This is a genomic window from Peptoniphilus raoultii, assembly GCF_900099555.1.
Lineage (GTDB): Bacteria > Bacillota > Clostridia > Tissierellales > Peptoniphilaceae > Peptoniphilus_A > Peptoniphilus_A raoultii.
This window is the reverse complement of sequence record NZ_FMWM01000002.1, coordinates 519,044-576,017: the sequence shown is the minus strand read 5'-3', so window position 1 is coordinate 576,017 and position 56,974 is coordinate 519,044. Positions and strand designations below refer to the sequence as shown.

61 protein-coding genes, 2 tRNA genes, 1 other RNA gene, 1 riboswitch and 2 other annotated features (2 of these 67 cut by a window edge) are annotated in these 56,974 nt (G+C 31.9%); of the genes, 16 read left to right on the top strand and 48 right to left on the bottom strand.

The window, feature by feature from the left end:
* Positions 1–378, top strand: the final stretch of a protein-coding gene (locus BQ4446_RS02720; RefSeq protein WP_071026440.1) for a dipeptidase. Its footprint begins 537 nt before the window's first position; the window shows 378 of its 915 coding nt (coding positions 538–915); the start codon falls outside the window, past its left edge; the stop codon is at positions 376–378.
* A gap of 239 nt (positions 379–617) precedes the next feature.
* Positions 618–1,583 carry an NADH:flavin oxidoreductase gene (locus tag BQ4446_RS02715; RefSeq protein WP_071026438.1) on the top strand — a complete coding sequence of 322 codons (966 nt, stop codon included), beginning with the start codon at positions 618–620 and terminating at the stop codon, positions 1,581–1,583.
* Between the two features lie 39 nt (positions 1,584–1,622).
* Here BQ4446_RS02715 and yihA read toward each other — a convergent pair whose 3' ends face one another.
* From yihA to BQ4446_RS02670, 9 genes are all read right to left on the bottom strand, one after another.
* Positions 1,623–2,246, bottom strand: coding sequence for a ribosome biogenesis GTP-binding protein YihA/YsxC (yihA, locus tag BQ4446_RS02710; protein ID WP_071026436.1), 624 nt, complete (start codon positions 2,244–2,246; stop codon positions 1,623–1,625).
* Positions 2,236–4,566 carry an endopeptidase La gene (gene lon / locus BQ4446_RS02705; protein ID WP_071026434.1) on the bottom strand — a complete coding sequence of 777 codons (2,331 nt, stop codon included), beginning with the start codon at positions 4,564–4,566 and terminating at the stop codon, positions 2,236–2,238. Before lon ends, yihA begins: the two co-directional genes overlap by 11 nt.
* Positions 4,567–4,687: 121 nt before the next feature.
* Complete coding sequence (clpX, locus tag BQ4446_RS02700) at positions 4,688–5,914, bottom strand: ATP-dependent Clp protease ATP-binding subunit ClpX (protein WP_071026432.1); 1,227 nt, start codon at positions 5,912–5,914, stop codon at positions 4,688–4,690.
* Between the two features lie 7 nt (positions 5,915–5,921).
* Positions 5,922–6,506: an ATP-dependent Clp endopeptidase proteolytic subunit ClpP gene (gene clpP / locus BQ4446_RS02695; protein WP_071026430.1), complete on the bottom strand. Its 585-nt coding sequence runs from the start codon at positions 6,504–6,506 to the stop codon at positions 5,922–5,924.
* Positions 6,507–6,530: 24 nt separating this feature from the next.
* Positions 6,531–7,928 (bottom strand): trigger factor, encoded by a 1,398-nt coding sequence (gene tig, locus BQ4446_RS02690; protein WP_071026428.1) that lies wholly within the window; start codon positions 7,926–7,928, stop codon positions 6,531–6,533.
* A 59-nt stretch (positions 7,929–7,987) separates the two neighbouring features.
* The gene (locus BQ4446_RS02685; protein ID WP_071026426.1) at positions 7,988–8,209 is read right to left on the bottom strand and encodes a YdbC family protein; all 222 of its coding nucleotides are present in this window, start codon (positions 8,207–8,209) and stop codon (positions 7,988–7,990) included.
* On the bottom strand, positions 8,196–9,908 hold the full coding sequence (locus BQ4446_RS02680; protein ID WP_071026424.1) for a proline--tRNA ligase: 1,713 nt from the start codon (positions 9,906–9,908) through the stop codon (positions 8,196–8,198). Before BQ4446_RS02680 ends, BQ4446_RS02685 begins: the two co-directional genes overlap by 14 nt.
* A gap of 245 nt (positions 9,909–10,153) precedes the next feature.
* A complete protein-coding gene (locus BQ4446_RS02675) occupies positions 10,154–10,513 on the bottom strand; it encodes a phosphodiester glycosidase family protein (protein ID WP_071026423.1) in 360 nt (119 codons plus the stop codon).
* Between the two features lie 69 nt (positions 10,514–10,582).
* Positions 10,583–11,566: a biotin--[acetyl-CoA-carboxylase] ligase gene (locus tag BQ4446_RS02670; protein ID WP_071026421.1), complete on the bottom strand. Its 984-nt coding sequence runs from the start codon at positions 11,564–11,566 to the stop codon at positions 10,583–10,585.
* 121 nt (positions 11,567–11,687) lie between these two features.
* Here BQ4446_RS02670 and BQ4446_RS02665 point away from each other — a divergent pair.
* Together BQ4446_RS02665 and ffs are read left to right on the top strand one after the other, a co-directional pair.
* Positions 11,688–11,777 (top strand) — tRNA-Ser (locus BQ4446_RS02665).
* 3 nt (positions 11,778–11,780) lie between these two features.
* An RNA gene (gene ffs, locus BQ4446_RS02660) (signal recognition particle sRNA large type) lies at positions 11,781–12,044 on the top strand.
* On the opposite strand, the gene BQ4446_RS02655 is transcribed toward ffs, so the two are convergent.
* The 11 genes from BQ4446_RS02655 to hflX form a co-directional block, all read right to left on the bottom strand.
* Positions 12,045–12,749, bottom strand: a complete 705-nt coding sequence (locus BQ4446_RS02655) for a hypothetical protein (RefSeq protein ID WP_071026419.1) — start codon at positions 12,747–12,749, stop codon at positions 12,045–12,047. It abuts the RNA gene before it with no gap.
* Positions 12,736–13,581, bottom strand: a complete 846-nt coding sequence (gene ispE, locus BQ4446_RS02650) for a 4-(cytidine 5'-diphospho)-2-C-methyl-D-erythritol kinase (protein WP_071026418.1) — start codon at positions 13,579–13,581, stop codon at positions 12,736–12,738. Before ispE ends, BQ4446_RS02655 begins: the two co-directional genes overlap by 14 nt.
* A gap of 65 nt (positions 13,582–13,646) precedes the next feature.
* A complete protein-coding gene (locus BQ4446_RS02645) occupies positions 13,647–13,913 on the bottom strand; it encodes a Veg family protein (protein ID WP_071026416.1) in 267 nt (88 codons plus the stop codon).
* Between the two features lie 164 nt (positions 13,914–14,077).
* Positions 14,078–14,857: an ABC transporter ATP-binding protein gene (locus tag BQ4446_RS02640; RefSeq protein WP_071026415.1), complete on the bottom strand. Its 780-nt coding sequence runs from the start codon at positions 14,855–14,857 to the stop codon at positions 14,078–14,080.
* Complete coding sequence (locus BQ4446_RS02635) at positions 14,851–15,729, bottom strand: ABC transporter permease (protein WP_071026413.1); 879 nt, start codon at positions 15,727–15,729, stop codon at positions 14,851–14,853. Before BQ4446_RS02635 ends, BQ4446_RS02640 begins: the two co-directional genes overlap by 7 nt.
* A 21-nt stretch (positions 15,730–15,750) precedes the next feature.
* Positions 15,751–16,767: an ABC transporter substrate-binding protein gene (locus BQ4446_RS02630; protein WP_071026411.1), complete on the bottom strand. Its 1,017-nt coding sequence runs from the start codon at positions 16,765–16,767 to the stop codon at positions 15,751–15,753.
* Positions 16,768–16,811: 44 nt separating this feature from the next.
* Positions 16,812–17,043: a binding site (T-box leader), on the bottom strand.
* Positions 17,044–17,108: 65 nt separating this feature from the next.
* Entirely contained in the window at positions 17,109–18,107 is a 999-nt protein-coding gene (locus BQ4446_RS02625) for an ABC transporter substrate-binding protein (RefSeq protein WP_071026409.1), read from the bottom strand.
* Positions 18,108–18,149: 42 nt separating this feature from the next.
* Positions 18,150–18,386: a binding site (T-box leader), on the bottom strand.
* A 52-nt stretch (positions 18,387–18,438) separates the two neighbouring features.
* Complete coding sequence (gene nadE / locus BQ4446_RS02620) at positions 18,439–19,161, bottom strand: NAD(+) synthase (protein ID WP_071026408.1); 723 nt, start codon at positions 19,159–19,161, stop codon at positions 18,439–18,441.
* Positions 19,161–19,538 carry a CoA-binding protein gene (locus BQ4446_RS02615; protein WP_071026406.1) on the bottom strand — a complete coding sequence of 126 codons (378 nt, stop codon included), beginning with the start codon at positions 19,536–19,538 and terminating at the stop codon, positions 19,161–19,163. Before BQ4446_RS02615 ends, nadE begins: the two co-directional genes overlap by 1 nt.
* Positions 19,539–19,543: 5 nt before the next feature.
* Positions 19,544–20,176 carry a YigZ family protein gene (locus tag BQ4446_RS02610; RefSeq protein ID WP_071026404.1) on the bottom strand — a complete coding sequence of 211 codons (633 nt, stop codon included), beginning with the start codon at positions 20,174–20,176 and terminating at the stop codon, positions 19,544–19,546.
* Positions 20,169–21,434, bottom strand: a complete 1,266-nt coding sequence (gene hflX / locus BQ4446_RS02605) for a GTPase HflX (RefSeq protein ID WP_071026402.1) — start codon at positions 21,432–21,434, stop codon at positions 20,169–20,171. Before hflX ends, BQ4446_RS02610 begins: the two co-directional genes overlap by 8 nt.
* 791 nt (positions 21,435–22,225) lie before the next feature.
* On the opposite strand from hflX, the gene BQ4446_RS02600 reads away from it, so the two are divergent.
* Together BQ4446_RS02600 and BQ4446_RS02595 are read left to right on the top strand one after the other, a co-directional pair.
* The gene (locus BQ4446_RS02600) at positions 22,226–25,084 is read left to right on the top strand and encodes a transglycosylase domain-containing protein (protein WP_071026400.1); all 2,859 of its coding nucleotides are present in this window, start codon (positions 22,226–22,228) and stop codon (positions 25,082–25,084) included.
* Positions 25,081–25,263 carry a hypothetical protein gene (locus BQ4446_RS02595; RefSeq protein ID WP_071026397.1) on the top strand — a complete coding sequence of 61 codons (183 nt, stop codon included), beginning with the start codon at positions 25,081–25,083 and terminating at the stop codon, positions 25,261–25,263. Before BQ4446_RS02600 ends, BQ4446_RS02595 begins: the two co-directional genes overlap by 4 nt.
* Positions 25,264–25,295: 32 nt before the next feature.
* On the opposite strand, the gene BQ4446_RS02590 is transcribed toward BQ4446_RS02595, so the two are convergent.
* Together BQ4446_RS02590 and BQ4446_RS02585 are read right to left on the bottom strand one after the other, a co-directional pair.
* Positions 25,296–27,368, bottom strand: a complete 2,073-nt coding sequence (locus tag BQ4446_RS02590) for a heavy metal translocating P-type ATPase (RefSeq protein ID WP_071026395.1) — start codon at positions 27,366–27,368, stop codon at positions 25,296–25,298.
* A gap of 2 nt (positions 27,369–27,370) precedes the next feature.
* Positions 27,371–27,673 carry a DUF6110 family protein gene (locus BQ4446_RS02585; RefSeq protein ID WP_083329017.1) on the bottom strand — a complete coding sequence of 101 codons (303 nt, stop codon included), beginning with the start codon at positions 27,671–27,673 and terminating at the stop codon, positions 27,371–27,373.
* Positions 27,674–27,937: 264 nt separating this feature from the next.
* On the opposite strand from BQ4446_RS02585, the gene mnmA reads away from it, so the two are divergent.
* A complete protein-coding gene (mnmA, locus tag BQ4446_RS02580; protein WP_135100602.1) occupies positions 27,938–28,993 on the top strand; it encodes a tRNA 2-thiouridine(34) synthase MnmA in 1,056 nt (351 codons plus the stop codon).
* Between the two features lie 9 nt (positions 28,994–29,002).
* Positions 29,003–29,638 (top strand): 50S ribosomal protein L25, encoded by a 636-nt coding sequence (locus BQ4446_RS02575; RefSeq protein WP_071026392.1) that lies wholly within the window; start codon positions 29,003–29,005, stop codon positions 29,636–29,638.
* Positions 29,639–29,768: 130 nt separating this feature from the next.
* Here BQ4446_RS02575 and BQ4446_RS02570 read toward each other — a convergent pair whose 3' ends face one another.
* Complete coding sequence (locus BQ4446_RS02570) at positions 29,769–30,374, bottom strand: ECF transporter S component (protein ID WP_071026390.1); 606 nt, start codon at positions 30,372–30,374, stop codon at positions 29,769–29,771.
* Between the two features lie 54 nt (positions 30,375–30,428).
* Positions 30,429–30,543: riboswitch (FMN riboswitch) on the bottom strand.
* 48 nt (positions 30,544–30,591) lie between these two features.
* Positions 30,592–31,968, bottom strand: coding sequence for a L,D-transpeptidase family protein (locus BQ4446_RS02565; RefSeq protein WP_071026388.1), 1,377 nt, complete (start codon positions 31,966–31,968; stop codon positions 30,592–30,594).
* A 165-nt stretch (positions 31,969–32,133) separates the two neighbouring features.
* On the opposite strand from BQ4446_RS02565, the gene BQ4446_RS02560 reads away from it, so the two are divergent.
* Positions 32,134–32,217, top strand: a tRNA-Leu gene (locus BQ4446_RS02560).
* Positions 32,218–32,412: 195 nt separating this feature from the next.
* On the opposite strand, the gene BQ4446_RS02555 is transcribed toward BQ4446_RS02560, so the two are convergent.
* The 8 genes from BQ4446_RS02555 to BQ4446_RS08715 form a co-directional block, all read right to left on the bottom strand.
* Entirely contained in the window at positions 32,413–32,619 is a 207-nt protein-coding gene (locus tag BQ4446_RS02555; RefSeq protein ID WP_071026386.1) for a hypothetical protein, read from the bottom strand.
* 817 nt (positions 32,620–33,436) lie between these two features.
* A complete protein-coding gene (locus BQ4446_RS02550) occupies positions 33,437–33,745 on the bottom strand; it encodes a phage holin (protein WP_071026385.1) in 309 nt (102 codons plus the stop codon).
* 2 nt (positions 33,746–33,747) lie between these two features.
* Entirely contained in the window at positions 33,748–34,020 is a 273-nt protein-coding gene (locus BQ4446_RS02545; RefSeq protein WP_071026383.1) for a hypothetical protein, read from the bottom strand.
* Positions 33,987–34,607 (bottom strand): NlpC/P60 family protein, encoded by a 621-nt coding sequence (locus BQ4446_RS02540; protein WP_071026382.1) that lies wholly within the window; start codon positions 34,605–34,607, stop codon positions 33,987–33,989. Before BQ4446_RS02540 ends, BQ4446_RS02545 begins: the two co-directional genes overlap by 34 nt.
* On the bottom strand, positions 34,604–34,840 hold the full coding sequence (locus BQ4446_RS02535; protein WP_135100577.1) for a hemolysin XhlA family protein: 237 nt from the start codon (positions 34,838–34,840) through the stop codon (positions 34,604–34,606). Before BQ4446_RS02535 ends, BQ4446_RS02540 begins: the two co-directional genes overlap by 4 nt.
* A gap of 50 nt (positions 34,841–34,890) precedes the next feature.
* Positions 34,891–35,289, bottom strand: a complete 399-nt coding sequence (locus BQ4446_RS02530) for a type II toxin-antitoxin system HicB family antitoxin (RefSeq protein WP_071026378.1) — start codon at positions 35,287–35,289, stop codon at positions 34,891–34,893.
* Positions 35,290–35,319: 30 nt separating this feature from the next.
* Positions 35,320–35,511 carry a type II toxin-antitoxin system HicA family toxin gene (locus BQ4446_RS02525; protein WP_071026377.1) on the bottom strand — a complete coding sequence of 64 codons (192 nt, stop codon included), beginning with the start codon at positions 35,509–35,511 and terminating at the stop codon, positions 35,320–35,322.
* A gap of 70 nt (positions 35,512–35,581) precedes the next feature.
* Positions 35,582–35,713 (bottom strand): hypothetical protein, encoded by a 132-nt coding sequence (locus BQ4446_RS08715; RefSeq protein ID WP_280630402.1) that lies wholly within the window; start codon positions 35,711–35,713, stop codon positions 35,582–35,584.
* A gap of 107 nt (positions 35,714–35,820) precedes the next feature.
* On the opposite strand from BQ4446_RS08715, the gene BQ4446_RS02520 reads away from it, so the two are divergent.
* Together BQ4446_RS02520 and BQ4446_RS02515 are read left to right on the top strand one after the other, a co-directional pair.
* Entirely contained in the window at positions 35,821–36,744 is a 924-nt protein-coding gene (locus BQ4446_RS02520; RefSeq protein WP_071026375.1) for an L-lactate dehydrogenase, read from the top strand.
* Between the two features lie 8 nt (positions 36,745–36,752).
* Positions 36,753–37,148: a hypothetical protein gene (locus BQ4446_RS02515; protein ID WP_071026373.1), complete on the top strand. Its 396-nt coding sequence runs from the start codon at positions 36,753–36,755 to the stop codon at positions 37,146–37,148.
* 266 nt (positions 37,149–37,414) lie between these two features.
* Here BQ4446_RS02515 and BQ4446_RS02510 read toward each other — a convergent pair whose 3' ends face one another.
* Genes BQ4446_RS02510 through BQ4446_RS02500 form a run of 3 tightly spaced genes read right to left on the bottom strand, consistent with a single transcriptional unit; the run spans position 37,415 to position 39,411 of the window.
* Positions 37,415–37,924: an adenine phosphoribosyltransferase gene (locus BQ4446_RS02510; RefSeq protein WP_071026371.1), complete on the bottom strand. Its 510-nt coding sequence runs from the start codon at positions 37,922–37,924 to the stop codon at positions 37,415–37,417.
* 9 nt (positions 37,925–37,933) lie between these two features.
* Entirely contained in the window at positions 37,934–38,368 is a 435-nt protein-coding gene (locus tag BQ4446_RS02505) for a PaaI family thioesterase (protein ID WP_071026370.1), read from the bottom strand.
* Positions 38,369–38,376: 8 nt separating this feature from the next.
* Positions 38,377–39,411 carry a DNA polymerase IV gene (locus BQ4446_RS02500; protein WP_071026368.1) on the bottom strand — a complete coding sequence of 345 codons (1,035 nt, stop codon included), beginning with the start codon at positions 39,409–39,411 and terminating at the stop codon, positions 38,377–38,379.
* 106 nt (positions 39,412–39,517) lie between these two features.
* Between BQ4446_RS02500 and BQ4446_RS02495 the strand changes: the two genes are divergently transcribed.
* Together BQ4446_RS02495 and BQ4446_RS02490 are read left to right on the top strand one after the other, a co-directional pair.
* Positions 39,518–40,150, top strand: a complete 633-nt coding sequence (locus BQ4446_RS02495; protein WP_071026367.1) for an HAD family hydrolase — start codon at positions 39,518–39,520, stop codon at positions 40,148–40,150.
* Positions 40,151–40,208: 58 nt separating this feature from the next.
* Positions 40,209–41,039, top strand: coding sequence for a copper amine oxidase N-terminal domain-containing protein (locus tag BQ4446_RS02490; protein WP_071026365.1), 831 nt, complete (start codon positions 40,209–40,211; stop codon positions 41,037–41,039).
* A gap of 50 nt (positions 41,040–41,089) precedes the next feature.
* On the opposite strand, the gene BQ4446_RS02485 is transcribed toward BQ4446_RS02490, so the two are convergent.
* Genes BQ4446_RS02485 through BQ4446_RS02470 form a run of 4 tightly spaced genes read right to left on the bottom strand, consistent with a single transcriptional unit; the run spans position 41,090 to position 45,163 of the window.
* Positions 41,090–42,859 (bottom strand): aryl-sulfate sulfotransferase, encoded by a 1,770-nt coding sequence (locus BQ4446_RS02485; RefSeq protein WP_071026363.1) that lies wholly within the window; start codon positions 42,857–42,859, stop codon positions 41,090–41,092.
* Positions 42,856–43,788: an NAD(P)/FAD-dependent oxidoreductase gene (locus BQ4446_RS02480; protein ID WP_071026362.1), complete on the bottom strand. Its 933-nt coding sequence runs from the start codon at positions 43,786–43,788 to the stop codon at positions 42,856–42,858. Before BQ4446_RS02480 ends, BQ4446_RS02485 begins: the two co-directional genes overlap by 4 nt.
* On the bottom strand, positions 43,785–44,549 hold the full coding sequence (locus BQ4446_RS02475) for an Mrp/NBP35 family ATP-binding protein (protein WP_071026360.1): 765 nt from the start codon (positions 44,547–44,549) through the stop codon (positions 43,785–43,787). The genes BQ4446_RS02480 and BQ4446_RS02475 overlap by 4 nt, the downstream gene beginning before the upstream one ends.
* 8 nt (positions 44,550–44,557) lie before the next feature.
* Positions 44,558–45,163, bottom strand: coding sequence for a histidine phosphatase family protein (locus tag BQ4446_RS02470; protein ID WP_071026358.1), 606 nt, complete (start codon positions 45,161–45,163; stop codon positions 44,558–44,560).
* Positions 45,164–45,483: 320 nt separating this feature from the next.
* Here BQ4446_RS02470 and BQ4446_RS02465 point away from each other — a divergent pair, with 320 nt between their 5' ends.
* The gene (locus BQ4446_RS02465) at positions 45,484–46,443 is read left to right on the top strand and encodes a DMT family transporter (protein ID WP_083329015.1); all 960 of its coding nucleotides are present in this window, start codon (positions 45,484–45,486) and stop codon (positions 46,441–46,443) included.
* A gap of 52 nt (positions 46,444–46,495) precedes the next feature.
* On the opposite strand, the gene BQ4446_RS02460 is transcribed toward BQ4446_RS02465, so the two are convergent.
* Positions 46,496–47,437 (bottom strand): D-2-hydroxyacid dehydrogenase, encoded by a 942-nt coding sequence (locus BQ4446_RS02460; RefSeq protein ID WP_071026357.1) that lies wholly within the window; start codon positions 47,435–47,437, stop codon positions 46,496–46,498.
* A 234-nt stretch (positions 47,438–47,671) separates the two neighbouring features.
* Here BQ4446_RS02460 and BQ4446_RS02455 point away from each other — a divergent pair, with 234 nt between their 5' ends.
* Together BQ4446_RS02455 and BQ4446_RS02450 are read left to right on the top strand one after the other, a co-directional pair.
* Positions 47,672–49,027 carry an aminopeptidase gene (locus BQ4446_RS02455; protein WP_071026355.1) on the top strand — a complete coding sequence of 452 codons (1,356 nt, stop codon included), beginning with the start codon at positions 47,672–47,674 and terminating at the stop codon, positions 49,025–49,027.
* 9 nt (positions 49,028–49,036) lie between these two features.
* A complete protein-coding gene (locus BQ4446_RS02450) occupies positions 49,037–49,357 on the top strand; it encodes a rhodanese-like domain-containing protein (RefSeq protein ID WP_071026353.1) in 321 nt (106 codons plus the stop codon).
* Between the two features lie 49 nt (positions 49,358–49,406).
* On the opposite strand, the gene BQ4446_RS02445 is transcribed toward BQ4446_RS02450, so the two are convergent.
* From BQ4446_RS02445 to BQ4446_RS02410, 8 genes are all read right to left on the bottom strand, one after another.
* Entirely contained in the window at positions 49,407–50,336 is a 930-nt protein-coding gene (locus BQ4446_RS02445; protein WP_071026351.1) for an NAD(P)H-dependent flavin oxidoreductase, read from the bottom strand.
* A gap of 158 nt (positions 50,337–50,494) precedes the next feature.
* Complete coding sequence (locus BQ4446_RS02440) at positions 50,495–52,180, bottom strand: sensor histidine kinase (protein WP_071026350.1); 1,686 nt, start codon at positions 52,178–52,180, stop codon at positions 50,495–50,497.
* A gap of 1 nt (position 52,181) precedes the next feature.
* The gene (locus BQ4446_RS02435) at positions 52,182–52,862 is read right to left on the bottom strand and encodes a response regulator transcription factor (protein ID WP_071026348.1); all 681 of its coding nucleotides are present in this window, start codon (positions 52,860–52,862) and stop codon (positions 52,182–52,184) included.
* Positions 52,863–52,866: 4 nt separating this feature from the next.
* Positions 52,867–53,493: a phosphate signaling complex protein PhoU gene (gene phoU, locus BQ4446_RS02430; RefSeq protein WP_071026346.1), complete on the bottom strand. Its 627-nt coding sequence runs from the start codon at positions 53,491–53,493 to the stop codon at positions 52,867–52,869.
* Between the two features lies 1 nt (position 53,494).
* Positions 53,495–54,250: a phosphate ABC transporter ATP-binding protein PstB gene (pstB, locus tag BQ4446_RS02425; protein WP_071026344.1), complete on the bottom strand. Its 756-nt coding sequence runs from the start codon at positions 54,248–54,250 to the stop codon at positions 53,495–53,497.
* On the bottom strand, positions 54,250–55,062 hold the full coding sequence (gene pstA, locus BQ4446_RS02420) for a phosphate ABC transporter permease PstA (protein ID WP_374042602.1): 813 nt from the start codon (positions 55,060–55,062) through the stop codon (positions 54,250–54,252). Before pstA ends, pstB begins: the two co-directional genes overlap by 1 nt.
* 59 nt (positions 55,063–55,121) lie before the next feature.
* Entirely contained in the window at positions 55,122–56,036 is a 915-nt protein-coding gene (pstC, locus tag BQ4446_RS02415; protein WP_071028273.1) for a phosphate ABC transporter permease subunit PstC, read from the bottom strand.
* A 24-nt stretch (positions 56,037–56,060) separates the two neighbouring features.
* On the bottom strand, positions 56,061–56,974 hold the 3' portion of the coding sequence (locus BQ4446_RS02410; protein WP_071026340.1) for a substrate-binding domain-containing protein. It continues 31 nt past the right edge of the window; 914 of the gene's 945 nt are visible here — the last part of the coding sequence; its start codon lies beyond the right edge, outside the window; it ends in the stop codon at positions 56,061–56,063.

The window sequence follows — 56,974 nt, the reverse complement described above, 5'->3', positions numbered from 1 at the left end:
ACAAATGGACCAATTATGGCATCTCATTCAAATGCAAGAACCCTTGCCTCCCACAAGAGAAATTTGACAGATAAAATGATGAAAGCCCTTAAAGAAAACAGTGGGATGATGGGATTAAATGCAGCCTGCGACTTCATTAGTGACGATCCACAAAAGCAGGACCTTGAACATTTAGTTATTATGCTGGAACATATAGTAGATATTATGGGCGTTGACCAAGTATTTTTCGGCTTTGATTTTATGGAAATGCTTCCTGTCATTGCCCAAGGGACAATGAGAGCCCTGGAAGGAAAAACATCAACACCAAAAGATTTTATTGGCGAAGCCGATATTCCAAATTTAATTAAAAAAATTAGAGAACATGGATTTTCAGAATAAGATATATAAAAAATTGGCCACTTTAATATACGAAGGCACCTATGAAAAATTTTAAAATAAATTTTAGGGCCTTATTATTCTATGGTTCTCAGATTGTAAACAAAGATAAAGTTAATAGGGAGAGTCCACACTATACAAAGGTAAGCAAGAGCTGTCCCTATTCTTTGAAAAATTATCCTAAAAATAAAATTATAAAAAATTTTTGAATGTTATAATATTTTATAGTAAGGAGTGATTTTATGATTTTAAGTGAGCCTTTAAAAATAAATAATAAAATTTTAAGAAATAGGATTGTTATGCCTCCAACGGCAACAAGAAAAGCTGAAAATGGCGGACCAAACTACGAGCAAATTGAATACTACAAAAAAAGAGCAGTGGGCACAGGATTAATTATTGTCGAACACGCATATGTTTCTCCAGAGGGGATGGCATCTATTGGCCAGCTTTCTATGGCTGATGATTCAATTATTTCTGCCTACCAAAAACTTACAGATGCAGTTCACCAAGAGGGAGCATTAATTTTAGCACAAATTTCCCATGCAGGGTCCTATGCAAAAACTATGGGCGAAAAAATTGCCCCAAGTGCCTATGCCTTTAAAGATGGAATGAATCTTCCTAAAGAGATAACTAAAGATGACATAAAAAGAATTGTGAAGTGCTTTGCTGATGCTAGCATCCGTGCAAAAAAAGCAGGATTTGACGGGGTGGAAATCCATTCGGCTCACGGTTATTTACTCACCCAATTTTATTCTCCTCTTACTAATAAAAGGACAGATGAATATGGCTTCCAAAATCTTGAAAGCAGGACAAAAATTCACAGAGAAATAATAAGAGCCATAAGAGAAAGTGCTGGATCTAATTTTATACTTGCCCTTCGTTTTGGTGGCTGTGATTATATGGAAGGCGGTAGCAAAATTGAAGACATTCCAAAGGCTTCAAAAATTTTTGAAGATGATGGCATAGATCTTTTAGATATTTCTGGAGGTCTTTGTGCCTATACTCTTAAGGAAAATAATAATCCCGGATGGTTTGCAGATTCTTCTAAAGCCGCCAAAAATGCTGTGAATATTCCTGTAATTTTAACAGGTGGTATTAAAACGAAAGAAGATGCAGAAAAATTTTTAATAGATGGAGCCTGCGACTTAGTTGGCATAGGTAGAGAAATGATGAAAAATCCAAACTGGCCAAAGGAAGCCCTTGCTTAAAATAAGATAAGAAAAAATCTCCCTAAAATGGGAGATTTATTATTTACTATGAAATTTAACTATGTCATCTAAAATAAACCAAGTATCATCAACTTCATCTTTTTTTTCTGATGAAAATAAAATTATATTTTCCTTGGCAGGAACTTTTAAATCTTTGGCAATTATGTCAAGATTTTTTTTGACTTGACTTGCCCCAACCTTATCTTTTTTTGTTGCAATTACAAGACCTGAAAAGCCGCTTTCCAAAATATAATGATACATTTGCTTATCAAGACCAGTAGGGGGATGTCTTAAATCCACTACTAAAAAAACCTCAATTAAATTTTCTCTTGACTCCAAATATTCATTAATAATTCCTGTCCATGAATCCTTTTCACTTTTTGAAACTTTTGCATAGCCATAACCTGGCAAGTCCACAAGTCTTAAAAATTTATTTTCTTTTTTTGCATTGTCAGTATAATTAACCATATAAAAATTTACAGTCCTTGTTTTGCCTGGCGATGATGAAGTTCTTGCCAAATTTTTTCTACCAATCATGGCATTTATAAAAGAAGATTTGCCAACATTTGACCTGCCTGCAAAGGCAAATTCAAATATTTCTTCAGAAGGATACTGATTTTTTTTAACGGCAATTTTTTCAAGATCTGAAGATTTAATTATCATCTTTATCACCTAAGGCAATTTCCGCCACTTCTTCCATATCCTTTATGGGGATTATTTCAAGATTTTTTATGGCATCATCTTCAATGTTTAAAAGGTCTCTTTTATTTTCAAAGGGAATTAAAACTTTTTTAACTCCAAATCTTTCGGCAGCCAAAAGTTTTTCCTTAAGGCCTCCAATGGGAAGGACCTTGCCCCTTAAAGTTATTTCACCAGTCATAGCAATATCCCTTCTAACTTTTCTTTTTGTTAGGGCCGAAAGAACGGCGGTTGTAATTGTAATTCCAGCTGATGGACCATCTTTTGGAACTGCTCCCTCCGGCACGTGAATATGAATATCCTTATTTTTTCTGAAATTCGGGTCCACATCATATTTTTCTCCATTTGTTGCTATATAAGAAATTCCTGCGATGGCAGATTCTTTCATAACATCACCTAGAGATCCCGTTAAAGTTATTTTTCCTTGACCATCCATAATCGTTGCTTCAATGGAAAGAGTTGTCCCTCCTACTTCTGTCCAAGCAAGCCCATTTACCATTCCTATTTCATCATTTTTTCCAATTTCATCAATTAAATATTTCTTTTCCCCTAAATAGTCATGAAGATTTCTTGAACTTATGGAAATTTTTTCAGTTCCATCTTCTACAATTTCAAGGGCGGCCTTTCTCATAATTTTTGCAATAGCTTTTTCAAGTGATCTTACCCCTGATTCTCTTGTATAATAATCAATAATGTCACTTAAAGCTTTATCTGAAATTTTTATTTGATCTTTATTAAGGCCATTTTCTTTTGTTTGCTTGTCAATTAAATATTTTTTTCCTATATTAAATTTTTCATTTGGAGTATAGCCCTCAAGTCTAATAACTTCCATTCTATCAAGAAGTGGTCTTGGAATAGTTGCTATTGTATTTGCAGTTGCTATAAAAAATACATTTGATAAGTCAAAGGGCAGCTCCAAATAATTATCTGTGAAGCTAGAATTTTGTTCAGGGTCTAATACTTCTAAAAGAGCACTTGCAGGATCTCCCCTAAAAGAATTTCCTATCTTATCAATTTCATCAAGTAAAAATACAGGGTCATTTGCCCCAGCTTTTTTTATTAATGAAATTATTTTTCCTGGCAAAGCTCCAATATATGTTCTTCTATGGCCCCTAATTTCAGCCTCATCAGTGATTCCTCCAAGGCTCATTCTAACAAAATCACGGTTTAAAGCACTTGAAACAGACCTTGCAATGGACGTTTTACCTACGCCTGGAGGACCCACAAGACAAAGGATTGGACTTCTTGAATTTTTGCCCGACAATTTTTTGGCAGCAATAAATTCTAAAATTCTTTCCTTTACACTTTTTAGTCCATAATGATCCCTATCTAAAGTTTTTCTAGCATTTTTTAAATTTATTATTGTATTTTTTCTTTCAAGCCAAGGAAGGTCAATAATCCAGTCCAAATAATTTACGCCAACTGTGTACTCAGGAGAAGCTGAATTTGTGTTTCCAAGTTTTTTAACTTCTCTTATGGCTTTATTTTTAACTTCTTCTGGCAGCTTCTTTTCAGATATAAGTCTTTTATATCTTGCTATAGTTTCTTCATCTTCCTCATCATCGCCAAGCTCCTTATGAATAACCTTTAGCTGTTCCTTTAAATAATATTCCCTTTGGAGTTTATTCATTTTGGACTTTACTTTTTTATCAATATTTTTTTCAATAGACAGGACTTCAATTTCGTTTTGCATAATTTCGTGAAATTTTACGAGTCTGTCGTAAATATTTATAGTTTCTAAAATTTTTTGATTGTCTTCAGTTTTTAAATTGGCATAACCAGCCGCTGTATCCACAAGTCTTCCTGGTGTCGACATATCAACAGCTGACTCCAAAAGACCGGGTATTAATTTTTCATCAAGTTTTGAATAGGAATAAATATCTTCTTCTGCAAGCCTTAGGGCCGCTTCAATATCCTTATTTGTATTTTCATCATCTAAGTCTTCAGGATAAACTTTTATCTCGGCTTCAAAATATTCTTCCTTTTCATGTAAAGATAATAATTCTGCCCTATCCGTTCCCTCAACAAGAACTCTTACAATTCCGCCAGGCAGTTTTAAAATCTGCTTAATTGTTGCTACCGTCCCAATTTTATAGATATCATCAATTTTAATATCTAAAAGACTAGGATCAATTTGAGCTACCAAGAAAACTTTTGAATCATGGAGCTCTGCAGTTTCGACTGCATTAACTGAAATACTTCTTCCACAGTCAAAGTGAGTTACCATGTGAGGAAAAATAACTAAATCTCTAAGTGCTATTAAGGGTAATTTTATTGTTTCCATAAAACCTCTTTTCTATTATTTAGAACCAATCATACTATGATGTTTCGCATTTGGGTATGGGAAGTTTTGCCCTTGGCGATAAAAAAACCTTGCATCGCAAGGTCTTCTTAAATCTTTTTTATTAATTAGCCTTTTTTTTAATGAGCTTAGGTGCCTCAAGACCCTCAACAGATTCTTTAGTAACTTCTACTGCTTTAATATCTTCCCTTGAAGGGACTTCAAACATAATATTCATAATTGTATTTTCAATTACTCCCCTAAGTCCTCTTGCTCCAGCTTTCTTTTCGATGGCCTTTTTTGCTATATATCTCAAGGCATCATCTTCAAATTTAAGTTCCACATTATCTAACTTTAAAAGCTCTTTATACTGTTTAATCAAAGCATTTCTTGGCTTAGTCAAAATTTCAACTAAAGCATCTTCATCAAGTTCTTCTAAAGTTATGGTTACAGGCAGCCTTCCTATAAGTTCAGGAATCAGTCCAAATTTTAATAGATCTTCAGTTTCTACATCTTTAATAATATTTTTATTTTGAGTTTTCTTGTCATAGATTTCAGCTTCAAATCCCATAGAGGATTTCATTGTTCTTCTTTCAATGATTTTATCTAAGCCATCAAAGGCTCCACCCACAATAAATAAAATATTTGTAGTATCAACTTGAATAAATTCTTGGTTTGGATGCTTTCTTCCACCTTGGGGCGGAACATTAGCAATTGTTCCTTCAATTATTTTTAAAAGAGCCTGCTGAACTCCTTCGCCAGATACATCTCTAGTAATTGATACATTTTCAGATTTTCTTGCAATTTTATCAATTTCATCAATGTATATAATACCCATTTCAGCTCTTTCAATATCATAATCGGCATTTTGAATTAATTTTAAAATAATATTTTCAACATCTTCTCCCACATAACCGGCTTCTGTAAGAGTTGTTGCATCACAAATGGCAAAGGGCACATTTAAAAGTTTTGCCAAAGTTTGAGCAAGTAAAGTTTTGCCACTGCCCGTTGGTCCAACCATCAAAATATTTGACTTTTGAAGTTCTATTCCCGATTTTTCATAGGTCTTGGAGTTAATTCTCTTATAGTGATTATAGACAGCCACTGAAAGTGCCCTCTTAGCCATATCTTGTTTGACTACATAATCATCTAATATATTCTTAATTTCAACGGGTTTTGGTAATTTAAAGTCCTTCATTTCATCTGCTTGAATTTCTGATGACAAAATATTGTTACATAAATCTACACATTCATTGCAAATTGTAACATTAGGACCTGCAATTAACCTTTTTACTTGATTTTGAGTTTTGCCACAAAAAGAACATCTTAAGATTTCATCACTATTTGTCATCTTAACCTCATTCTCTAGTTTCTATAACTTTATCAATAATACCATAGACCTTGGCTTCTTCAGCATCAAGCCAAAAATCTCTATCTACATCTTTTTCAATTTTTTCTAAACTTTGACCTGTTGCCTTAGCTAAAATTTTATTTAAAGATTTTCTAGTCTTTAAAATTTTTTCTGCTGTAATTTGAATATCACTTGCCATTCCTTGAGTGCCGCCACTAGGTTGGTGAATCATAACATCAGAATTTGGAAGGGCAAATCTTTTACCCTTTGCTCCTGCAGCAAGTAATATTGCTCCCATTGATGCTGCCATACCAATACAAATAGTTGAAACGTCAGGTTTAATATATTGCATAGTATCATAGATTGCAAGACCTGCACTTACGCTACCTCCTGGTGAATTTATATAAAGCTGTATATCCTTATTTGGATCTTCAGATTCTAGGAATAAAAGCTGTGCAACAATTAAATCTGCCATTGCATCATTTACTTCCCCTGAGGCAAAAATAATCCTATCCTTTAGAAGTCTTGAATATATATCATAGGATCTTTCCCCTCTATTTGTCTGTTCAATAACCATTGGCACTAATGCCATTTAATCACCCACTCCTTAATTATTTTACTTATCTTCCCTATCTTCCTTGTCTTCTATAATTTTTTCTATTTCTTCCTTGGCAAGTTCTGCCTTTTCCTTTTCTTCTTTTTTCTTATCTTCAGATGGAGCTACAAGTTTTGCATTGTCAAGTAAAAAGTCAACAGCCTTTCTCTTCGCAAGATCTTCTCTAATGGCCTCTTTATTTTGACCAAGCATATATTCTCTCATTTTTTCCATATGTTCTTTGTCATCTTTAAAGTATTCTTCAACAACTGCATTAACTTCATCTTCAACTTCCTTATCAGAAATTTCTATTTTTTCAGCCTTAACTAAAGCTTCTAGGGCAAGATCATTTTTAACTGTTTCTTCTGCACCTGGTCTTATAGAATCTCTTAATTTATTCATTGTTGAACCTGTCATCTTTATATAGTCATTAAGAGAAATTCCTTGAGCCTTAAGATTTTGTTCATAATTTTGAAGAACGCTTGAAATTTGGTTTTCAATCATAGCAGGAGGAATATCAGCTTCTGCTCCTTCTCCTAATTTTTCTATAATTCTTCTTTGTTTTTCCATTTTAGCATTATTTTCAAATTCTTCTTCTTTTATTCTTCTAATGTCTTCTTTATATTCATCAAGAGTGTCAAAATCTGAAATATCTTTTACAAATTCATCATCAATTTCTGGAAGTTCCTTATAAGAAATTCCATTTAATTTAATTTCAAATTGAGCTTTTTTGCCCTTTAATTTTTCATCTCTATAGTCTTGAGGAAAATCTACGTCGATTGTAAATTCTTCACCTTCCTTATGACCAATAACTTGTTCTTCAAATCCAGGGATAAAAGCTCCTGATCCAAGTTCTAAGTCATAAGCTTTATCTTCTCCGCCTGCAAAATATTCTCCGTCAACAGATCCCTTATAGTCAATATTAGCTATGTCTCCTTCCTTTGCAGGCCTATCTGAAACATTTACAATTCTTGCATTCATTTCTCTTTGTTGTTCAATTTCTTCATTAATAACATCATCAGTTACTTCCATTGTAGGATCTTCTATTTCAAGGTTTTTGTAATCAGAAAGTTTTACATCAGGTTTAACATCAACACTAATATTAACGACTAAATCTTCCCCGTCTTTCTTTTCTTCTTCAATATCAATTTTTGGTTGGTCTACAACTTCAAGTTCAAGTTCCTTCACTGCCTTTTCATATTCTTCAGGAAGAATTTCATTAATAGCATCTTCTAAAAATACGTCTTTGCCATAGATATTTTCAATCATTTGTCTTGGCACATGACCCTTACGAAAGCCTGGCACTTGAAAATGCTTTTTATTTTTCTTGTAAACTTCAGCTTCTGCTTCCTTTATATCTTTATCTTTTAATACAATATCAAAATATACCGTATAATTTTCTTTCTTTTTAATCTCCATATTTACCTCCATAAACTTCTCAATTGTTTAATTATATCATTCTTTGCCTAAAAAATATATTATAGGTCCATATCTTTAATAATCTTTGTTAAGATTTCAAATTCTTCATCATTTAGGGTTATACCCTTGGACATTTTTTGGTGGTCAGGATCCCAAGACCTTATATCATATTTTCCAGGTCTTCCCCCAAAGGATACCTTATTTATTTCCTTGGTCCAGCCCTTGGCATCTTCAGACAAAACGCCGTAATGTTCAATTATTTCAAATTTAAAGTCGTCCATTTTCTACCTCTCTTAAAATATTATCTATAGCTTCTTCTGAACTTATTTCTATTTTTTCTCCATCTTTTCTAAGGGAGTATTCAACAATATTTTCTCCAGCTCTTTTACCAACTGTTATTCTAAGGGGTATGCCAATTAAGTCTCTATCCTTAAATTTAACTCCTGCTCTTAAATCTCTATCATCTATTAAAACTTCAATTTTTTTATCTTGTAATTCTTTGTAAATTTTTTCTCCAAGATTTAATTGATCTTCATTTTTGGGATTTATTACAGTAATTATTGCTTCATAGGGAGCGACTCCAAGAGGCCAAATTATTCCATTTTCGTCATAATTTTGCTCTACAATTGCTGCAACTGACCTTGTAATGCCAATGCCATAAGACCCCATATAAAAATAATTTGCCTTGCCATTTTCATCTAAGTAGGTTGCATTTAAAGCCTTTGAATATTTTGTACCTAGCTTAAAAATATTTCCCACTTCAATGCCTCTAGCAAATTTATATTTTTCATCAGTTCCTGGAATTATGTCGCCTTCTTCAACAAGAAGAAGATCATCGCAAATTTCCCCCTCAAAATCCCTTTTAAAATTAACGTTAATATAGTGGTAGTCCTTTTCATTGGCACCAACAACAAGATTTTGAATTTTTGTTAGGCTTTTATCAACAATAATTTTTACATCCTTATTTATCTTATAAGGTCCAGTAAAACCCGGATAGGAATCGCAGGCTTTTATATCTTCATCACTCATCATTTGAATGTTATGTTCAGCAACTCCCAAAAATGAAACTAGCTTAATTAAATTCAGCTGCCTATCTCCTGGAATAAATACTATAACTCTCTTGTCAGCTATCATAAGATCAATGGCCTTGGCACATCTTTTTTTACTTATATTTAAAAACTTGGAAAGGTCTTCTATTGTTGAACAAGAAGGGGTGTAGACTTTTTCAATGTCCTTTATTTCTTCCTCTGGAGGAAGGTCATAAGAAATTGGCGCTTTTTCTTCTGTTGCTGCATACTTGCCGCTTTCTGAAAAGGCAATAACTCCTTCTCCCGTATCTGCAAGGGCAATAAATTCATGAGAACCGCTGCCGCCCATAGCTCCATTGTCACCTTCAACAATTTTATAATTTAAAGCTAATTTGTCAAAAACTTTTTCATATGCCTTATACATATTCATATAGGCTTCCTGCATTTTTTCAGGATTTTCATCAAAGGTGTAGGCATCTTTCATGGAAAATTCTCTTGAACGATTAATTCCGAATCTCGGCCTCTTTTCATCCCTATACTTAGTTTGAATTTGATAGAGATTTAAGGGAAGGTCCTTATAAGAATTTACTTCATCTTTTACAAGAGTCGTAAAATATTCTTCTGCTGTAGGTCCTAGACAAAAATCTCTGTCATGTCTATCTCTTAGCTTAAACATTTCAGGACCATACTTTTCCCATCTGCCAGAAGTTTCCCAAATTTCACGAGGCTGAATTGCACTCATTAAAATTTCTTGACTGCCAAATTCATCCATAACCTCTCTTACTAAATTTTCAATTTTTCTTACAACACGATAGCCTAGGGGCAAATATGTATAAATACCACTGGCACTTTTTCTTATAAATCCGGCACGCAAAAGAAATTTGTGAGAAACAATTTCGGCATCTGCCGGATCTTCTCTTAGTGTCGGCATATATAGTTTAGATAATCTCATGAATCCTCCAATCATAAAATCTTATATAAAATATTATAATATCCTTTAAAAATATATACAATTTATTTAAAAATGAAAAAAAGTCCCTGTGAACTTCGACTTTTTCTATTATACTATAATTTTTTTAACATATCTCTATATAATTTTTTATATTTATATGCATGTATTTTTAATATTTCTTTAACTTTTTATATTTTTGTTTATTATATCATATTTTGCTTCATGACAACAAATGGGCAACAATCTCATGATTTTATTCCAACAATATTATTAAGTTTTCTAGATGTGTGAATACCAAAATTATTCTTATAAAACATTTGAGTAGATCCTCCGCCGTCTAACGCAATTGCTCCATCAATTCCTAAAGCTATTACTTTTTGTTTAAAAATTGACATGCTGCAAGGTTCACTTACTATCAAATAAATTTCATTTCCTTTAAAAGCAATTCCTGTGTGTGTAGTATGTCTTAAAATATCTCGTGGAACTTGTTCTAAATTAGGATCATAAGAAGGGTATAAACCAACTCCTCCAATTTCCCAATCAACTTTTCTTTTAATTTCTGAAATAAAAATTGAAATTTGAATAATAAAAGTGATTTTTTGCAAATAAAAACCCTATAATATCTGCTTAATATTATTCAAATATTATAGGATTAATGTTTTTTGTAAGAAAGATTAATTTTTATTTAAAAAATCTCCCTTTATAGAAACTTCTCCTGAACTTAAAATTTCCTTTTCTCCATTTCTTTCAACGATTAAATTTCCCTTGTCATTAACATCAAGAGCAAGACCTTCTCTCTTTTCTCCATTTATTTCATAGGTTACTTTTTTTCCTAGGACTAGAGAATGGTCCTTATAATATTTTAATATTTCATCAGTAGGAGCCTTGTAATAATTTAAGTAAAATTCATTTACAAGCTTGGCAAGAATTTGATTTTTTAAAATATTTGTGTCAAGGGCACCAAAAATATTTTTTAGGTCATCATCTAAATGGTCCGGATATTTTAAATTAATTCCTATGCCAATAATGATTGAAGAAACTGTCTTCGTTTCAAAATCTGCATCAAGTTCTGAAAGAATTCCGCAAACTTTTTTGCCGTCAATATAAATGTCATTAACCCATTTTATGGCTGCATCCTTTTCTGTTAAATCTTTTATGGCCTTGACAACAGAAACCGCAGACCTTACTGTAATTAAATCAAAATATGAAAAATCAAAATTATCCTTGGGTCTTAAAATTATGGAATAATAAAGACCGGTTCCCCTATAGGACTTAAAAGATTTTCCAGTTCTTCCCCTGCCAGCCGCCTGATAATCTGAAGCTAAAAGGGTAAAATGTCTTATGTTTTCAGAATATAAAAGTCTTTTGGCTTCAGTATTTGTTGAATCAATTTCATCATAAATTCTTATATCAATATCCTTAAGTTCGGGGATTAAATCTTTTTTCACTCCAAATTCTGTTAGCTTGTCACAATTAGCATCTAATCTATAGCCTTTTTTTGTTTGGGAATCTATAATAAATCCCTCTTCCTTTAAAGATTTAATAGCCTTCCAAATTGCTGTTCTTGAAAGGGAAAGTTTATCTGCCAAATCTTGACCTGAAATATATTTTTCTCTATTTTCTTCTAATTCTTTTAAAACTTCATCTTTTGTATTCATAAAATCACTTCTCTCTAAATATATTATAAACAATTTTTACATAAAATAAATTAAATTAAGGGGTGAATCCCCTGTTTCTTGACTTATTTTTAAATTTCGGGTAAAATAAATTTCTAAGCGTGGAGAGATGTCCGAGTGGCTTAAGGAGCACGCCTGGAAAGCGTGTATACAAGAAATTGTATCGGGGGTTCAAATCCCCCTCTCTCCGCCATTACCATGCTAGGCGGGAAATTAGCGATGTCCTGTACCTGCAATTCGCTACAGCAGGGCTGAATTCCTTATCTCGGTTTTAAATTTTGCAGCCTGCCCTGGAAAAGTGGTGTTGATATTAGGGCCCTACGCAACGGAAACTTATGAACCGTGTCAGATCTTGACCGAAGCAGCACTAAGTAAGACCTTTCGTGTGCCGTAGGATTACCTTAATTGAGCTAACTGTTCAGGTACCGTGTAGGGTTTAATCCCAAAATAAGGTGCATGGTTACATATTCCAAGAAGAGATATTTAGTATCTCTTCTTTTTTTAATCTTCCCTCTCTCCTCAAATAATCCTCAGCTAAAAAATAAAAAAATCTCTTGTCACCACTTGTGAAAAAATAATCCCTTAAAATATTTTCCTTAATATAACTAAAGTCACATAAAATCGGATCAATATTAGTTAAAATTTTGTAGGCCTTTAATTTTTCCATAAAAAAACTTTTATAAAGGCCAAAGGGGCTGGCTCCAAAAAAAATAAGGTCAAAGGAATTTAAAGAAATATTTTCTAAATATTCATCTAAAATTTTTCCCACAGTAAAATTATCTGCAAGGCTAAGACAGGCGTTGATCAAATATGTAGAGTCAATAGTCCTAAAATCAGCACTAATTTTTTCCCTTAAAAAATTATTTGCTGAAAGGTTTTTTGAAGTCAGCATTAAAATTTTTTTATCTGTCATGAATTTTTTCATACTTTCTAGACCGTAAAAGACATTTTCCTTTTGGTGTAAGATGCCAGCAGCATCTAAATCGCTTATGATTATTCTCTTTTCATCTTTTAAAGCCTCATAGACTTTTAGGACTCTTTTAGCAATTTCTTCATGCTTATAAACTCCATAGGATGAAAATTTATTATCCACATAATAATTTAATTGAAAATCATATTCCCTAAAAATATTTATAATTCCAATATTTGAATCAAATACTGCCACAATTCTCACCTACCTCGACTCTAAAAACATATTTATAAGAGGGTGCAAAAAATTCATATGCTTCTTCTAAATCTTTTTCATTTTCAAAAATAGAAAAAATACTTGCTCCGCTACCACTCATTAGGCTAATGCCTCCAAAATCTGAAAGCCTATCCTTTATTAGCCTTAAATCCCTATGGTCTTTAAAGACCACATCTTCCATTTTATTTTTTAAATTTTCCCTTAAAAAATTAAAATCCCTTTCATTTAAGGCCCTTAAAATTCCATCTATGTCTATCCTATCTTCTGTAATCTTTATTTTTTTATAGACAGAGGGAGTTGAAATTCCATAGCCTGGATTTATTAATAAGACCTTTTTAAAATAAAAATCACCTGCTGGGCTTAAAATTTCTCCAACTCCCCTCGCCCTTTTATTTTTTTTCTGCATCATAAAGGGAAAATCCGCCCCGAGTTTTAGGGAAATTTTTTGCATTTCCTCTTCAGAAATTTTTAGATGATAAAGATCATTTAGGGCGTTTAGGATCATGGCTCCATTAGCCGTACCTCCTGCAAGGCCTGCCGCCGTGGGGATGTTTTTTTTAACCTTCACATAAAGACCTAAATCTTTTTTTGTATATTGGCAAAGACTTCTCCAAGCTTTGTAAATTAAATTTTCTTCAGGGTTAAAGTCAAAAGACCCTTCAATTTTTATGCCTGATGAAATTTTTTGAAAATTCATTTCATCATAAAGAGAAATTTTTGCCATAACTGTATCTATATTATGGTAGGAGTCTTCTCTTTTTGATAAAACATCAAGACACAAATTAATTTTTCCGTATGCTTTCCTAAAAATAAGCCCTCACCTCAAGTTTATTATAATAAATAAAGGCATAAAAAAAAAGACATATAAAATGTCTTTTAAGAAATCATCTTTGCATCTGAAAATTTAACTTCATCTTCAAGGATTGTAAGTTTTACTGTTGAGGTCAAAACGTCTGAGTAGGTAAAGGAGGAAGTAATTATTTCATTGCCATTAAAGATGTCAACAACGAAAAGGCTTGGGTAAATTGCCTTTAAAACTCCCCTTCTAGTAATAATTTTCTTTCGTCCCTTATTAGCTTTCACAATAATTCTCTTACCAATGTGCGACTTCAATTCATTTTTTATAAGATCCATTTGATTCATAAATAGTTCCTTTCTATATGACCTACATTTGTTAACATTATAGCAGAAAATAAATGACCTGTCAATAAAAAAAACTAATATTTTAACTCATATAAAATCTTTTGTCAATGAGTTTTTTAAAAAATATGGATGATTTTTAAAAAAATAATTTTACCTGCTTCACTTTAAGAAACAAGCCTTAATTTTTCTTCTTCAGAAATTTTGGAATTATAAATTTCCCTAAGTTCCTCTTCATTTATGTCTTGAGGTTTTATATCTAAAACAATTTTTCCCTTTTCTAGCATAATAATTCTATCTGAATATTCAAGGGCATTTTTTAAATTGTGGGTGATCATTAGGGTTGTAATTTTTTCTTTTTTTATTAAAGACTTTGTCTTTTCCATGACTATTTTTGAAGTTTTTGGATCAAGGGCTGCAGTATGCTCATCAAGCAAAAGAATTTGCGGTCTTTTAAATGTTGCCATTAAAAGTGAAAGGGACTGTCTTTGACCTCCTGATAAAAATTTTACTTGGGTTCTTAATTTATTTTCAAGTCCCAAATCAATTTCCTTTAACTTTTCCATAATAGGCTCAATATTTTCCTTATTTACAAGTTTTCTGAAGGTGAATTTTTTACCCTTTTTTAAGGCCATGGACATATTTTCTAAAATATCTAAATGCGGGCATACTCCCATTGACGGATCTTGATTTACCTTTCCAATGTAAAGAGCTCTTTTTTCTTCTGGTAAGTCTGAAAATTTTTCTCCATTTAATAAAATTTCACCGCTATCCATTTGAATTTCGCCAGTAATTATATTAAAAAGAGTTGATTTCCCGCAGCCATTTGCTCCTAATATTGTTGTTGCTGTATTTTCTTCTATATTTAAGGAGAAGCTATCAAAAATTTGATTTTCTTCTTCTGTTCCCTTGTAAAAAGTTTTTGATATATTTTTTATTTCTAGCATGATTTTTCCTTTCTATTTTTTAACTTATCAAGTCCTGCAATTTGCAAATTATTGTAAACTATAAAAATTATTACTATAAGTGCTGTCACAAGTTTAAGATCGCTTGGCTGCAAACCTTGAGATATGGCAATACCAAAAATTAATCTATAAACTATGGCTCCTATTATGGCCCTTGTCGTCCTATTTAAAAATTCGGCATTTTTTAGGAAGGAATCTCCAATTACAACTGATGCTAGGGCTGAAACTATTATTGTTTGGCCCATAGTTATATCCGCATAGCCTGTTGCCTGTGCCATAAGTGAGCCTGCAAGTGCAACTAAGGCATTAGATAAAATTAAACCGTAGGCATAATATTTTTCCGGATTTTTTCCAAGACTTTTTACAAGCCTTTCATTATCTCCCGTTGCTAAAAGTAAATATCCCTTTTCAGTTTTTAAAAACCAGTCCATAATAAATTTAATTAGGAGCAAAATCCCTAAGAGGATTATTATCCTAGGAATATTTTCAAAAAGTGAAAATACTGTGTCATATTCGTAAAAAGTTACATTTGAAGTTCCTGTTATCCTTAAATTTATTGTATAGAGCATGGTCATTGTCAAAATTCCTGCTAGGATGGCTTCGATTTTTAATTTTTTATTTAAAAAGTAGCTTACAAAGCCTGCTGCCCCTCCCGCAATAAAGGCAAAGACCATGGCAAGAATGGGACTAAGTCCTGATGTCAAAGTTTTTGCAAATACGAAAGCCCCCAAGGGGAAAGTTCCTTCCACTGATAAATCTGCTATATCTAAAATTTTAAAAGTTATTACTACTCCAATGGCAAGAATTGAAAATATAAGTCCTGTCAAAAGAGATTCTGCTAGTACTGAGCTCATCTTTTCTCCTTTTCCCTTTTGTTATTTAATAATTTTTCCGTCCCTTAAAAGGTCTTCTAGATTTGAAAGTTCTAAACCTTCTGCCGTCTTCTGATTAACTACCTTGCTTGACTGTCCTGTTGTGAAAACTGGCACATTCTTCACTGGATTTCCCGTTAAAATTTCTTCTGCCATAAAGCCTGCCTTTTTTCCAAGTTCAAAATAATCAACTCCGTTTGACAAAAGTATGCCATTTTCAACTGGTCCTTCCTCTGCTGCAAAGGATGGAATCTTGCTATCAATTAAAATTTTTGAAATAACCTGAGCTGATGAGGCAACTAGATTATCAGATATGCAGTAAAAGGCATCAATTTGTCCCTTTAAAGATTGCATGGCTGTTGACACATCGTTTACAGAATTTACTCCCATAGAAACTACTTCAATTCCAAAATCTCCTGCAGCTTTTTCAGCTTCTTCTATTTGAAATTTCGAATTTGCTTCGTTAGTTGAAAATAAAATGCCAATTTTTTTAGTGTCCGGAAAAACTGCTAAAAATTCTTCAAGCTGCATTTTGACTGAAATATAATCACTAACTCCCGTTACATTTCCTTCAGGCTCTTCTAAATTTTCTACAAGACCTGAACTTACAGGATCAGTTACTGCTGCAAAGACAATGGGAATATCCTTTGTAATATTTTTCGCCCCTTGAGCTGCCGGCGTTGCAATGGCATAAATTAAGGAGCAATTTTCATCCTTAAAATTATTCACAATTGTGGGAACAAGAGTTACATCTCCTGAAGCATTTTTTAAAATAATTTCTGCACCCGGAAATTCATTTTTTATTGTATCTTCAAATCCCTTAAAAGATCTTTCAAGGGCAATGTGTTCACTTAACTGAATAACGCCAATTTTTATTTGGCTATCTTTTGAATCTTCCTTGAGCTGCTGAGTTTTTTCTTCGCTACCCTTTTCCTTATCCGCCACATTTTTATCTCCACTGCAAGAACATAAAAATAAAATACAGATAAATATAACTAATAATTTGCTTAACTTTTTCATATAAAATCTAACCTCCAAAATATAATAAAAAAATCTTCCATCCCACAAGGGACGAAAGACTTGACTTCGCGGTACCACCCAATTTGTAATATAAAATTACCACTCTTTCGAGTTCTAACAAACTCTAGCCTAAGTTAACGGTGGCGGCCGTACTTGCCTACTAATTTCAACAAATAAGCTTTAGAGTGTATTAAGATTTGAAAACCTAGCCTTGCACCAACCGGCTTTTCTCTTAAAATTTTCTTCCAACCTTTTTCTCTCTTTCACTGCTTTTATTAAATTAGCCTTAGTATAATATACGGCCAAAGTTTTGTCAAGCATCTTATTAAATTTTATTTTTATTATTTTTCTACAATCTCTGCTCCTTTGTAAACATCTCGACTTAAATCAATTCCAAGGGCATCAGCCATTTTTTTATTAATTTTTTTAACGGCATCCTTATTGTCTTCTACTTCAATGCTTTTTATATCTTCCCCCTTTAAAATTCTTGCAGCCATTTTTGCAGCTTGCTTGCCATGAAGGTAATAATCTACTCCTTGACTCATTAAAAGACCATTAATAACTTGTCCTTCTTCAGCTGAAAGAGAAAGAACCTTATTTTTCTTTAGAAATTCAGAAACAATTGGAGCTGCTGATGCAACTGTATTGTCAGTTAAAGCATAAAGAGCATCAATTTTTTCTGACAAATAAGTTATTCCTTCAGGAATTTCATTAATATTATTAATGCCAACTGTTTCAAGTTCTAAATTTAATTCCTTGGCAGCTTCTTCAGCTTCCTTTAATTGAATTAATGAATTTTGTTCAAAATTTGAATAAATAATTCCTACTTTTTTAAGGTCTTTTTTCATTTCCTTTAATGTTGCAAGCTGACTTTTTATGTCAACCCTATCTGTAATCCCCTTAATATTTGTCTTTTCATCATAAGATTTTAAAAGGCCTGACTGAACGGGATCTGTTACTGCTGCAAATATAATGTTTTTATTGGGAAGGGCCTGTTTTGCACCTTGAGCAGCTGGCGTTGCTATGGCGAAAACTAAATCATAGTCATCAGAAGAGAATTTTTTTGGAGCGGTCGTTGTTAGAGACGAATCTCCATTTTCATTAACCTCTTCAATTTCTGCATCAATTCCTTCTTCCTTTAAGCCGTCAATAAATCCTTCTTTTGTATTTTCCAAAGAAATTTGATCCATATATTTAATAATTCCTATTTTTGCTTTTCCATCATCTGATTTTCCTTGATCCCCACTTTTTTTGTCTGTGCTTGAACAAGCAGTTAATAAAGCTATTAAAAGGACTAGTGACATTCTTCCAAGTTTTTTTAAATTTTTTACATTTTTCATTTTTTCCTCCCTGCAATTAAAGCATAAAAAAACCTCCGCCCTACATAGGGCGAAGGATATTCGCGGTACCACCTAATTTTTATAATAAAATAATTTTATTATTCTCACAGAAATCAATCAATTTCCTGCCTGAGTTAACGGGGGCTTCCGTGGCAATCTACTTTAATTCAATCGCCATGCTTAAGAGTGAATATTACATATTTTCTTATTTATGGGCTTGCACCTTACCCCACTCTCTAAAAAATAAGTCCATATCTTTCTCTCTGTCATTGCATTTATATTTTTTAACATTTTAATATCATTATTTTTTTTTGTCAAGTATTTTTTTAAATTATTTTTTTATTTCGAATCTTGGTATGATTTCTCTCTTATGTTTTGAATTTCTGTGCATCCTATCAATTTTTTCCTTTATTGGGATTTCAGGAACTTTTTCTCCCCTAATATAAGAATCTAAAGTTTCATAGGAAAAGCCCATTTCATCTTCATCGCTTTGACCTTCCCAAAGACCAGCTGATGGTTTTTTCTCAATTATAAAATCAGGAAGGTTTAATTCTTTTGCAAGCTTAAAAATATCTGTTTTTAAAATATTTACAATTGGATAGACATCCGCTCCGCTATCTCCATATTTTGTAGAATATCCAACATACCATTCGCTTGCATTTGATGACCCTAAAACTAAATAACCAAGATCAGCGCCATAATAATATAGGCTTGTCATCCTAAGTCTTGGTTTTATATTTGATCTTGCAAGTCTATTTTCCGATGAAAAACTTGCAGAAATTAGGGTCCTATAAGTTTCTGTTAAGTCCACTATTTCAGTTTTTATATCAAGAGCTTTTGCAATTTTAAGAGCATCATCTTTATCCTTATCTATTGATTCACAAGGCATAATTATCCCTAGTGAATTTTCAGGAAAAATTTCTTTTGAAACGGCTGCAACAACTGCTGAATCAATACCGCCTGAAAGTCCAAAAACAAATCCCTTTGCGTGAGAATTTTCGGCATATTCTCTAAGCCATGTTATTAAATCTTCTTTTAATTTTTTGTAGTCCATTATTTACTCAGCCTCGCATAAACACAGTCACATACAACATTAAATCCCATTTCCTTTGCCTTTTTTACAGTTTCATCATCATAGGATCCTGGTTGAAAAAATATATTTTTAATACCTAAATCTTTAGCATCTTTTAAATATCCTTCTGCAAATTTTGGGTTTGCAATCATATCAACGGCATCGATTTTTCCTTCAACTTCTTTTAAGGAGTCATAAATTTTTTCCCCTTCAATTTCGTCATATTTTGGATTTATGGAATAGACCTTATAATCCTCTTCCTTTAAAATCTTAGGAATTTTGTAGCCGAATTTTTCCTTGTCGGGGCTTGCTCCAACAACAGCCCAGTTCTTGTTTTTTAACATTTCTAGCGCATCCATTTTTTTCACCTCATAATTTTTCCATTTATAGTTGCTAGTTCTTCAATGCCCCTAACTTCTATTTTAATTGTGCCATTTGTAAGATCTATAAGCTCTTTAATCATTGGGGCGTCTTCTCTAATATAAAGGCTTATAGAAACAGTATCAGTAAATTCTTCTTCTAAAATTTTATAGTCTCTTTGTTTTAAAAGATTTAAAATTTTGCCATGGAAATTATAGTCATAGGATAGGGATGTGCGGTTAAAATTTTCTCTCACAACTCTTTTTGCAGCATCAAGACCTTTGATGGCACAGTTTGTATAGGCCCTATAAAGGCCGCCCTTGCCCAAAAGTATTCCACCAAAATATCTTGTCCCTATTACAAGGACATTTCTCATCTCTTCTTTTTTTAAAACTTCAAGCATTGGAATGCCTCCACTCCCTTGGGGCTCACCGTCATCTGAATATCCTTGGATTAATGCATCTTCACCAATAATATAAGCATAACAATTGTGATTCGCATCATTATATTCACTTTTTATCTCTTCAATTTTCCTTAGGGCTTCCTCTTCTGTTTTTACAAAAAATCCCCAGCCAATAAAGCGTGATTTCTTTTCTGTAAAATCAAAAGCTCCATCTCCTAAGACTGACTTATACACTTTTCAAATACCTCTTATATCTATTATATTCTTCTTTTGATAAATTGATTTTTATTTCAAGACCCTCATCAATAAAATTTGGTTTCAAATCAAATTTTTCAATTAATTTATAGCCTTTTTCCGTATCATTATAGGGAAAAACTAAAGTTACATCAATATTCTGCGGAAATAAATTATCTTCAATCGCCCTTAAAAGAGTATCTAAATTTTTGTCATTTTTGGCAGAAATATAAACTTTTTCTCCCTTAATATTTAATGGCATGGGCATATTCATATCAATCTTATCAATTTTATTAAAGACCGTTAGGATTTTTTTATCCTTAATGCCCAGGTCCTTTAAAATTTCCATAGTTGTCTTGTAAGAAATTTCCAAATCTTCACTTGAAATATCAATTACATGAAGAATTAAATCGCTATATTTTATTTCTTCTAACGTTGACTTAAAGGCCTCAATTAATTTTGTTGGGAGTTTTGAAACAAATCCAACTGTATCTGAAATTAAAAATTTTCTGCCAGATGGGAGCCTAGCCCTTCTGGAATTGGGATCAAGAGTTGCAAAGAGCATATCTTTTACAAAAACTTCTTTAGAATTATCTTCTTTAATCCTATTTAAAATTGTTGACTTGCCAGCATTTGTATAGCCCACAAGAGAAACAATGGGGATTTTTGAATTAATCCTCTCGGCCCTTCTCGTGTCCCTAGTCCTTCCAGCTTTTTTTAATTTTTCCTTAATCTTATTAATTTCTCTTAAAAGCCTTCTTCTGTCAGTTTCAATAATTTGTTCGCCAGGACCTCTTGTTCCGATTCCGCCGCCCGTTCTTGACCAGCCCTTAATTCCTAAAAGTCTTGGAAGCTGATACTCAAGCTGTGCAAGCTCCACTTGAAGTTTTGCCTCATAAGTCTCTGCCCTCAAGGCAAAAATATCTAAAATTAAATTAGTTCTGTCAATAACTTTTTTTTCAATAAGTTTTTCTAAATTTCTCAGCTGAATTCCTGTCAGTTCGTCATTAAAAACAATGGCATCTACTCCCATATTATTTGCCATTTCTTTAACTTCCCTTGCCTTTCCTTCGCCAATTAAATACTTAGGATTAAACTTATCTAAATTTTGAGTCATCTCTCCAATAACAAGGGCCTCGTCAGCTTTCACAAGTTCTCTTAATTCTTTCATAGAACTTTCAAGAGAATAGGGATAGCTTCCTAAATTTGTCCCCACTATAATAACTTTTTCTAATTTTTTATTTGATAAATCTTCCATAAGGTAATTATACTACAAAAGTAATTATTTCAAAATTCATCTTATTATTTTACCTTCTCCTTATAGAAAATATACTGCTAAATAATTAGTTTGTCTTTTTGGCTATTCTTTTTGAATAGATTTTTTTAAGGAGATATAATATAAAAAAATAAAACATTCTATATATAATACTATCAATAATATTTTTAATAAACGGTTCTGTCTATGCTTTTCAAAAGCCAAGAGATAATACTTCATATAACTTAAGAAATAATCCTTTTGTATATGACACAGAAGAAGATGACTTAGAATATCAAGACTCTGTCTATACTTCAGAAGCTGATGCCAAAAATTGAGAACTTATAGTTATAATTTTAACTGGAGCATTTGCTCTTATGGGTCCTCTAGGTGTAGCTAATAGCGTCGCATTACAAATTCAAAATAATTTATCAGCTTCCACCCATTTTGGTACATTAGAAATTTAGAAAGGCGAAAGAAGACAATATAAAACATCATTAATTACCAACAAAAGAACCTTAGAACATAAGTGGATTATTTACAGAACAAAATTAACTGCAAGTGATGGATCAATCATATTAGATAGAGTCCAATCAGTTTTAGTTAGATAATCTTAACTTAATAATATTTTTTATAACAGCTCTTATAATTTTGAGCTACTTTTATATTTATAAACATCAGAGTTATAAATTTCCTTATATTTTATAATTATTAATATCAATTTTATGAATCTCTCTGTATTTCCAAATGTATCTTTTTATCTTAGCTAATGATATAATTAATTTGGTGAAACTATGAAATATATAAATGAATTAAAAAATATTTTTAGCGATTTAAATAAAAAACAAAAATTACATATTTTTTTGCTTAATATTTTAATTTTATTTATTTTTTCCATGTCGCTTTTCGCCTCATCTCTTTTGGCAATTATTGTCAAAACTCCCTTAACTGTTCTTGACAATTTATCAAATACCTATAATCAAACTTCTTACATATATAATGAGAACGGAAAATTGCTGGAAAAAATCGATTCTGAAGAATATAGGACAAATGTCCCTCTTGAAAAAATTCCAACTCATATGCAAAAGGCCTTTGTTGGCATTGAAGACCATAGATTTTATACGCATCACGGCCTTGATCCCATTGGTATTGCATCTTCAATTTTAACAAATATAAAAACAGGGGCCTTCACCCGTGGTGGCTCAACAATTACTCAGCAGCTTGTTCGCTCCATTTATCTTACAAACGACAAAACTATAACCAGAAAAATTAAAGAGGCTTATTTGGCCCTAAGGCTTGAAGAAAATTTATCTAAAGGAGAAATTTTGGAGGCCTATTTAAATAGAATAAATTTAGGTCAGGGAGCTTATGGCATTCAGGCCGCTAGCCAAACTTATTTTTCAAAAAATGTTTGGGAACTTAATACGGCTCAGTGTGCCCTACTTGCTGGGATTGCAAAATCTCCTCGTGAATATCCACCCTACAAAACTGTTCCTAGCACTTATTTAAAAGATGATGACAAAATAATTGGCAATAAAAATGTAAATGGCGAAGAAATGTATCTTGTTTTAAATGAAAAGTCCTTCCAAAGGCAAAGGATTATTTTAAATAGAATGTATGAGCTTTCATTAATTGATGAAAATGAATATAAGACTTCTTTAAATTTTAACACTGTCGAATCCTTAAAACCTGGAGATTTAAAACATCACACAATGTCCACATATTCAACAGACTATATTAAATCAGAAGCTTCAAAATATTTAGCAAAATACTATAATCTATCCCTTGATGAAGGGGAACATAAATTATTTACAGGTGGTTATAAAATTTATGCTTCAATTGATGAAGATTTGCAAAATAATTTGGAAGACCTATATGCAAATTTCACAAAATTTATAAAAGAGGGTCCTCAAGATAAGGGAAGTAGAATGCTTAACTTTTCTCTTGATGATGGTGGGTCAATTGCTTATAAAGATGAAACTTTATATTTCAAAAGATATGATAATTTTGACGAGGACTTTAATTTCATTGTGACCCCAAATGACTATAATATTTCATCTAAGGGCGACCTAAAAATTTCCGGCAGATTTTTTAGAAAAATTGGAAATAAGATAGACTTTATTGACCTCTATGAAATTAATGAAAATGGACTTTTACTCACTTATGACATTGGAAATTTAAATATTGATTCCTCCTATGCTGACCTTAAAAAAGACTATTTGATTATTGACGGATCTTTTATTAAAGACCATGACGATTTTTATAGGATTGATGAAAATCAAAATTTGATTATAAATCCCTCCTACACAGAAATAAATAAAGATGCAAATATTCAGCCCCAATCTTCTGCCCTTATTGCAGATAATGAAAGCGGCTTTGTAAAAGCTCTTGTTGGCGGTCTTGACGTGTCATCTAAAAAAGCAAAAATTTTGAATAGGGCAACTGACTCCCACAGATCTCCTGGAAATCTTTTAAAACCTTTTACAGTTTATCTTCCTGCTCTTGAAGAAGGCTACACCCTAGGCAGCGTTTTTGATGATATTCCTACAACAACTGACGAATATATGTGGCCTGAAAATTATTATAAATCTTTCAAGGGACTTATGACTATAAGAGATGCTATTGGAAATTCTTCAAATGTTGTGGCTGCAAGTATTTTAAAGGACATTGGTATAGAAAGGTCCTTAAATGTTTTAAAGAGATTTAATCTTATAAGTGAAAATCCAAATGATGATTATTTTATTAATGCCAGTGAAAATTCTGAAAAAAATGATATGAATTTAGATTCAATTGCCCTTGGCAATATGGAAAAGGGTCTAAGTTTAAATGAAGCTTCAAGAATGTATGCCTCTCTTGCCCAAGGTGGAAATGCCCCTGATTTAACTTCAATCATTAAAATTGAAGATAACACAGGCATAACAATTATTGACAATAGAGAAAAAAAGACAAATGTTATGGACGAAAAAATTTCCTATCTTTTAGAGGACTCTCTAAAAATAAATTCATCTAAGGATAATGCTCCAAAAATTGGAGATGGAAAAACTTATGGTTATCTTGGAAAAAATAGGTTTTCTTCTGACCTTTGGTATGTAGGATTTTCAAAAAAATATTTAGTTGGAACTTGGTTGGGCTGCGACTCTCCAAAAATTTCCTTAAATACAGATGACAATATTATTATAAAAATTTTTAATGAAATTGCAAGAGATTTAGAAGATTCTTCCGCCGAGGAAGAAATTCCTTCCTATATTGTCAAAAAAAATATTTGTAGAAAATCAGGAAAATTGGGTACAAAGTTATCAGAGGATGCTGACGCAAATTATGATGAAATCTTTATAAGGGGAAGTGAACCTACTGAATATGATGATCTCTATAAAAAATATTTAATTTGCATTGATTCAAAACTTTTATCCACCCAATACTGCCCAGCAGAATCTGTTGAATATAATGTGTTATTTGAAAGAAAGGGTGGATATGATCCTGATAAGCACTATGGAATCTATCCTGAAGATTATGTAGAAATCCCGACAAAATACTGTAATATTCATACCAAATCTTGGTATAAAGACCATCAAAATGATGAAGAAGAAAATAATCATAAAAAAATTAACAGCAAGGACAGGCAAAAGAAAATAAAAAAGGGGGCTAAGAAATGAATAAAATCATTTTAAAAATAGGTAAATATATTTTATTAAAAAAATTATTAAAAATGGGAAATGAGAGAAAGGGCAGAAAACTTAGGGCAAAAATTTTAAGAAATCCTAAGTCTAGTGCAAAAATTGCCTATCATTTGGGAAAAATTAAATTAAGAAATAATCTTTTGAGAAAATTCTAAAGATTAAAAGAGCCGGAGCAAATCTCCGGCTTTTATATTTTATATTTTTGCATATTTTTCATGGCACTTAAAACTGTTGATGAATTGTGAAGAAAGGCGGAACTTGTATTTGATAAAATTCCTAAAAATCCTAGGAGAATTAGGGCTGAATTAAAAGAAATAATTTGCCTATAATCAATCTTTATTCTTTCCTTAAGACCCCTTGAAATTCTAACTAAATATACAAGAGATTTCAAATCATCTCCACCAATTGTTATGTCAGAAATTTCTTTGGCGATGTCTGCTCCCTTTTGCATAGAAATTCCAACATGAGCATTTGAAAGGGCTACTGAATCATTAATGCCGTCACCAATCATTACAATCTTATACCCCTTATTCTTTAAATCCATAATATAAGATGCCTTCTCTTCTGGCAAAACTTGGGACTTATAGTAGTCAAGATTTAATTCTTTTGCAACGTGAGCAGCAGAATTTTCAGCATCGCCTGTCAGCATTACAATTTTTTTAAATCCCAAATTTCTAAGTTCGTCAATTGTTTCTTTTGCATCATCCCTTAGGGGATCATCAATGCAAATAACTGCAATAAGTTTTGAATCAATGGCCAAATATAAAAGTGAATGAGTTTTTTTAAGGTCATTAATTATTTTTTCCTTTTCCCTATCAATAGGCACTTTTTTATCTTCAAAAATAAAGTGGTAGGACCCAATTAGGGCTGGTTTTCCATCAATTGATGATGAAATTCCGTGAGCAACAATATATTTTGGCTCTGTGTGCATCTCTTCATGGACAAGGCCCTTTTTCTTTGCAGCTTCCACAACTGCATTTGCAATTGAATGAGGGAAGTGTTCTTCAAGGCAGGCCGCAATTCTTAAAGCCTCATTTTTATCAAAACCTTCAAAAGTTATAATGTCTTCAACTTTTGGCTGTGATTTTGTTAGGGTTCCAGTTTTGTCAAAGACAATTGTGTCAGATTCTGCAAGATTTTCCATAAATTTTCCACCCTTAACTAAAATATCATAGTCAGACGCCTGACTCATGCCGCTCATAACTGCAATGGGAATAGTTAGTTTTAAAGCACAGGAATAATCAACCATTAAAAAGGCCTTAGCCCTAATAAAACTTCCTGTTAATAAAAAGGCAAGCCCAGCCCCAATAAAAGAAAATTTTACGAGAGCATCAGCTGTGGATTCAGCTTTTTTTTGGGCAAGGGCCTTATTTTTTTCCGAGTCCTCAATTAAATCAATTATATGATTTATTCTCGATTCATTATATTTTTTTCTGGTTAAGATGTGAAGATTCCCCTCTTCAAGTACAGTGCCTGCAAAAACACTTTTTCCTGGATTTTTTGGCACCGCAAGAGATTCTCCTGTAAAGGAGGCCTGATTAACCATTCCAATCCCCTCAAGAACTTCTCCATCAACGGGGATTACAGATCCTGTTTCCACCTCAACAACATCTCCCTCGCAAACTTCCTTTAAAGCCTTTAAAATTTTCTTGCCATTCTCAAGAACAAAAACTTTATCAACATTAAGTTCCAAAGAGTGAGCCAAATCTCTTTTAGATTTTTTCAAAGTCCAGTCTTCTAATTTTTCTCCTAAATTTAAGAGAAACATTATTGAAGATGCTGTTGAAAGTTCATTTGTGGCAAGGGATATGGCAATTGCCGTTCCATCTAAAACTTCAACGCTTAAATCTTTTGCCATTAAACTAGCAAGGCCCCTTTTAATAAATTTAAGGGATTTTCCAAGTGTTATTAAATTTCTAAGAGGCAAGGGAAGAAGTAATAAAAAGGCAAGCCTTCCATAAAAGGAATCACGAATAATTTCAAAAATTCCCCCATCTTCATCTGGAAGATAAAGGTCTTCATTTTCAAAATCTTTTAAATCATTAAGATTAAAATTTAAAATAAAGGAGCAAATATTTGGAAGCTCCCTTTCATCATATTCCAGAACAATATTTCCACTAAGAGGAGATATCTTGCAAGAATTTACTCCCTTAAGATTTTGAAGATTAAAGGAAAGTCCCCTATATTCATTTTTTGTAAAGGAATAGGGAGTTTTAAATCTAGCCCTTCCCCTTATTCTATGAGCAATTCTCGCCTTCATAATTATTTATCCTCTTCTACTAAATCTTCCTTTTCAGCTTCTTTTGCTAAATCTTCAATATTACATTCACAAGATTTTCTTTTATTTTCTTCGTCACATTTTTCTTTCTTTTCTTTAGCTTCTGCATAAATATCCTTTGCGTTTTCACGAATTTCTTCTAAAGTTTTGTCAAAACCTTCTTTAATTTTTATGCCGCCAACAGTTGCACTAACTGCTAAATCTTTTGCACATTTTGATTCTAAAAATTTTCCAGCAACTAAACCTGTTACAAGTCCAATTCCCATATTAATTAATTTTCTTTTCATAATTATCCCTCCTAATTGTTCTTTATATATTAACATTTTATTAATTGATAATCAACTGTTATTTGGAATATAGATAATAACTAATTTAATTTTGTAATTATTATCAATTAAAATTTTATAATAATAATTATTTTTAATAGTAAATAGAAAAATGAAAATTTTTGGATTTTAAAAAAATTTCTGCAAAAATCCAATAAAATAAAGCCAGGACTAGATTTTTTAATCTTTCTAAGGTATAATTATTTATTGTACTTAGGAGGGATTATTATAAAAAAGAGAGTAGTTCTAGGTATGAGTGGCGGAGTGGATTCTTCTGTTGCTGCAGTTTTATTACAAAAAGAAGGCTACGAAGTTGTGGCTGTCTTTATGCGAAACTGGGCTGACGACGGAATTTGCACAGCAGCTGATGACTATATGGACGTGGCCAAGGTCTGTTCACAGTTAAATATAAAATATTTTACAGTTAATTTTGAAAAGGAGTATAGGGACAGAGTCTTTTCATATTTTTTAAGTGAATATAAAAAAGGCCGCACACCTAATCCTGACGTAATGTGTAATACCGAAATAAAATTTAAGGCCTTCTTAGAATATGCTTTAAATTTTGACTGTGATTATATTGCTATGGGCCACTATGCACGCACCAAAAAAATAGATTCAAGAACTTATCTCTTAAAAGGCAAGGACAATAATAAAGATCAATCCTATTTTCTTTCAAGGGTTAAGGAAGAAGCTCTTGCTAAAACTTTATTTCCCGTTGGCGATTTAGAAAAATCAGAAGTTAGAAAGATTGCCGAAGAATATAATTTGTCAACAGCTTTAAAAAAAGATTCAACAGGCATATGCTTTATAGGAGAAAGAGATTTTAACGAATTTTTAGATAAATTTCTTTTGACTAAACCCGGAAATATTGTTGACGAACATGGAAAAGTTTTAGGAAAGCACACAGGCCTTATTCACTATACCATCGGTCAAAGAAGAGGTATGGGAATTGGTGGCGTGGGAAGCGGCGAGCCCTTTTTCGTTGCAGGAAAAGATTTGGAAAAAAATGAGCTTATAGTTGCTCAAGGAGAAAAAAATCCAATTTTATACAAAAAGATTTTTGAAGTGGAAGATATTTTTTGGATTAATGATCCTCCAAAACTTCCCAGAGAGTTTTGTGTTAAAATAAGATATAGGACAAAGGATGAACCCTGCCATTTAATCTACGAAAATGATAAGTATATTGTAAATTTAAAAAATCCCCTAAAGGGGGTTACTCCCGGTCAAGTTGCTGTGTTTTATAGCGAGGATATTTGTCTTGGCTCAGGGATTATAAAGTAGGAGGTATTTATGAATTCATTAACTTTAAAATTAAGAGAAGAACAAGGTAAAAATCAAGTCGACAAACTAAGATACGAAGGACTTATCCCTGGAGTTATTTATGGAAAGAACAAAGAAAGCAGAAGTGTTTACGCTCAAGAAAATAAGCTTTTAAAATTATATTCTGAAGTAGGCTCTTCAATTATTATTGAAGTTGAAGTTGACGGGGAAAAGACAAATGCACTTTTCAAAGAAGTACAAATGCATCCTTTCAAAAATTCTATGCTTCATTTTGACTTATATGAAGTAGACATGAACCAAGAAATCACAGTTATTGTTCCTGTTGTTTTAGTTGGTAGAGATGAAATTAGAGTTCAACCATCTAACTTAATCCAAGTTATTAACGAAGTTGAAGTTTCTTGTCTTCCAAAATATTTACCATCAACAGCTGATGCCTTTGTAACAGATATGCAAATTGGCGACACAGTTACAGTTGCAGATCTTGATGTTTATAAGGATGAAAATATTAAAGTTGCCCTTCCAGCAGATGAAGTTGTTGCAACCCTATCTGAACCTAAGGAAGAAGAACTTGAAGAAGAAACATCTGAAGAAGAATCTGCAGAAGTTCCAACAGTTGCTGAAACTGAAAAGAAAGATGAAGAATAATAATTATAAAAATTTGGCGGCCCAGCCGCCTTTTTTTATGGCAATATATTTTAAAAATACTTCAAAAAATTAAATATTTCTAAAAAAATCCATAAAAAAAGATGAGCCTTAGCCCATCTTAATTTTTTTATTAATTTTTAAATAGAAATGAAACTCTTTTATAAACAAGCATCATTATAAAGGATGTAATTAAACCTTTAAGTAAGTTAAAGGGTAAAATTGAATAAACCATAAAAGACCAAAGATCTGTGATTTTTGGTGTCACCGCATGGCCCATAGCAATTATTGCATCCATTGACAAGAATTTTCCATAAAGGGGGAAAACTACAAAATAGTTTGAGCAAAGCGAAAGTCCTGTCATTGCTAAAATTCCAAGTCCTAGTCCAATAACTGCTCCCTTATAAGTTTTGTGGCTCCTATAAATTACTGATGCGACGAGGGCAAAGGTTGAACCGATTATAAAATTTGAAAGTTCTCCAACTCCGCCAGTTGTTGTCCCTTTAATTACTGCATTTAAAATATTTTTTAGAGCTGAAACCATAACTCCATAAATAGGGCCCATGGTAAAGGCACCAATAAGGGTTGGGATTTCAGAAAAATCCATTTTTATAAATTCTGGTGCAATAAATAATAATGGCACTTCAAAAAACATTAATAAAAATCCCAAAACTGATAACATTGCTACTCTTGACATTGTTCTTGCTCTTAAAAGCGAATTTTGATTTACTCTATTCATTATACCTCCTTTGGGGCATTAAAAAAGCCCCGTCTTCGGGGCGCATTTCTAAAAACACATCTTCTCCCATCCAGACTTTACTGTCGGTATTGGAATTTCACCAATTCGGCCAAAAGGCTCGTGGACTATAACCACCGGTTGGGATATTAACCCTTCCCTGAAGATTCTATATTTATTATATCATCTATAGATATATATACAAGTATTTTTTTACATTTTATGAAATTTTCTGACTGTTTGAATCGTAAACAATAACGGGCATACCGTTAAAAGTATTTTCATATAATTTTGGCATAATTTCTGGAGGCACATTTATACATCCATGGCTTCCCTTTTTTAAATATAAATCTTCTCCAAACTCACTTCTCCAAGGAGCATCATGAAGACCAATTCCCTTCCAATTTATAGGCAGCCAATAATTTACAAAAGATTTATAGTCTGCTCCCGTTAAAAACCTTTCCCTTTCCCGTGACCAAATTTTTTGAGTTCCAGTTGGAGTTGCATTGTCATTATTTGGATTGCCTGTTACAACTTTTGTTTCCAAAACTAAATTTCCATCCTTATAAAGCCAGACATTTTGCCTTGCAAGGTCGATTTCAATATAAGAATTCCCAAGATCATTTTCACTTCTGTGGAGGGCAGTTGTCCTATAAACGGGTACAAGTTCCTTGTTCTTTCTTTCACTTAGAGCATTTAATAAAAGCTCGCTCGTCTTTTTTATGTCAGTTGACCATCCGTAAATTCCTCCCGTTACTAAAACATTTCCAATGCCAGTTGCAGGAAAAATTCTCTTTCCGCCAAAGGTGTCATATTTCACAGATAAATTATTTACATATGCCACAACTTTTTCTTCACTAGGTACAAGATCTCTATTATTTTCCCTTTTATAGAGGTTAATTAATTTTTGATGGTCTAAAACTTCTTTTCTATCTTCAAAATTAAAAGAAATAGTGATTTTATCAAGTGTCTTATATTCATCTAAAAGTTTTTGAAGATCAGAATCATCTGATTTAAGACTTGGCTCTAAATAAATTTTTTCCTCTTCCAGGTCAATAATTTTATTTTCCTCCCTCAGATGCCTCAAAATAGATTCTTTCAAATCCCTTTCCTTTAAGGTATTTCCTAAAATCTCTTCTTTTATAGAAAATTTTCCATCTTCATAAATAACCTTAGCATCTTCAGGCTTTTGATTTTGATTTTTTACAATATCCAAATTATTTACTGTCCTATCAAAGTCTTCAATAGAATAAATAGCCCTGTGTTTCAACTCATATTCCTTTTTATAGAGAGAACTTAAAAACCAGTAAATAGATGGTTGATAAAGATCTTGATTTGGCAATAGCTCATCTTTATAAGAAAAATCACTAACCTTTAATTTATCTTCCCCTTCTCTTCCCTTTAAAGTAATTTCATAGTCATCCCAAATGCCATTATAAGTTTTGTATAAATCATCTTTTTTTTGAAGGGAAAAATCCTTACCATTAATAAAAGTCTTTGGCAAAAAATAGGTCGAAAAAAAATAGGCCCCTATAAAATAAACCCCTATAAATAAAAGTAAAATAAAAATAAGTATAAATTTAAACGTCTTTCTCAATCAAACCACCTAAATTTATTATAGACCAGAAGAAAAAATTGTAAATGGAATTGGCTAAACTGTAACCAAATTGTATTTTTTTTAAAATTTCCTTAAAAAATTTTTTACAAAATACTTGACAATGATTTTGATGACCATTATAATATACTTTATTGTTAAGGACATGCGGGAATGGCGGAATTGGCAGACGCGCTAGACTTAGGATCTAGTTCCATTGGAGTGGGGGTTCAAGTCCTCTTTCCCGCACCAGACAATTTTGTATTTTTATGAATTGTTACAAATGGCTAAAAATACAAAGAAAAAGCAGGTATTCAATTTTTGAATTACCTGCTTTTTTACATATTTTTACACGTTTTTACTACTCAGCTACCAACTCGTTACCAACTTTTATAATTCTTTTATCCATTTAAATACCTTTATTTGTTAAGATTTAAAAATATTTTTTTAAGTTTTTTTTTGATTATTTTTTAAATTTTTTTCTCTTTCTTCTATCCAAGCTTTAACTTCTTCCAGATCATCAAAATCTGCAAAAGTGGTTATATACTTTTTACATCCACTTTTGGCTCTGCTCTTGTCTTTTATTTTTTTGTTTGCAGCATCCCACTTTCTTGAGGCTCTCCTTTGAGCCTCTGTTGTTTTTAAGTCTTTCACGATTAAACTCCTTTATTTTTCACTTTGCCTTAATTTTAACTATTAATAGTAAGCATAGAATGATAACCAGCACATTGCTAACTATTCCAAAGTCTTTAAAAATACCTATCACATTTATCGCAGTGATTACACTTAATAAAATTATATTCGCATCTATTTTTTTCATTTTGACTCAATGAGCATTTTGTAATATAATACCCTTAAAGGGAGAGAGGGAATTCCCCTCTCTTTGAGTTACTATTTTAATATTTCTTTTATCAATCCGATAATGCCAATTAGCAGATTTAGTAAAAGTATTATTAATTCTAGTAGCTCTTTTTTATTACCCTTTCTAGGTTTCCTCTTGCTCATTTCCCCACCTCCTGAATTTATTATACTACCGACTTATATAAAAGTCAACACTTTTTTTAAATTTTTTTTAATTATTTTTGAAAATTTTTTATGGTATAATTAACTTAAGCTCCTTTGAGCTTTAATCATCTTTAACTAGTCCGTGTCGATTTTTGTTTGATGTGGACTTTAAACTTTTAAATAAAAAATTAAATGTTTAATCTGCTATTTTAAGAAATATCGGACTAAAAGAATCTATAATACGGCAAACCAAGAAATACCGTATTATAGAAATTTATTTTAATAGTTCAAACAAAAAAGAGCCTAGAGATCAACTCCCTAGGCTTTTATCTTTTAATGTTTAATTTTAATAATAAGTAGTCTCTTAAATGGTTAAACATAGCCTTTTATAGGTTCGACTGTCCACAATAGGTCTATTTTGTGTTTTTATTTCTTATTAATACAATTCCTTGCCTTAATTTTGATTTTATTTGTTAATTTCTTTCTCCCACCTATTAAGTTCAAGCACAGCACTTTCAATCATTGCATCAAGTTCATCTTCAGAAACTTTTATATTTTTATCTTTAAGATATTCCAGCACATATTTCTTCTTTAATGGTCCTTGACCCGACTGTGTATAAATTTGTTCTGCTGCTCTTACTGCTATAGTTACTATATCCATTGTGTTTTTAATTTTATCTTGTCCGTATTTTTGCTTTAAAACTGGTATTATTATTCCAGTAACAATTACGGATACAATACTAAGAACTACATAAAAAATATTATTTAAACTCATTCTTAACCTCCTAAATAATCATTATCTTTATATTTCATTGAATGTATTTCTTTATCAATCTTCTTTTTCTTGATCCGTGCTAAGCTCCATAATTCCACAGTAGTAAAAGAAAACCAAGCACCTATTAAAGTGCTTGGCTCTTGTCCTGTTAGGGTGAAGATTTTAAGGACTATTATTGTAAAGATTATGTTTAAGCCTATAACAGCAAGTACAATAAATTTACTGTACTCACCTTTCTTTTTTACTCTACCCTTATTCCGTCTTCTCTTGTCCATGACACGTTAAATCCTAAAGTTTCAAAAAACTTTCTTACCGGAACCATCATGCTACCTAATTGTACATAAGCCACGCCCTTAATTACTTGTGGACTTATTTTAGCTTTTTTATCCATAACCGTTAGATGATTATAGCTTGCAGGAGCTTTATTAATTACAGGCACAACAGGTTCAGGTATCTTGTGACCATCTAAAAGAGCCTTAACCCTATACACTTTTGTAAAGTAACCTCTATACTTATATATACATACGCCCTCTCTGTATCTCGCTTCTAAGGTCTTTCCATCTCCTAGATAAATAGCAACATGACCTGACCACTTGCCTTTTTCATAATCTCCGCCCCAGAGAATATCTCCTCTTTTTAAATCTTCTTTAGGCACTTCATAAAATCTTGGGTCTCCATCTTTCATAAATTTAGTGGAAACTGTTCTGTCTGTCTTTGAAAGGTCTAAATTTCCACTATCCCTTAGGGCCTTATAAATTAAAGAGGAGCAGTCAGAATAACCTTTCTGCATTCTCTTAGGCTGACTATACTTATCGCCCTTATACTTCATAGCTGAGGCTATAAAATCATCTATTTTAGTCATTTTATTATCCCCCTCTCAAGAGCATAAAAAAAGAAAGCGACAACTCCCCCAATAAAAAATCCGCTAGACCATTTTATGGTAGTAATTAGCCCGTCAATTTTAGCAATTAAATTTCTTATTTGTGTATCAGTACTCGCCCTAAACTGCTCTAGCTTATCAAGTCTATCAGAGTGAGAATTTAGCCTTTTTTCAGTAACATCAATTTTTTCTCTTAAATAATCTTTATCTTCCAAATTTTTACCTCCAATAAAAAAACACCTAAAATCCAGGTGTTTAAAAATTATTATTTAATTTTCAGTTCTTTTTTTAGTCCTTCTTGTAATACTCTTGAAAAATTAATGTTTTTGTTTTCAGAAATATCATTAAGCCACTTTGGAATAGTAACTGTCTTTTTTATTGATTTATTATTAATTTTATCTCTTAAAACCGAAATGGAGGCTTCAACAAGAAGGAGAAACTCCCCGTCATTTAAAACAATATCTCCTTTTTCATAGGGTTTAGGAATGCTAATTTCATTACTTAGCATCGAGAATAAAACACCATTTAATACCTCATTAACATTAAAAAATAATTCATTCATATTATCTGCATCAGTAAAACACGCACTAAAATCTGGAAAATTAGCATAATAAACACCATCTTCTTTTTTTACAACACACGGATAAATATAGGCTTTATTCATATTGACCTCCTAAAAATATAGAGAGCAGGGCTAAAATTTTAACCCTGTAATTCTCTCAATGCTTGTTAAAGTTCCTGAAGGAATATCTTTTTTATTACATTTCACAGGACAAATAAATCCGCCTTTAATGTAAATCTCATGAGAACCTTCAGTATGGTCGTATTTCCAACCATTTTCTTTCATAACTTTAACAACTTTTCTGTAAGGCTTTGTTTTGGCCATAAACATTTCCTCCTTACATTAATTATTATACACGTGTTGCTAATACGTGTCAAGGACTAATTAAAAATTTTTAGTCTTCCTTAGCAAGTTCTGCCATCCCAAGTTCTTCTAAACATTTTTTAACCCTATCTTTAAGGCATAAAGGCACTTGTTTAAAATTTCTTTTACCATAAATAATAAGCGTTGCATATACTACGTCCATATTTTCACCCCCTTTCACCAAAATTTTTAGCAATAAAAAAACACCTATCATTTAGCTGTCTATAAATTAGTTTCTTATGTTATAATTTACATATTAGGGAGGTTTTTATGAAATTAGGAATAGTAGGATCTGGTTTTGCCGGTCAAATAATTGCATATACAGCAGCTATGCGTGCACTTTGTGATGAAATTTATTTAGTTGATATAAATAAAAAGAAGGCTGAGTCTCAGACCATGGATTTAAATGATGCAAGAAGTCTTTATGCCCATGACATAAAAAGTTTTGCCTGTGAATATGATGACCTTAATATTTGCGACATAATCGTTTTAACTTCAGGGGGTATTCCTGAAAGTTCAGACCGCCTTGATGAGTTTAAGGAAAATAAAAATGTTGTAAGAGATTATGTTCACAAAATTGTGGGAGCAGGTTTTAAAGGGATTTTTATCGTAGTTTCAAATCCTTGCGATGTCATGGCCTATGAAGTTTTTAAGGAATCAAAATTTCCAGCTTCAAAAGTTATTGGATCAGGCACAAGTCTTGACTCGCTAAGATTAAAAACTATTCTTAGCCAAAAGCTAAATATTTCCCCAAAATCAATTGAAGCCTATATCCTTGGAGAGCATGGTGAAAGTCAATTTGTTGCTTGGTCGCAAGTTAAAATTTCTGGCATAGGGCTTGATGAATATTTAAAAGAAAATAAAATAGAAAGTTTCCCCTATAATGAAATTGAAATGGAAGTTAGAGAAAGAGGCTGGAAAATTTATTTAGGCAAGGGGTCAACCCAATATGGCATTGGAAATACAGTTTCAAATATAATTTCCGCAATCTATCACAATGAAAATGTTATTTTAAATGTATCTTCACTTTTAAATGGTGAATATGGCATGGAAGATTTATATATTTCTAGCCCCTGCCTAATAAATAAAGATGGAATTTCCAAAACTTTTGAACTTAAATTAAATGAAAGTGAAATAAAAAAGCTACACGATTCAGGAAAAATAATCAAAGATTATTTAAAAATACTTGATTGAGGGAGATTATGAAAGAAAAATTCAGAAAATTTATGGTAGGAAGATACGGAGCAGATGCCTTTGGCAGATTTTTACTCCTTCCCGTTTTAATACTTTTAATAATTGGATATGTAAAATTAAATAGATATTGCCACATTGGTGCCCTGGTCATTTTAATTTATATATATTATAGAATGTTTTCAAGAAATATATCAGCTCGCTATAGGGAAAATCAAAAATTTTTAGACCTGACCAAACCCATAAGAAGGCAAATAAATTATATAGGAATAAGAATTAGAGATAGGAAAGACTATAAATTCACTCGCTGCCCCTATTGCAATTTGGAAATGAGATTGCCAAAAAATAAGGGCAAAGTTATAATAAAATGCAAAAAATGCAAGAATACCTTTGAATTTAGGACATAAAAATTAAAAAAAAGGTATTTTTACAAATAATAAAATAAAAAGGTGATGCTAAATAAGATAACTATACATTCTTAAGCATCGCCTTTTTTGTAAGTTTTCATAGATGCCCTGTACTTGCCATTAAAGTTATAAACCTTAAGAGATTGGTAATTCATTTTTCTATATCATCAGCTTTTTCAAGTTCTAAGTATTTATCAAAAATTTGATAATGGCTGAAAAAGTAGACAAGTAAAAAATAAAGAGCCTTGGGAGCTCTTTAATTATTTTTAATATTTAATTATTGAATGTACTTCATATTTTTTTAATTTGTCCCTGGCTTTCAATTCTTCAAGTTCCATTAAAAATATTAGGGCTCTTACTTCTCCGCCAAGTTTTTCTATAAGTTTTATGGCACTTTCTGATGTTCCGCCTGTTGCCAAAAGGTCATCTACTAAAATTATTTTGTCACCTTTGTTTATGGAGTCAAGGTGTATTTCTATTGAATCTGTTCCATATTCTAGTTCATATTCTTCTGAAATTTTTTCTGAAGGAAGTTTGCCCGGTTTTCTTATGGGAACGAAACCTTTTTTTAGTTTATAGGCCATTGGGGCTCCCACTATAAATCCCCTTGCTTCTACACCAACAATTTTATCAAAGTCCCCGGGGATTTTTTCTATCATTTTATCTATAGCTTCTTTAAAAGCTTCTCCATCTTTTAACAGTGTTGTTACATCTCTAAATATTATTCCTTCTTTTGGATATCCAGGGATTGATCTTATTCTTGATTTTAAATCCATAATTTCCTCCTAAATTTTATTTTTTTCTAAGTACGCTGTATAATTATTGTCTTTTTTTAAATATGAGTGGTAGGTAAAAGTCCCCTTTGTTAAAAGTTTTTCTTTTGTATAGACTTCCACATCCACTACGCATATTGTATTTCCCTTGTGGATAAAATGCGCCCTGCCAAATATTTCTACTCCCTTTGGTGTATTTGATATATAATTCATAGTTGCATCTATTGTAACGTAAACTTTGCCAAGGGTCATACATAAGATTCCTGTTACTGTATCTGCAAAGGTATAAATTATGCCTCCATGCAAAATATTTAGTTCTGAAATGTGCCTTTCATCTGGTAGCATTTTTAAGGTTAAAACTTCATCTTCATATGAAACAAAAGACATATTATTAGCCTTTGTAAATATTCCTTCATTGACTAGGATTTTTATATCTTCCCTTTCCATTTAGCCTCCTAAAAAAATGTTATTTGATGAGCATATAGGTCCACTAAATTTGACATTGTTAGGCCAACAAGTCTTATTTTTTCTCCTCCATAAAATTCACGGAGAAGATTTAGCCCTGCTTTTAAAATCTCATCTCTTTCAAAAAGGACTGTGTCAAAGGTCCTGGACCTTGTCCTTATTTTAAAATTTTCGTCCTTTAATTTTATTGTTAGCGTGTAGCCGCAAATATTTTTTCTATATAAATTTTCTGAAAGTTCTCCAGCAAATTTTTCTATATATGATTCTATTATTTTTTTATTGTCTGTTGAAGTGAAAGTTGATTCTGTCCCAATACTTTTTCTTTCCCTATGGACTGTAACTTCTCTTTCGTCTATTCCCCTTATTCTATTGTAGAGGTCTGTTCCCAATTTTCCAAAAAATTCTGTCAAAAATTCTTCATTTAAAAGGTAGAGATCACGGACTTTATTTATGCCAATATTTCTCAGCCTTTCTTCTGATTTTTTGCCTATTCCATGAATTTTTCTAATGTCAAGGTCCATTAAAATTTCCGGGACTTCCTCTTTATTTATTATTTTTATGCCCCTTGGCTTATTCCAGTCGCTGGCAAGTTTTGCTAGAAATTTATTGAAAGATAAGCCTATCGAAACATTAAGGCCGCTCTTTTTTAAAATATTGTTTTGCATAGCCTTTAAATACTTAAGGTCTAAATTTTTTCCAGTCATATCAAGATAGGATTCATCTATTGAAACTTTTTCAATTATATCTGTATAGGATGACAAAATCTCAAAAACTTCTTGTGATTTTTGTAAATATCTTCCCCTTCTCATGGGCATAATAATTAAATGGTCGCATAATTTTTTTGCCATAAAAATTGGCATGGCAGAATGAATACCAAATTTTCTCGCCTCATAATTTGCAGTTGTTATTATACTTCTTTCGCTTCTTCCTGCAACGACAAGGGGTTTGCCCTTAAGGGCAGGATAGTCAAGTTCTTCGCAAGAAGCATAAAAGGCATCTAAATCTACATGAAGAATTTCCCTCATTTAATCACCATTAAAATTATAGCTGATTTTAGGAATTTTTTAAAGCTTGCAAAGGCTTTTGTCCCTATATTTTTGTTATAATAGAAATATAGGAAAGGAGGCAAAATTGAAAAAGAAAGTAATTCTTTATGATTTTGATAAGACAATAATTGATAGTGAATCCATTTTTCTTTTGTGGAAATTTGCCATTAAAAAACATCCCTATCTTTTTATCACATTAATTATAAATTTATGTAGAGAATATATTTATTATTTACTTACGGGGAATTTTTGTCATGTTAAAAAAGCCATGGTTTCTGTCATGAAACCTTTAACAGAAAAGGACCTTGAAAATTTTTTTCTTAAAATATTATATCCTTCTCATTTTTTTGAAGAGATTTTTCCTGAATTTGAAAAGTATAGTGATGGGGATATAAAAATTTTGTGTTCGGCTTCTTGCGAAAATTATTTAAAATATATAAATAAAATTCTCCCTTTCGATTATATTCTTGGGACTAGGCTTGACAAAAATTATGAGCTTGTGGGGAAAAATAATTCAGGCAAGGAAAAGGTAAAGAGAATAAAAGAACTTTTAGAAAGGGAAAATATTGAAATTGACTACGAAAATTCTATGGCCTATACCGATTCCTATAAAAATGACAAATATATGGCTTCTCTTGTAAAAAATAGATTTTTAATAAATTCAGAAAAACATTTTGAGGATTTTGCAAATTTATCATGGCACACAAAAGCTGATTAATTGACAAAAGTACGATTTCTTGCTATTATAAACTTAATTTATATATTTGGAGGTAATTATGAAATTAAGAAAATTTGTTACAGTTACTACTCTTGCATCTTTACTTGCAAGCCCAATGGCAGCTTTTGCTGAAACTCCAGGAGTTAAACTTCCTGATGCAAATACTGTTAAAGAAGAAGTTAAGGATTTAAAAGACAAGGCTAAAGAAGGCGCTAAAGAAGTTTCTGAAGTTGCTAAGGAAGAAGTTAAAAAGGCTGAAGAAAAAGCTAAAGAAGTAAAAGAAGAAGATAAAAAAGAAGTTAAAGAAGAAGTTAAGGATGCTAAAGAAAATGCAGCAAAACAAGACGTTAAAGTTATTCTTAAGGGAACAGCTTTAGAACTTGAAAATCCTGCTGTTATTAAAGCAAATAGAACTTTCATTCCAATTCGTAAACTTGCAGAAACTAGCAAGGCAAAAGTTGAATGGAATGAAAAAGAAAAATCTTTCACTATCACTAAAGATGAAAAAGTTATGAAACTTACTATTGATAGCGACAAAATGATGGTTAATGGAGAAGAAAAGAAATTAGAAGCTGCTCCATTCATTCAAGACAATTTCTCATATCTTCCACTAAGAGTTATCTGTGAAGAAATTCTTGGCTATACTGTTGACTGGAACGCTGAAACAAGAGAAGTTACTTTAACTGATGGCGGAGAAAAAGTAGAAAAGAAAGCCGAAGAAGTTAAAGAGGCTATTGACAAAAAAGCTGAAGAAGCTAAAGAAAAAGTAGGCGAAAAGTCTGAAAAAGCTAAAGAAGATATTAAGGCTGAAGCTGAAAAGGCAAAAGAAAAAGTAGAAAAGAAAGCTGAAGAAGCTAAAGATAAAATTGAAGAAAAATTAGCAAAATAATTTAAAAAAATTATCCGCCATTAATTTGGCGGATTTTTTAATGTTAATCTTTACAATAAATATTCTTCAATTAAATCTGCTATGTCATCATAGGAATTTTCACCTGTAAAGGAATGGACAAGTTTCCCGTTCCTATAAAAATTCGTAAGGGGTATGGATTGAATTTTTAATTTTTCCTTAACCTCTACATTTGTATCAACATCTAAATAATAGCAGGTGACATTTGGAAATTCATCTTCCAGCATATCTGATACAAGTTCTAAAAGGGGAGCACAGTGTGTACATCTTATGGCTCCAAAAACTACAATTGAATTGCCCTTTCCTGTTTTTTCTTCAAAGTCTTCAGATGAAATTGTTTTAATAAGCCCTTGACTTCTCCTAAAAATTTCCTTGCTTTCCTTTAATTCTTTAAGGGATTCAGATTTTTGAGAAAGGGGATCTATATCCATATTAAGTTCTGCCCCAGCAACTTTAATTGTTTCTGCTCCCAAAAATTTTCCAGCACCCTTTAAATTAAAATACCTTGAATCGATTTTTTCAATTTCCTTTTCATCATAACCATCAAGGCCAATATAAGAATAGGGATATCTATAGACCCTATAAATTAAATTATTATTTAGCATATTTTTCGTGTCCCGTCTGTAGGGAGAAACCCATTGCCAAACTAATTCCTTATCCCTTGTAACTTCAAGGACAATTCCTTCAGTTGTAAGAGTTACAAGAGTATTTCCATTTGGAAGTCTTTCAACATTTCCTCCATAGGGAGAATAAAATTTGTAGCCATTTAAGGGAACTGAATAACCAAAATCTCTTGGGCCTAATTGCCAATTTATATTAAAAGTTATTGGATTTATTTCTAAGATTCTTGAATAAGCCCTAACGTAAGGGAAAAGTCCTTGAGGTGCAAAAATTGTTGCAGCACTATAGCCGCAGGATCCGCCATTGTCAAAAATCATTAAATTTCCTTCACCTTCAAGACCCTTAGGAATAAGTGATGCAAAGGAAGAGCCTATTATTGGAGAAAATTTTGAATAGGATTCAAGACTTGGCCCAATTTCATAGACAATTTTATTCTTTTTCCTGTCAATTATTCCAATAATATTTGCAGCCCTTGCCGTAAATAAAATGTTGTCGGGATGAAATCTTGAATCTCCCATGTCATACCATTTGTTTTCTCCCAAGTAGGAAATTGAAGTTACATCTAAATAATTTCCAATGGGATTTTCTGTAATTCTTAAATTAGGATTTCTATAAATTACATTTTTTGCTTCTTCAGAAAAATTTAATTCATCAAAATGTTCGGAAAAAGAAAATTTCCACAAAATATTTCCGCCCTTGTCCACTTCTAATATAACATCATCTAAAAGTTCCTTGTCGGAAATTGACTTAACATAAACATTGTCGTGAGTAAGCATTAAGGTTTTTTCTGTCATATTCTTTTCATTTGAAAGAGTGTAGTCCAAAAGATGACCCTTTCTTTGAAAGTCGCTGTGAGCTCTTGCCATCCATTTTTCCTTGTAGCCCCTATCCTTTATAAATTTATTTCTGGAAAACTCCCATTTAATTTTTCCCTCTTTATTTATTTCTGCAAGTCTTATTCCATCTGACACTCCAAAATCAGATGTCCTAAATTCTGTAACGGAAATAATATTGCCATTTGAAAGCATCTTGGCAGGCATGGGATTTAAAACATATCTTGCCAGCTCATCACCGCACATTGAAGTTAAGAGAACTCCATCCTTTGCAGTTGAAATTAAATTTATGCCGTTATAGGCTTTTTTCTTATTATATAAAACTGTAGACCTTGGAAAAACTCTCATAGTTTGCTCCTATTTCTTATATATCTTTCTGCATAAACTGTGGCAATGGCACCGTCATTTGCAGCTGTAACAATTTGTCTTAAAACTTTTTTTCTCACATCTCCTGCGGCAAAAATCCCCTTGACACTTGTTTGCATAAATTCATTAGTCTTAACAAATTTTTGATCATCAAGTTCAACAAGGCCTTCAAGAAAACTTGAATTTGGACTCATGCCTGCAAAAATAAAAATTCCATCACTAGCCACCAAATTTTTTTCGCCAGTTTTTAAATTTTGATATTCAATTTGTTTAACTTTAGTATCTCCATAAATTCCTAGAAGTTCACAGTTCCATGTAAAAGAAATTTTCGGATTATTTTTTAGTTTTGCTTGAGCCTGAGCATTGCCATCTAAAACTCCCCTGTCGTGAATTACAAGTAGATTAATGGAATTGCAAAAATTTGAAAGATAATCTGCTTCATCAAGGGCCAAATCTCCTGAGCCCAAAATATGAATATCCTTATTTATAAAATTATCGGCATCGCAAGTTGAGCAGTAGGAAACTCCGTGGCCTGTATATTCCATTTCGCCAGGAATATTTAAAATTCTTGAAAAAGTTCCAGTTGCAATTATTATTGCCTTGCCATAATATTTTTTATCCCTTTTTGTTTTAAGGCAAAAAATATCTCCTTCTTTTTCAATCCCTTCAACTGTTCCATAAGTAAATTTGTTGGTGTCATAAGCTGATGCGTGGTTTCTAAATTCTTTTACAATATCCCTTCCAGAAATATTTGAAAAACCAGGATAGTTTATTACTGATGCGGTATCGTTTACTCTACCACCATAGCCTGACTTTTCAATTATTAAAGTTTTTAAAAGGGATCTGCCAGCATAGATGGCAGCAGAAAGACCTGCACTGCCGGCTCCAATTATTATTAAATCATAAATCATTTCTCCAAACTCCTTATAAAGTTTTCAAATTCAGGAATATTTATTTCCTCAGCCTCTCCCTTGTCAATAAAATTTGCAAATTCAGGCTCTATTGGAAGATTTAAAATATTTTTTACTCCTTCTTTTTCAGCTATTTCTTTTATTTTACTTGGCCCAAAAATATAGGAAATTTCTCCGCAGTGCTTGCACTTATAATAGGACATATTTTCTACAAAGCCTAAAATATTTACACTCATCATATTTGCCATATTAATTGCCTTTTCAACAATCATCTTAACTAAATCTTGGGGGGTTGAAACAATAATTACTCCCGTTAAGGGCATGGACTGAAAAACAGTTAGGGCAACATCACCTGTTCCTGGCGGCATATCAACAATTAAATAATCTAAATTTCCCCAAAAAACTTCTGAAAAAAACTGCTTAATGGCAGAATTAATTAAAGGTCCCCTCCAAAGAACGGGGGCACTTTTATTTTCTAAAACTGAATTAACTGAAATTAACTTTATGCCAGTCTTTGTAATTTGAGGAAGAATATTTACACCGTCAGAAACTGCCATGTCATCAATGCCAAAGGCCTCGGGAATTGACGGTCCTGTTATATCGGCATCAAGAATCCCAACCTTATAAGCCATTTTTTTAAGATGAACAGCAAGCATAGAAGATGTAAAAGATTTTCCAACTCCTCCCTTGCCAGAAACAACTGCAATAACATTTTTTATATTTGAATATTCATTTATAGTAAATTTTTCAATACCTTGCATAAGTCCTCCTATATTGTTTGTTTTGGATTTAAGGGAGCTTTTTTAATTATTGTAAATTCTCCTTTTTCATATCTTGCAATGTTAAATTCTGCATTTCGCCTAACTCTATTATACCAAAAATCTTTTACAGACTTTTTTTCCATAAGATTAAAAATTGAAACAATAGTAATTCCATGGCTCACTATTAATATATTTTCCCTTTGATTTTCATTTAAAGCACCATCAAAAAATTTTTTGACCCTAGCATTTAAATCATAAAAACTTTCCCCGTCAATCCTATTATAAATTTCAGGTCTTTTGAAATAATTGTAATATAAAATCGGATCTTCTTTTTCTATGTCCTTAAAATTTTTCCCTGACCATGAACCAACATCAATTTCCCTTAAAAGCTCGGTTTTTATTATGGGCTTACTGGGACAAATTAGTTTTGCAGTTTCATAGGCCCTGCCCAGGTCTGATGAATAGACTTTTGTAAATTTTAAATCCTTAGACTTTTTCCTTAAAATTTTTGCCATTTCCCTTCCCTTTTCAGTTAAGGGCGAATCTAAATGTCCCTGAATTATATCATTTTTATTCCAAAGGGTTTCTCCATGTCTAACAAAATAAATGTCCATGCTTCCTCCATAAATATTTTATTTTATTATATTACAGTTTTGAAGATTAATAAAGATTTTCACCTGCATTGGTACATTATCTTCCAGGCGGTACAAAGTATAATTTTAAAGAATCCAAAAAATATACAATACCTTTTTTGTTATCATGGTAATAAATGTTATTTTAAAAATGTATGTATAATTATTTTTTAAAGAACTCTAGTTGTAAGCTAGAGTTCTTTTGTCTTTAAACAGCTGCTGCCCAGCAAAAGATGAAAACTCGACTTGGATTGTTTGCAAAAATTTCAAAGTTTTCCTATAATTAATATGGGTGATTATTCTTGAATTATATATATGTATTATTGGCTTCTATTTTATTTTCTTCTATGGAAGTTGCCATAAAACTTACGGGTGGGGTTTTTAATCCCTTGCAGCTAAATTTTTTAAGATTCTTAATTGGCACTATTATTTTATATCCCATAAGCAAAAATTCTTTAAAAAAATCTAACTATTCTTTAAAGAAAAAGGACTATTTGAGCTTTGCTTTCACAGGATTTTTGTGCGTAGTTTTAGCAATGAGTCTTTATACGCTTTCAGTTTATTTTTTAGAAGCTCACGTTGCCGGAATTTTGTTTTGCACTAATACTTTTTTTGCCATAATAATTTCTCACTTCTTCACAGATGAAAAAATTAATAAAAATACTTTTATAGGAATAATTTTGGCTCTGCTGGCTATTATTGTCCTTGTAAATCCCCTTGATTTTAAGGGTTCTCTTAAAGGGGTTATAATTTCTCTTTCATCAGCTTTGGGTTTTGCCCTTTATTCTTTTGTTAGTAAAAGAATTACAAAAAAAAGTCCCATAAAGGCACCAACCATTACCTGCTATACTTTTCTTTTTGGTATGATGGAGCTTTTAATTTTTATAGAAATTTCAAGGATTAGTTCTGTTTCTAATTTCTTTACAAATCTTGGCCTTGATGCCTTTGCAAATATTCCAATTATTAAGGGCCTATCAAGGGATAATCTTTTAGTATTTTTATATATTTCAATTTTTGTTACTGGATGTGGATTTGCCAGCCACCTTTTGGCAGTAGAAAAAAATCCCGTTGCCATTTCATCTCTAGTCTTTTTCCTAAAACCAATGCTGGCAAGTTTCCTATCATTTTTGATTTTAAAAAATCCAATTACAGGAAACCAAAAAATAGGTATTCTATTAATTTCTATAGCATCAGCCATAATAGTAATTGAAAGGGCAAGGGTTCAAAGTAATAGGTTGATTATTGAAAATAATACTTATTAAAAACTTAAAAGCATAAAAAATACCGGGACCAAATCCCGGCTTATTTTTTAACTTATTTTCCTAAAAATTCATCAAGATTTTTAAGAACTACACCACCAATATCGTCTTGAGCATCAATTGTTGATCCTCCAATGTGTGGAGTGATATAAAGTCTATCTAATTCAAATAATTTTGAAGAAATTGGTACGTCTTGAGTATCAAGTCCGCCAGTTCCAAGTTCGTCTGCAAGAGTATCAAGGTTTGCTCCGCCTAGTTTTCCATTTTTGATGTATTCATAAAGAGCTTCTTCATCAACAACGCCGCCACGAGCTGCATTAATAATAATTGCTCCATCTCTCATATTCTTCATTTGTTCGCCAGAGATCATATTTTTTGTTTCTGGAGTTAATGGAAGGTGAAGAGTGATTACATCAGAATTATTAAGTACTTCATCAAGACTTACAAGTTTTGCATAGTCATATGGATTATTTTCTGGTTTGAAATATGGGTCATAAGCAAGGACGTCCATTTTAAATGCATGCGCAAGTTCAGCAACTCTTCTTCCAATTGCTCCAAATCCTAAAATACCCATAGTCTTATTTCTTAATTCTCTACCAATCCATCTGTATTTATTCCAAATACCAGATTTAACTTCATTTTGAGCTTGAACAGAATTTCTGTAAAGGTCAAGAGCTTTACAAAATACAAGTTCTGCAACTGCATTTGCATTTTGTCCTGGAGAGTTTTTAACAGGAATATTTCTCTTTTCAGCTTCTTTTAAGTCAATGTGGTTAGTTCCAACTGAACCAACAAATATTGCCTTTAAATTTTTAGCTGCTTCAAAAATATCTTTGTCTATAAATGGATCAACTCTCATGATTAAGAAATCATATTCAGGAATAAGTTTAATTAACTCTTCCTTCTTTGGTAACATTACTTTTTTGTATTCGATGCCTCTTTCTTCTAAACCTTTGTCAATTACGTCTGACATTTGGTCAATAATTAGCGCTTTCATTAAAATCCTCCTTTTAACTATTATTTGATTATATTTTAGGATAAAAAAATTAGTTTTTCAAGGCACTTTACAGAGATTTTAAAGATAAATCTAAAGGTAGAAAATGTTTAGGAAAAAATTTTATTTCAGAATTTTTTTAGGAGAAATTTTACTTTAAGTAATGAAAAAAATTTGAATTTTAAATTTTAACAAGGACTTTAAATTTTATGATACAATTTTCTTAGGTGATAATAAATGAATATATGGAAAAATATAGATGAAAAAACTTATGATGAAATTTTTGCCTATGGTGAAGATTATAAAAATTTTTTAAATGTAGCAAAAACTGAAAGGGAAGCTGTTATTTATTTTGAAAAAGAAGCTAGGGCAAGGGGATTTAAATCCTTAGAAGAATTTGAAGGTGCCTTAAAAAAAGGTGACAAGATTTTTTTAAATAACAAAAATAAGTCCTGCATCCTTTTAGTTTTGGGAGAAAATTTAGAAGATGGACTTAATATTGTAGGCTCTCACATTGACAGCCCAAGGCTTGATATCAAGGCCCGCCCTCTTTACGAAGATTTAGATCTTTGCTATTTAAAAACCCATTATTATGGAGGAGTTAAAAAATATCAATGGCCAACAATTGAACTTGCCCTCCACGGATTTTTTATAGATAAAAGAGGAGAAAAAAGAAATATTTCTATTGGCGAAGATGAAAAAGACCCGGTATTTTTTATAAATGATCTCCTTCCCCATCTTGCAAAAGACCAAATGCAAAAAACTGCCGACAAATTAATTGAAGCTGAAAACTTAAATATTGTAATTGGTCATTCAAGTTTCAAGGCAAAGGATGGAGAAAATCCCCTAAAGGAAAATATTTTAAAGATTTTAAAAGACAAGTATTCTTTGGAAGAAGACGATTTTATGGTGGCTGAATTTGAAGCAGTTCCTGCTGCAAAAGCTCGTGATGTTGGTTTTGACAGAGCCTTAATTGCCGGTCACGGTCAAGATGACAGAATTTGCTCTTATGCAAATTTTAGGGCAGTTTTGGAATGTGAAAATCCAAAAAGATCTGCTTGTGCGCTTTTAGTTGATAAGGAAGAAATTGGTTCAGTTGGCAATACAGCCATGACTGCAAGATATTTTGAAATTTTTTTAGGCGAAATTTTAGAAAAGATGGGAAAATATTCTGATCTTAAATTGAAAAAGGCTCTTGCAAATTCCAAGGTCCTTTCAGCCGATGTTGCCGCAGGATATGATCCTGACTATAAAGAAGTCTTTGACAAAAATAATGCTCCCCTCTTAGGTAGCGGAATTGTTATGGTAAAATACACAGGCTCTCGTGGAAAATCTGGTTCAAATGATGCAAATGCTGAATTTTTATATGAAATTAAAAATCTTTTTGAAAGAGAAAATATATTTTTTCAAACTGGAGAAATTGGAAAGACAGACCAAGGCGGCGGCGGAACAATTGCCTATATTTTAGCGGAGCACGGTGCAGAAGTTGTTGATATGGGACCTGCTGTTTTGTCAATGCACGCTCCTCTTGAACTTTCGTCAAAAGCTGACGCCTATATGACTTATAAGGCCTATAAAGCCTTCACAAAATAAGGAAGGTCTATGGATTTATTAAATAAAATTTTTGGATTAGATATAGAAAGTATAGAAGCCGTAAAAATTGATGAGCTTTTAAAAGACGGAGCCTATATTTTAGATGTGAGAACAAAAGAAGAAATCTCAGAAAAAAATATACCTGGGACAAAAAATATCCCTTTGGATAGGCTGGCAAAAGAATATGAAAAAATTCCCAATGACCAAAAAATATATCTTCTTTGCAGGAGCGGAAGAAGATCTTTTGAAGCCGCAAGATTTTTAAAGGCAAAGGGTTACGACCCCGTAAATATAAGCGGTGGGATTTTAGAATATTTTAAAAATAAATAAGATTAAAAAAAGAACTTTAGACTTTTAATTAATCTAAAGTTCTTTGTTTTTATAAATTTTCCTTAAAATATTTTTTTACCTCTTCATATTCTTTCATAAGACCATCAAGAATTTCCCTTACACTTCCAATTTTATTTAAAAAGTAAAGTCCCTCGCCTGTATAGATTGAACCCCAGTTTACATCGCCTTCCACAGCTTTTTTTCCAGAACCCTTTGCCAACTTAAAAAATTCATCTAAATCTCCACCTGACATTTCAATTTCATTAAGTTTTTTTGCCAAGTCATTTTTTAAAACACGTGTTGGCATTTTTGTCCTAATTCCAGTTACCATTATGTCTGAATCCTTAGCTTCAATTAAAGCTCTTTTAAAATTTTCGTGGACGGGAGTTTCTTCTGCTGTGAGTAGCCTTGTGCCAATTTGCACTCCACTAGCACCGAGAATTTCTGCAGCCAGCATTTGCCTTCCTGTATAAACACCCCCAGCACCAATAACTGGAATATTTACTGAATCTTTTATGGCAGGAAGCTCTGCAAAAGTATTTAGGCTTCCAATGTGACCACCAGCTTCAGCTCCTTCAAAAACAAGGGCTATCGCTCCAAGTTTTTCAACTTTTTTCGCCATCTTAACATTTGCAATAACAGGAATAACCTTTATACCTGCATCAAGCCACTTTTCAAAAAACGGGGCCGGATTTCCCGCTCCGCAAGTTATAATTTCTACTCCCTCTTCAATGATTACCTTAACTAAATCTTCAACATCTTCATTCATTAAAACAACATTTACGCCAAAGGGCTTATCCGTTAGTTTTCTTACTTTTTTAATTTCCTCTCTAACTTCTTCTGCCTTAAAACCGCCAGATGCAATTTGTCCAAGACCTCCTGCATTTGATACGGCTGCCGCAAGAGATGCCTTTGAAATGTGAGCCATACCCCCTTGGATTATGGGATATTTAATATTTAAAATTTCATTAATATTCATAATTCACCTCGCCTATTTTAATTATATATGAAAAAGATAAAAGATAAAAACTTTTAAATTTATTTTATCTTTACTTTTCAAAACTTAAAGGGATTTAATTAGAAAATAAAAAGTCCTTATATGAATTAACATATAAGGTCCTTTATAATTAATTAGGATCAATTTTTATCTTTTCTATTTTTTAAAAGTTTAACTGTAAATTTGCTGCCAAGACCTGGCTTTGATTTAATTTCGATTTCTCCATCAAGATTTGACAATATATGTTTTACTATTGAAAGTCCAAGACCCGTTCCTTCAATTTTTTTAGATCTTGACTTGTCGACCCTATAAAATCTTTCAAAAATTCTTTCAATTTCAGAATTTGGTATTCCAATTCCCGTATCTGAAACGTCAACAAAAATATACTTGTCATTTTCTGAAATATTTATGTCAAGCTGTCCCTTATCCTTATTATATTTTACTCCATTGGAAATAAGGTTGGCAAAAAGTTCCCATATCATAGTTTTATTTTCAAAAATATTTGCCTGACCTATGACATTTGTTGTTAGCTTTTTGGCTAAAATATTTCCCTCTTCAGACTTTAAAATTTGTTCCATTAAAAATCTTAAGTCTATTTTTTCTCTTGAATAGGTTTCAAGCTTATCAATGCCTGAAATTTTCATTATATCTTCAATTAAATTTAAAAGTCTTTTTGAATCCCTATAGATTAGTTCATTAAATTCTTGCCTGCTCTTATCATCATTAACCATGCCCTTGGCAAGAAGTTCTGAAAATCCGCAAATTGATGTTAGGGGAGTTTTAAGTTCGTGAGAAACATTTGAAGAAAATTCATCACGAAGTTTTAAAGCTCTAAGCTCATTTGTTTCATCAATAAATAACATTACAACGCCCTTTACTCTCCCATCTTCCAAAACTGGATTGACATATACCTTAAAATTTCTATTTTCTATATCAATAATCTCATGGGAATTTTGACCATTTAAGGCCTTATTTAAAAGATTTAAAATCTTTTCATTTCTAATAAGGAAGAGAATATTTTTCCCAATGACATTTTCTGAACCACCAAAAAATTTTAAGGCAGATTTGTTAACTGAAAGGAAAGTTTTATTTTCATCAACAATAATAAGAGCTTCCTTCATATTTGAAAGGATTGTTTCAATTGTGTCCTTTTCCCTTTGAATCTGTTTTAAACTCTCCTGAATAATTTGATTTTGATTAGAAATTCTGTTTATAAAGGGACTAATCTCAGGGAACTTATCTGTATCTACATTTGTCAAATCTTCATTTAAATCATTTATGGGAGAAAGAGTAATGTGTGTGAATTTTCTTGCAACCATAAGGCCAATTAAAAATATGACAAAAGCAATTAAAAGAATGGCAGGAAAAATTCTTACAAAAGATCCTAAAATTGAGTCCGTTTCCTTAGAAATTCTTAAAACATAATCATCGTGGAGTAAAAAGGATACATAATAAGAATTTTTTCCAAGAGTTTGGGAAAATCTAACATAATCGGCGAAACCAAATTTTTTTGCATCTTTAATCTCTGGCCTGTCATCATGTTTTGGCAAAAATTTAGGGTTTTCTGCTGTGTCAAATAAAACATCCCCATTTGGACCTATATATGTTATTCGGAAAGTTTTATTTTTCTTGGATATGTCTTCAAGAAACTGAAGCTCATCTCTGGATTCCTCCATAGAAACTTGGAGTATATTTCCAAGTTTGAAAAGCTCCTCCTTAACAGTTTCCGTATATCTGTCATAATAAATGAATAGGGACGCAATTGTAGATAAAAATAAAACTAAAAGACTTAATAATACCAAATATTTAAATACACGTTTTTGCATATTATCCTCTGATTGAAAGCATATATCCCACACCTCTTATAGTCTTAATATACTTTCTCTTGTCTCCTAATTTATCTCTCAATAATTTAATATGCATATCCACAGTCCTAGTTTCTCCCTCATAGGAGTAACCCCAAATATAAGACAAAAGTTTTTCCCTTGAAATAACAATATCTCTATTTAAAATTAAATATTTTAAAAGCTCATATTCCTTGTAGGTGAAGAAGGAAATTTCCCCATCAATTGTAACAGTTCTTTTAAGTTCATCAATGACAATACCATTAAATTCAAGTAAATTTTTATTATCATCATTAAGTTCAACTCTTCTTTGGACTGCTCCCACTCTTGAAAGAAGTTCCATAACAGAAAATGGTTTTTTAATATAATCATCAGCACCAAGATCAAGGGCTGAAATTGTATCATATTCAGAAGTTTTTGCCGTAATCATCATCACCCAAATTTTTGAAGTCATGGGGTTTTCCTTAAGTCTTTTTAAAATTTTTATGCCGTCAATATCTGGCAGCATAATATCTAATAAAACTAAATCAGGTATATCTTGTGACAATTTTTCAAAAAAATCCTTACCATTTTCAAAACAGGTTACTTCATATTCCTTACTCTTTAAAGAATATTCTATTAATTTTAATATAGATGTGTCATCTTCTACTACATAAATTACCATTAAATCATCCTTTTATTGAAAAAATTACCCATTCAGAAATATTTACTGCGTGATCTGCTATCCTTTCCAGATACTTTGCAATCATAATAAAATCTATGGCATAAGATGGTTCAAGTCCTGATTTAATCACATCTACAAATTCATCTCTTATAGAAGAAAAATAGTCATCGACAATATCATCTTCACTTTCTATTTTTTCAGCAATTTCCAAATCCTGATTCACGAAAGAATTTATAGAATTATTAACTATGTCAATTGTGGCCTTTGCCATTTCCCTAATCTTAGGAAATTTATTGCCATAATCTTCAGGAAGAAGCATACATAATTCTGCAATATCTCTTGAGATGTCGCCAATTCTTTCCATGTCAGTAATCATTTTAAGGGCTGAAGAAACTTTTCTTAAATCGCCAGCTGCCGGTTGTTGCTCAACAAAAACTTTTAAGCAGTGTTTTTGAATTATGCCTTCAAAGATATCTGTTCTCTCTTCATAATTATAAACTTCTTGGGCAATTTTTTCATCTTTTTCAGTTAACAAAGTTATTGCTTTTTTTATGGCGGTTTCAATTAACATTGACATTTCAAGAAGCAGGTCATTTAATTCCACTAAATCTTTATCTAATCTAGATCTCATATCAACCGAACCTCCCTGTGATATATCTTTCAGTTTTTTCATTTTTCGGGTTTTGGAAGATATCAAGTGTAGGACCTTGTTCAACAATAACGCCATTTAAGAAGAAGGCTATTCTATCAGAAATTCTTGATGCTTGTTGCATATTGTGAGTTACTATAACAATAGTAAAATCCTTCTTTAATTCTTGGGTCAATTCTTCAATTTTCCCTGTTGAAAGGGGATCAAGTGCTGAAGTTGGCTCGTCCATTAAAATTACCTCAGGATTTATAGCAATTGCTCTTGCAATGCAAAGTCTTTGTTGCTGTCCTCCTGAAAGTGAAAGGGCATTTTTCTTTAGTTTGTCCTTGACTTCATCCCAAATTGCAGCCTTTTGCAGAGATGATTCTACAATTTCATCTAAATCTCTTTTATTTTTTATATTATGGGTTTTTGGTCCATAAGCTATATTTTCATAAATTGACATTGGAAATGGGTTTGGTTGTTGAAAAACCATGCCCACTCTTTTGCGGAGTTTATTTACATCATAGGACTTTGCGTAAATATCTTCTCCGTCTAAAGTTATCTTTCCATCAATTTTACATCCCATAACTAAATCATTCATTCTATTCAGGCATTTCAAAAGAGTTGACTTACCGCAACCTGACGGGCCTATAAATGAAAGAATTTCGTTATTCATCACCTGTAAATTTATATCAAAAAGAGCTTGGAAATCATTATAAAATAAATCCAAATCAAGAACTTTCATCTTTTCATCCATTATTTAACCTCCATAAGTTTTTTAGCAAGTTTTGATGATACGAAGTTAATTAATAAAACCATAACCAAAAGTAACATTCCTGTTGCATAAGCTTCGCCAACATGAAGGCCTTCACTAGAAAGCATATACATATGAAGGGCAAGTGTCCTTGATGAAGATTTTAAAGATGTCGGCATAGCTGTTGAGGTCCCTAGTGTGAAAATTAGGGCTGCTGTTTCTCCAACTACACGGCCCACAGCTAAAATTATACCTGACAAAATTCCTGGTATTGCTATGGGAAGTACAACAACAAATATTGTACGGAGTTTCCCTGCACCAAGGGCATAAGATCCTTCTCTTATTGATGGGTGAACTGATTTTAAAGCTTCTTCTGTTGCTCTCATTATAAGAGGCAGTACCATAATTGTAAGAGTAAAGGATCCTGAATATATTGAATAACCAAGTTTTAATAATAGACCAAAGAATAACATTCCAAAAAGGCCGTAAATTATTGAAGGGATACCTGATAGAATTTCAATGGCAAGTCTTATAACTTGAACAAGTTTTGATGACTTATCTGTATATTCAACTAGATAAATAGCTGTAAGAATTCCAATAGGACTTGCTATTAAAATAGTAAATAATACTGTGATAAGCGTTGTTACAATTGAGGGCACCATAGATACATTTTCCGTTGTATAGTGAAGGGCAAGCATAGAAGGTTTAAAATAAAAAATTCCCTTTGCTATAACGAAGGCTACAATTCCAACAAGAAATCCAAAAGTAAATACTACTGAAAATCTTGAAAAAATTTTGTAGAAGGAAAAGTTCATTTTATAGCGTAAAAAAAGCAAAATCCCAAGGATAAATACTAAAGTTAATATCAGATAAATCATTTGCTTTCACTCATTTTCTTCATAATAAAAAATCCAAAATTGATGCATAGTATAAATATGAATAGAATTGCTGCAGTTGCAATTAGGGCTTGTCTATGAGGTCCATATGCATAACCCATTTCCATAACGATATTTGTTGTTAAAGTTCTTATTCCTTCAAGTAAATTAAAGGATAATCTCGTTTGGTTACCTGCAACAAGAATTACAGCCATTGTTTCACCAATTGCTCTACCTACACCAAGGATAATACCAGCAAAAATACCGCTTCTTGCAGCTGGTATCATAACTCTTGTTAGAGTTTCATCGTGAGTTGCTCCTAAAGATAGAGAGCCTTCATAATAGGATTTTGGTACGGCATTTAAGGATGCCTCTGCCATAGAAATTATTGTGGGCAATACCATAATCATTAAAAGAATTGATGCTGATAGCATATTCATACCGTCTCCTCCAAAAATACTTCTGTTTACGGGTACTATAACAGCTAAGGCAAAGAAACCATAAATTATTGAAGGGATTCCCGCCATTAAATTTAAGGCTGGTTTTATAAACTTATAAATTGCTGGCGGGCAATCAAAGGCCATATAGGATGCTGCCATTATAGATAGTGGAACAGCACCTAAACAAGCCATAAAAGTAATTAATAGTGAACCCACAATCATTGATTTAATACCAAAAGATGGTGGTACATTTAAGGGTGCCCAAAGCCCATTTAAAACAAAATTTCCTATTCCTATGTTAAATAAAAATTCTATAGATTCTTTAAATATGAAAACACAGATTAGGAATAGGAATAATATTGATAAAATTGAACAAAGTAGGAAGAAATGTTTAAATACTTCTTCCTTTTTAAACAATTTTGTTTTATTATCAGTTTGGACAATAGCATTTTTAGTTTGCTCCATTTTATTCATTCCAATCTTTAACAAATAATTTTATTATTTTAATTCTGTCCAGTCAGCTATAGATCCTACAAATACATTCTTAATTTGTTCAAGAGTCATATCTTCTTGAGGATTTTCTTTATTTACAATAACAGCTATACCATCCCTTGCAATTACATCATTTTTAACTTGTGCAGCTTCTTCATCTTTTAATTCTCTTGAAGCCATACCTAATTGAGCTGAACCTTCAATTGCAGATTGAACACCTGCTGTTGATCCTGTTGCTTGAATGTCAGCTACGAATTTTGGATTTAATTTTTGATAAGCTTCAACGATTTTTTCCATAAGTGGAGTTACTGAAGTTGATCCTGCAATAGTGATATGTGCATCATTGTCAATAGGCTCATAATCTCCTTTTCCTTCTTCAGGAATGTATTTTTCAGCTTCGACAATTTTTTGTCCTTCATCAGATTCAATAAATACTAAAAGGTCTTTTGTTTTTTCATCAATATCTTCTTTATAACATACATTGAAAGGTCTTGCTATCTTGTAGTCACCTGATTTTATATTTTCAGCAGTTGCTTCTGCACCTTCAACTTTAAGAGCCTTAACTGTATCATTTAAAGATCCTAGAGAAATATATCCAATTGATGCAGCATCATTTGCTACTGTAGTTAAAACAGCGTTTGTTGAGTTTTGAACTGCAGCTTCTTGAGAAGTGTTGTCTACTTCTGTTCCATCTTTCTTTTCAAAAATTCCAGTGATTTCTGTAAAAGCTCCTCTTGTTCCTGAACCTGGTTCTCTTGTGATTACATTAATTTTCCCAAGTTCTGTTCCTGTAGTTTCAGTAGTTTCTTCTGCAGTTGTATTTGTTCCTTCATTTGCAGCAGCATTTCCTGTATTTCCAGAATTTGCACTTTGGTTTTGTCCTCCGCATGCTACTAAAGTAGTAACAAGACCTAGAATCA

Bases quoted from the DNA above. Each gene is read 5' to 3' on its own strand.
- BQ4446_RS02540 (WP_071026382.1), bottom strand. From the start codon at position 34,607: ATGACTAAAATAGATGATTTTATAGCCTCAGCTATGAAGTATAAGGGC.
- pstA (WP_374042602.1), bottom strand. From the start codon at position 55,062: ATGAACTTTTCCTTCTACAAAATTTTTTCAAGATTTTCAGTAGTATTT.
- BQ4446_RS02715 (WP_071026438.1), top strand. From the start codon at position 618: ATGATTTTAAGTGAGCCTTTAAAAATAAATAATAAAATTTTAAGAAAT.
- BQ4446_RS02505 (WP_071026370.1), bottom strand. From the start codon at position 38,368: ATGGAAAGGGAAGATATAAAAATCCTAGTCAATGAAGGAATATTTACA.
- BQ4446_RS02480 (WP_071026362.1), bottom strand. From the start codon at position 43,788: ATGATTTATGATTTAATAATAATTGGAGCCGGCAGTGCAGGTCTTTCT.
- BQ4446_RS02470 (WP_071026358.1), bottom strand. From the start codon at position 45,163: ATGGACATTTATTTTGTTAGACATGGAGAAACCCTTTGGAATAAAAAT.
- lon (WP_071026434.1), bottom strand. From the start codon at position 4,566: ATGGAAACAATAAAATTACCCTTAATAGCACTTAGAGATTTAGTTATT.
- BQ4446_RS02635 (WP_071026413.1), bottom strand. From the start codon at position 15,729: ATGAGCTCAGTACTAGCAGAATCTCTTTTGACAGGACTTATATTTTCA.
- BQ4446_RS02670 (WP_071026421.1), bottom strand. From the start codon at position 11,566: ATGAATACAAAAGATGAAGTTTTAAAAGAATTAGAAGAAAATAGAGAA.
- BQ4446_RS02485 (WP_071026363.1), bottom strand. From the start codon at position 42,859: ATGAGAGTTTTTCCAAGGTCTACAGTTTTATATAATAAGAAAAAAGCC.
- BQ4446_RS02680 (WP_071026424.1), bottom strand. From the start codon at position 9,908: ATGAGATTATCTAAACTATATATGCCGACACTAAGAGAAGATCCGGCA.
- BQ4446_RS02515 (WP_071026373.1), top strand. From the start codon at position 36,753: ATGAAAGAAAAATTCAGAAAATTTATGGTAGGAAGATACGGAGCAGAT.
- BQ4446_RS08715 (WP_280630402.1), bottom strand. From the start codon at position 35,713: ATGGACGTAGTATATGCAACGCTTATTATTTATGGTAAAAGAAATTTT.
- BQ4446_RS02500 (WP_071026368.1), bottom strand. From the start codon at position 39,411: ATGAGGGAAATTCTTCATGTAGATTTAGATGCCTTTTATGCTTCTTGC.
- BQ4446_RS02510 (WP_071026371.1), bottom strand. From the start codon at position 37,924: ATGGATTTAAAATCAAGAATAAGATCAATCCCTGGATATCCAAAAGAA.
- clpP (WP_071026430.1), bottom strand. From the start codon at position 6,506: ATGGCATTAGTGCCAATGGTTATTGAACAGACAAATAGAGGGGAAAGA.
- BQ4446_RS02595 (WP_071026397.1), top strand. From the start codon at position 25,081: ATGAATAAAATCATTTTAAAAATAGGTAAATATATTTTATTAAAAAAA.
- BQ4446_RS02640 (WP_071026415.1), bottom strand. From the start codon at position 14,857: ATGCTAGAAATAAAAAATATATCAAAAACTTTTTACAAGGGAACAGAA.
- BQ4446_RS02575 (WP_071026392.1), top strand. From the start codon at position 29,003: ATGAATTCATTAACTTTAAAATTAAGAGAAGAACAAGGTAAAAATCAA.
- BQ4446_RS02615 (WP_071026406.1), bottom strand. From the start codon at position 19,538: ATGGATGCGCTAGAAATGTTAAAAAACAAGAACTGGGCTGTTGTTGGA.
- BQ4446_RS02645 (WP_071026416.1), bottom strand. From the start codon at position 13,913: ATGAATCAAATGGATCTTATAAAAAATGAATTGAAGTCGCACATTGGT.
- BQ4446_RS02600 (WP_071026400.1), top strand. From the start codon at position 22,226: ATGAAATATATAAATGAATTAAAAAATATTTTTAGCGATTTAAATAAA.
- pstB (WP_071026344.1), bottom strand. From the start codon at position 54,250: ATGGATGAAAAGATGAAAGTTCTTGATTTGGATTTATTTTATAATGAT.
- phoU (WP_071026346.1), bottom strand. From the start codon at position 53,493: ATGAGATCTAGATTAGATAAAGATTTAGTGGAATTAAATGACCTGCTT.
- BQ4446_RS02440 (WP_071026350.1), bottom strand. From the start codon at position 52,180: ATGCAAAAACGTGTATTTAAATATTTGGTATTATTAAGTCTTTTAGTT.
- BQ4446_RS02590 (WP_071026395.1), bottom strand. From the start codon at position 27,368: ATGAAGGCGAGAATTGCTCATAGAATAAGGGGAAGGGCTAGATTTAAA.
- tig (WP_071026428.1), bottom strand. From the start codon at position 7,928: ATGGAGATTAAAAAGAAAGAAAATTATACGGTATATTTTGATATTGTA.
- BQ4446_RS02570 (WP_071026390.1), bottom strand. From the start codon at position 30,374: ATGAATAGAGTAAATCAAAATTCGCTTTTAAGAGCAAGAACAATGTCA.
- nadE (WP_071026408.1), bottom strand. From the start codon at position 19,161: ATGGACTACAAAAAATTAAAAGAAGATTTAATAACATGGCTTAGAGAA.
- hflX (WP_071026402.1), bottom strand. From the start codon at position 21,434: ATGGAAGATTTATCAAATAAAAAATTAGAAAAAGTTATTATAGTGGGG.
- BQ4446_RS02520 (WP_071026375.1), top strand. From the start codon at position 35,821: ATGAAATTAGGAATAGTAGGATCTGGTTTTGCCGGTCAAATAATTGCA.
- BQ4446_RS02525 (WP_071026377.1), bottom strand. From the start codon at position 35,511: ATGGCCAAAACAAAGCCTTACAGAAAAGTTGTTAAAGTTATGAAAGAA.
- BQ4446_RS02530 (WP_071026378.1), bottom strand. From the start codon at position 35,289: ATGAATAAAGCCTATATTTATCCGTGTGTTGTAAAAAAAGAAGATGGT.
- pstC (WP_071028273.1), bottom strand. From the start codon at position 56,036: ATGAATAAAATGGAGCAAACTAAAAATGCTATTGTCCAAACTGATAAT.
- BQ4446_RS02685 (WP_071026426.1), bottom strand. From the start codon at position 8,209: ATGGACGACTTTAAATTTGAAATAATTGAACATTACGGCGTTTTGTCT.
- BQ4446_RS02445 (WP_071026351.1), bottom strand. From the start codon at position 50,336: ATGAATATTAATGAAATTTTAAATATTAAATATCCCATAATCCAAGGG.
- BQ4446_RS02475 (WP_071026360.1), bottom strand. From the start codon at position 44,549: ATGCAAGGTATTGAAAAATTTACTATAAATGAATATTCAAATATAAAA.
- BQ4446_RS02545 (WP_071026383.1), bottom strand. From the start codon at position 34,020: ATGGACAAGAGAAGACGGAATAAGGGTAGAGTAAAAAAGAAAGGTGAG.
- BQ4446_RS02630 (WP_071026411.1), bottom strand. From the start codon at position 16,767: ATGAAAAAGTTAAGCAAATTATTAGTTATATTTATCTGTATTTTATTT.
- BQ4446_RS02435 (WP_071026348.1), bottom strand. From the start codon at position 52,862: ATGGTAATTTATGTAGTAGAAGATGACACATCTATATTAAAATTAATA.
- BQ4446_RS02460 (WP_071026357.1), bottom strand. From the start codon at position 47,437: ATGAAAGCGCTAATTATTGACCAAATGTCAGACGTAATTGACAAAGGT.
- BQ4446_RS02585 (WP_083329017.1), bottom strand. From the start codon at position 27,673: ATGAAAAGAAAATTAATTAATATGGGAATTGGACTTGTAACAGGTTTA.
- yihA (WP_071026436.1), bottom strand. From the start codon at position 2,246: ATGATAATTAAATCTTCAGATCTTGAAAAAATTGCCGTTAAAAAAAAT.
- clpX (WP_071026432.1), bottom strand. From the start codon at position 5,914: ATGACAAATAGTGATGAAATCTTAAGATGTTCTTTTTGTGGCAAAACT.
- BQ4446_RS02625 (WP_071026409.1), bottom strand. From the start codon at position 18,107: ATGAAAAATGTAAAAAATTTAAAAAAACTTGGAAGAATGTCACTAGTC.
- BQ4446_RS02550 (WP_071026385.1), bottom strand. From the start codon at position 33,745: ATGAGTTTAAATAATATTTTTTATGTAGTTCTTAGTATTGTATCCGTA.
- BQ4446_RS02450 (WP_071026353.1), top strand. From the start codon at position 49,037: ATGGATTTATTAAATAAAATTTTTGGATTAGATATAGAAAGTATAGAA.
- BQ4446_RS02455 (WP_071026355.1), top strand. From the start codon at position 47,672: ATGAATATATGGAAAAATATAGATGAAAAAACTTATGATGAAATTTTT.
- BQ4446_RS02490 (WP_071026365.1), top strand. From the start codon at position 40,209: ATGAAATTAAGAAAATTTGTTACAGTTACTACTCTTGCATCTTTACTT.